This window comes from Eoetvoesiella caeni, from assembly GCF_003315175.1.
Taxonomy (GTDB): Bacteria; Pseudomonadota; Gammaproteobacteria; order Burkholderiales; family Burkholderiaceae_B; genus Eoetvoesia; species Eoetvoesia caeni.
Genome location: NZ_QNRQ01000001.1, coordinates 625,552 through 682,715, shown reverse-complemented (window position 1 = coordinate 682,715; position 57,164 = coordinate 625,552). Strand labels below are relative to the sequence as shown.

The 57,164-nt window shown below is 59.6% G+C and carries 53 protein-coding genes (1 of these 53 running past the window's edge); 31 read left to right on the top strand and 22 right to left on the bottom strand.

Features of this window, described 5'->3' with window-relative positions; translation table 11 throughout:
* Positions 1-56: 56 nt before the first annotated feature.
* Both DFR37_RS03140 and risA read right to left on the bottom strand, forming a co-directional pair.
* The gene (locus tag DFR37_RS03140; RefSeq protein WP_113931763.1) at positions 57-1,445 is read right to left on the bottom strand and encodes a sensor histidine kinase; all 1,389 of its coding nucleotides are present in this window, start codon (positions 1,443-1,445) and stop codon (positions 57-59) included.
* Positions 1,446-1,485: 40 nt separating this feature from the next.
* Positions 1,486-2,220 carry a response regulator transcription factor RisA gene (gene risA / locus DFR37_RS03135; protein ID WP_113931762.1) on the bottom strand — a complete coding sequence of 245 codons (735 nt, stop codon included), beginning with the start codon at positions 2,218-2,220 and terminating at the stop codon, positions 1,486-1,488.
* A 493-nt stretch (positions 2,221-2,713) separates the two neighbouring features.
* Here risA and tsaB point away from each other — a divergent pair, with 493 nt between their 5' ends.
* Both tsaB and DFR37_RS03125 read left to right on the top strand, forming a co-directional pair.
* On the top strand, positions 2,714-3,976 hold the full coding sequence (gene tsaB, locus DFR37_RS03130; RefSeq protein WP_113931889.1) for a tRNA (adenosine(37)-N6)-threonylcarbamoyltransferase complex dimerization subunit type 1 TsaB: 1,263 nt from the start codon (positions 2,714-2,716) through the stop codon (positions 3,974-3,976).
* Positions 3,973-4,881 carry a uracil-DNA glycosylase gene (locus DFR37_RS03125; RefSeq protein WP_113931761.1) on the top strand — a complete coding sequence of 303 codons (909 nt, stop codon included), beginning with the start codon at positions 3,973-3,975 and terminating at the stop codon, positions 4,879-4,881. The genes tsaB and DFR37_RS03125 overlap by 4 nt, the downstream gene beginning before the upstream one ends.
* Here DFR37_RS03125 and lplT read toward each other — a convergent pair.
* Positions 4,873-6,177, bottom strand: coding sequence for a lysophospholipid transporter LplT (lplT, locus tag DFR37_RS03120; RefSeq protein ID WP_113931760.1), 1,305 nt, complete (start codon positions 6,175-6,177; stop codon positions 4,873-4,875). The two genes, DFR37_RS03125 and lplT, sit on opposite strands and share 9 nt — an antisense overlap.
* Before the next feature lie 254 nt (positions 6,178-6,431).
* On the opposite strand from lplT, the gene smc reads away from it, so the two are divergent.
* From smc to ligA, 3 genes are read left to right on the top strand one after another with little or no spacing between them, the layout of a single operon-like run.
* Complete coding sequence (gene smc / locus DFR37_RS03115; protein ID WP_113931888.1) at positions 6,432-9,956, top strand: chromosome segregation protein SMC; 3,525 nt, start codon at positions 6,432-6,434, stop codon at positions 9,954-9,956.
* A 41-nt stretch (positions 9,957-9,997) separates the two neighbouring features.
* Positions 9,998-11,020 (top strand): cell division protein ZipA C-terminal FtsZ-binding domain-containing protein, encoded by a 1,023-nt coding sequence (locus DFR37_RS03110; RefSeq protein ID WP_113931759.1) that lies wholly within the window; start codon positions 9,998-10,000, stop codon positions 11,018-11,020.
* On the top strand, positions 11,020-13,140 hold the full coding sequence (gene ligA / locus DFR37_RS03105) for an NAD-dependent DNA ligase LigA (RefSeq protein ID WP_113931758.1): 2,121 nt from the start codon (positions 11,020-11,022) through the stop codon (positions 13,138-13,140). The genes DFR37_RS03110 and ligA overlap by 1 nt, the downstream gene beginning before the upstream one ends.
* Positions 13,141-13,333: 193 nt before the next feature.
* On the opposite strand, the gene DFR37_RS03100 is transcribed toward ligA, so the two are convergent.
* Genes DFR37_RS03100 through msrB form a run of 4 tightly spaced genes read right to left on the bottom strand, consistent with a single transcriptional unit; the run spans position 13,334 to position 15,366 of the window.
* Positions 13,334-14,110: a peptidylprolyl isomerase gene (locus DFR37_RS03100; protein ID WP_113931757.1), complete on the bottom strand. Its 777-nt coding sequence runs from the start codon at positions 14,108-14,110 to the stop codon at positions 13,334-13,336.
* 13 nt (positions 14,111-14,123) lie between these two features.
* Positions 14,124-14,390, bottom strand: coding sequence for a BolA family protein (locus tag DFR37_RS03095; protein ID WP_113931756.1), 267 nt, complete (start codon positions 14,388-14,390; stop codon positions 14,124-14,126).
* The gene (locus DFR37_RS03090) at positions 14,387-14,974 is read right to left on the bottom strand and encodes a septation protein A (protein ID WP_113931755.1); all 588 of its coding nucleotides are present in this window, start codon (positions 14,972-14,974) and stop codon (positions 14,387-14,389) included. Before DFR37_RS03090 ends, DFR37_RS03095 begins: the two co-directional genes overlap by 4 nt.
* Entirely contained in the window at positions 14,971-15,366 is a 396-nt protein-coding gene (gene msrB / locus DFR37_RS03085; protein WP_113931887.1) for a peptide-methionine (R)-S-oxide reductase MsrB, read from the bottom strand. Before msrB ends, DFR37_RS03090 begins: the two co-directional genes overlap by 4 nt.
* 503 nt (positions 15,367-15,869) lie before the next feature.
* Between msrB and DFR37_RS03080 the strand changes: the two genes are divergently transcribed.
* The 3 genes from DFR37_RS03080 to DFR37_RS03070 are packed head-to-tail and all read left to right on the top strand — an operon-like array spanning position 15,870 to position 19,520.
* Complete coding sequence (locus DFR37_RS03080) at positions 15,870-16,907, top strand: branched-chain amino acid ABC transporter permease (protein WP_113931754.1); 1,038 nt, start codon at positions 15,870-15,872, stop codon at positions 16,905-16,907.
* Between the two features lie 55 nt (positions 16,908-16,962).
* Positions 16,963-18,759, top strand: coding sequence for a branched-chain amino acid ABC transporter ATP-binding protein/permease (locus DFR37_RS03075; protein ID WP_113931886.1), 1,797 nt, complete (start codon positions 16,963-16,965; stop codon positions 18,757-18,759).
* Entirely contained in the window at positions 18,756-19,520 is a 765-nt protein-coding gene (locus tag DFR37_RS03070; protein WP_170139811.1) for an ABC transporter ATP-binding protein, read from the top strand. The genes DFR37_RS03075 and DFR37_RS03070 overlap by 4 nt, the downstream gene beginning before the upstream one ends.
* A 118-nt stretch (positions 19,521-19,638) precedes the next feature.
* Here DFR37_RS03070 and DFR37_RS03065 read toward each other — a convergent pair whose 3' ends face one another.
* The 11 genes from DFR37_RS03065 to fdxA form a co-directional block, all read right to left on the bottom strand.
* Entirely contained in the window at positions 19,639-20,613 is a 975-nt protein-coding gene (locus DFR37_RS03065) for a branched-chain amino acid ABC transporter permease (protein WP_113931753.1), read from the bottom strand.
* Positions 20,610-21,497 carry a branched-chain amino acid ABC transporter permease gene (locus DFR37_RS03060; protein ID WP_113931752.1) on the bottom strand — a complete coding sequence of 296 codons (888 nt, stop codon included), beginning with the start codon at positions 21,495-21,497 and terminating at the stop codon, positions 20,610-20,612. Before DFR37_RS03060 ends, DFR37_RS03065 begins: the two co-directional genes overlap by 4 nt.
* Before the next feature lie 84 nt (positions 21,498-21,581).
* Positions 21,582-22,895: an ABC transporter substrate-binding protein gene (locus DFR37_RS03055; protein WP_242341667.1), complete on the bottom strand. Its 1,314-nt coding sequence runs from the start codon at positions 22,893-22,895 to the stop codon at positions 21,582-21,584.
* 49 nt (positions 22,896-22,944) lie between these two features.
* A complete protein-coding gene (locus DFR37_RS03050) occupies positions 22,945-23,658 on the bottom strand; it encodes an ABC transporter ATP-binding protein (protein ID WP_113931751.1) in 714 nt (237 codons plus the stop codon).
* Entirely contained in the window at positions 23,655-24,428 is a 774-nt protein-coding gene (locus DFR37_RS03045; RefSeq protein WP_113931883.1) for an ABC transporter ATP-binding protein, read from the bottom strand. The genes DFR37_RS03050 and DFR37_RS03045 overlap by 4 nt, the downstream gene beginning before the upstream one ends.
* Before the next feature lie 96 nt (positions 24,429-24,524).
* Complete coding sequence (locus tag DFR37_RS03040; protein ID WP_113931750.1) at positions 24,525-25,238, bottom strand: ABC transporter ATP-binding protein; 714 nt, start codon at positions 25,236-25,238, stop codon at positions 24,525-24,527.
* A gap of 304 nt (positions 25,239-25,542) precedes the next feature.
* Entirely contained in the window at positions 25,543-26,181 is a 639-nt protein-coding gene (gene nth / locus DFR37_RS03035) for an endonuclease III (protein WP_113931749.1), read from the bottom strand.
* The gene (gene rsxB / locus DFR37_RS03030) at positions 26,178-26,807 is read right to left on the bottom strand and encodes an electron transport complex subunit RsxB (protein WP_113931748.1); all 630 of its coding nucleotides are present in this window, start codon (positions 26,805-26,807) and stop codon (positions 26,178-26,180) included. The genes nth and rsxB overlap by 4 nt, the downstream gene beginning before the upstream one ends.
* 55 nt (positions 26,808-26,862) lie before the next feature.
* Positions 26,863-28,089, bottom strand: coding sequence for a polyhydroxyalkanoate depolymerase (locus DFR37_RS03025; RefSeq protein WP_113931747.1), 1,227 nt, complete (start codon positions 28,087-28,089; stop codon positions 26,863-26,865).
* Positions 28,090-28,248: 159 nt separating this feature from the next.
* Positions 28,249-29,040 (bottom strand): ferredoxin--NADP reductase, encoded by a 792-nt coding sequence (locus DFR37_RS03020; protein ID WP_113931746.1) that lies wholly within the window; start codon positions 29,038-29,040, stop codon positions 28,249-28,251.
* Positions 29,040-29,363 carry a ferredoxin FdxA gene (gene fdxA / locus DFR37_RS03015; RefSeq protein ID WP_113931745.1) on the bottom strand — a complete coding sequence of 108 codons (324 nt, stop codon included), beginning with the start codon at positions 29,361-29,363 and terminating at the stop codon, positions 29,040-29,042. Before fdxA ends, DFR37_RS03020 begins: the two co-directional genes overlap by 1 nt.
* A 299-nt stretch (positions 29,364-29,662) precedes the next feature.
* Here fdxA and pncB point away from each other — a divergent pair, with 299 nt between their 5' ends.
* The 6 genes from pncB to accD all read left to right on the top strand — a co-directional run bounded on the left by pncB (position 29,663) and on the right by accD (position 36,719).
* Positions 29,663-30,838 (top strand): nicotinate phosphoribosyltransferase, encoded by a 1,176-nt coding sequence (gene pncB / locus DFR37_RS03010; RefSeq protein WP_113931882.1) that lies wholly within the window; start codon positions 29,663-29,665, stop codon positions 30,836-30,838.
* A gap of 97 nt (positions 30,839-30,935) precedes the next feature.
* Complete coding sequence (locus tag DFR37_RS03005) at positions 30,936-31,286, top strand: RidA family protein (protein WP_113931744.1); 351 nt, start codon at positions 30,936-30,938, stop codon at positions 31,284-31,286.
* A 47-nt stretch (positions 31,287-31,333) separates the two neighbouring features.
* Entirely contained in the window at positions 31,334-33,571 is a 2,238-nt protein-coding gene (locus DFR37_RS03000) for a RelA/SpoT family protein (protein ID WP_113931881.1), read from the top strand.
* 168 nt (positions 33,572-33,739) lie between these two features.
* Entirely contained in the window at positions 33,740-34,939 is a 1,200-nt protein-coding gene (trpB, locus tag DFR37_RS02995) for a tryptophan synthase subunit beta (protein ID WP_113931743.1), read from the top strand.
* Positions 34,940-34,950: 11 nt separating this feature from the next.
* Positions 34,951-35,799, top strand: coding sequence for a tryptophan synthase subunit alpha (gene trpA, locus DFR37_RS02990; protein ID WP_113931742.1), 849 nt, complete (start codon positions 34,951-34,953; stop codon positions 35,797-35,799).
* 38 nt (positions 35,800-35,837) lie between these two features.
* Complete coding sequence (gene accD / locus DFR37_RS02985) at positions 35,838-36,719, top strand: acetyl-CoA carboxylase, carboxyltransferase subunit beta (RefSeq protein ID WP_113931741.1); 882 nt, start codon at positions 35,838-35,840, stop codon at positions 36,717-36,719.
* A 388-nt stretch (positions 36,720-37,107) separates the two neighbouring features.
* On the opposite strand, the gene DFR37_RS02975 is transcribed toward accD, so the two are convergent.
* On the bottom strand, positions 37,108-40,104 hold the full coding sequence (locus DFR37_RS02975) for a ribonuclease E/G (protein WP_113931739.1): 2,997 nt from the start codon (positions 40,102-40,104) through the stop codon (positions 37,108-37,110).
* Between the two features lie 491 nt (positions 40,105-40,595).
* Between DFR37_RS02975 and DFR37_RS02970 the strand changes: the two genes are divergently transcribed.
* The 4 genes from DFR37_RS02970 (at position 40,596) to DFR37_RS02955 (ending at position 44,103) form a co-directional block, all read left to right on the top strand.
* Positions 40,596-41,564, top strand: a complete 969-nt coding sequence (locus DFR37_RS02970) for an RluA family pseudouridine synthase (protein WP_113931738.1) — start codon at positions 40,596-40,598, stop codon at positions 41,562-41,564.
* Positions 41,561-42,226, top strand: a complete 666-nt coding sequence (locus DFR37_RS02965; RefSeq protein ID WP_113931737.1) for an HAD-IA family hydrolase — start codon at positions 41,561-41,563, stop codon at positions 42,224-42,226. The genes DFR37_RS02970 and DFR37_RS02965 overlap by 4 nt, the downstream gene beginning before the upstream one ends.
* A 177-nt stretch (positions 42,227-42,403) precedes the next feature.
* Complete coding sequence (gene msrP, locus DFR37_RS02960; protein ID WP_113931736.1) at positions 42,404-43,357, top strand: protein-methionine-sulfoxide reductase catalytic subunit MsrP; 954 nt, start codon at positions 42,404-42,406, stop codon at positions 43,355-43,357.
* A 29-nt stretch (positions 43,358-43,386) separates the two neighbouring features.
* Positions 43,387-44,103: a protein-methionine-sulfoxide reductase heme-binding subunit MsrQ gene (locus tag DFR37_RS02955; RefSeq protein ID WP_113931880.1), complete on the top strand. Its 717-nt coding sequence runs from the start codon at positions 43,387-43,389 to the stop codon at positions 44,101-44,103.
* 51 nt (positions 44,104-44,154) lie between these two features.
* On the opposite strand, the gene DFR37_RS02950 is transcribed toward DFR37_RS02955, so the two are convergent.
* From DFR37_RS02950 to DFR37_RS02940, 3 genes are all read right to left on the bottom strand, one after another.
* Positions 44,155-44,955, bottom strand: a complete 801-nt coding sequence (locus DFR37_RS02950) for an N-acetylmuramoyl-L-alanine amidase (RefSeq protein ID WP_379881327.1) — start codon at positions 44,953-44,955, stop codon at positions 44,155-44,157.
* Between the two features lie 123 nt (positions 44,956-45,078).
* Positions 45,079-45,792, bottom strand: a complete 714-nt coding sequence (locus tag DFR37_RS02945; protein WP_113931734.1) for an SAM-dependent methyltransferase — start codon at positions 45,790-45,792, stop codon at positions 45,079-45,081.
* The gene (locus tag DFR37_RS02940) at positions 45,789-46,373 is read right to left on the bottom strand and encodes a Maf family nucleotide pyrophosphatase (protein ID WP_113931733.1); all 585 of its coding nucleotides are present in this window, start codon (positions 46,371-46,373) and stop codon (positions 45,789-45,791) included. The genes DFR37_RS02945 and DFR37_RS02940 overlap by 4 nt, the downstream gene beginning before the upstream one ends.
* A 149-nt stretch (positions 46,374-46,522) precedes the next feature.
* On the opposite strand from DFR37_RS02940, the gene DFR37_RS02935 reads away from it, so the two are divergent.
* The 13 genes from DFR37_RS02935 to DFR37_RS02875 all read left to right on the top strand — a co-directional run.
* Entirely contained in the window at positions 46,523-47,044 is a 522-nt protein-coding gene (locus DFR37_RS02935) for a YceD family protein (protein ID WP_242341668.1), read from the top strand.
* A gap of 62 nt (positions 47,045-47,106) precedes the next feature.
* Positions 47,107-47,289 carry a 50S ribosomal protein L32 gene (gene rpmF / locus DFR37_RS02930; RefSeq protein ID WP_113931731.1) on the top strand — a complete coding sequence of 61 codons (183 nt, stop codon included), beginning with the start codon at positions 47,107-47,109 and terminating at the stop codon, positions 47,287-47,289.
* Positions 47,290-47,327: 38 nt separating this feature from the next.
* Positions 47,328-48,410, top strand: a complete 1,083-nt coding sequence (plsX, locus tag DFR37_RS02925) for a phosphate acyltransferase PlsX (RefSeq protein ID WP_113931730.1) — start codon at positions 47,328-47,330, stop codon at positions 48,408-48,410.
* An 11-nt stretch (positions 48,411-48,421) separates the two neighbouring features.
* Positions 48,422-49,408: a beta-ketoacyl-ACP synthase III gene (locus DFR37_RS02920; protein WP_113931729.1), complete on the top strand. Its 987-nt coding sequence runs from the start codon at positions 48,422-48,424 to the stop codon at positions 49,406-49,408.
* A 130-nt stretch (positions 49,409-49,538) separates the two neighbouring features.
* Positions 49,539-50,474 (top strand): ACP S-malonyltransferase, encoded by a 936-nt coding sequence (gene fabD, locus DFR37_RS02915; protein ID WP_113931728.1) that lies wholly within the window; start codon positions 49,539-49,541, stop codon positions 50,472-50,474.
* A gap of 1 nt (position 50,475) precedes the next feature.
* Positions 50,476-51,219, top strand: coding sequence for a 3-oxoacyl-ACP reductase FabG (fabG, locus tag DFR37_RS02910; protein ID WP_113931727.1), 744 nt, complete (start codon positions 50,476-50,478; stop codon positions 51,217-51,219).
* 208 nt (positions 51,220-51,427) lie between these two features.
* A complete protein-coding gene (acpP, locus tag DFR37_RS02905; protein WP_113931879.1) occupies positions 51,428-51,664 on the top strand; it encodes an acyl carrier protein in 237 nt (78 codons plus the stop codon).
* Positions 51,665-51,816: 152 nt separating this feature from the next.
* Entirely contained in the window at positions 51,817-53,046 is a 1,230-nt protein-coding gene (gene fabF, locus DFR37_RS02900) for a beta-ketoacyl-ACP synthase II (protein WP_113931726.1), read from the top strand.
* Between the two features lie 62 nt (positions 53,047-53,108).
* Positions 53,109-53,510, top strand: coding sequence for a hypothetical protein (locus tag DFR37_RS02895; protein ID WP_147251580.1), 402 nt, complete (start codon positions 53,109-53,111; stop codon positions 53,508-53,510).
* On the top strand, positions 53,507-54,106 hold the full coding sequence (gene rpoE, locus DFR37_RS02890) for an RNA polymerase sigma factor RpoE (RefSeq protein WP_113931724.1): 600 nt from the start codon (positions 53,507-53,509) through the stop codon (positions 54,104-54,106). The genes DFR37_RS02895 and rpoE overlap by 4 nt, the downstream gene beginning before the upstream one ends.
* A gap of 10 nt (positions 54,107-54,116) precedes the next feature.
* Positions 54,117-54,611 carry a sigma-E factor negative regulatory protein gene (locus tag DFR37_RS02885; RefSeq protein ID WP_113931723.1) on the top strand — a complete coding sequence of 165 codons (495 nt, stop codon included), beginning with the start codon at positions 54,117-54,119 and terminating at the stop codon, positions 54,609-54,611.
* Positions 54,611-55,642, top strand: a complete 1,032-nt coding sequence (locus DFR37_RS02880; RefSeq protein ID WP_113931722.1) for a MucB/RseB C-terminal domain-containing protein — start codon at positions 54,611-54,613, stop codon at positions 55,640-55,642. Before DFR37_RS02885 ends, DFR37_RS02880 begins: the two co-directional genes overlap by 1 nt.
* Before the next feature lie 29 nt (positions 55,643-55,671).
* A protein-coding gene (locus DFR37_RS02875) for a DegQ family serine endoprotease (RefSeq protein WP_113931721.1) crosses the window boundary here: on the top strand, positions 55,672-57,164 show its 5' portion. Its footprint extends 22 nt past the window's final position; only the first 1,493 of its 1,515 coding nucleotides appear in the window; it begins with the start codon at positions 55,672-55,674; the stop codon falls past the right edge of the window.

Here is a 57,164-nt window from a genome sequence, read left to right as displayed (position 1 = left end):
AGTTTATATAAGGACATTATGCCATCGGAACCGGGCCTGCTTCGAGCGTGCTGCCCTTATGCCTCTTGCTGTATGCCCTTGCCTTTGCCCCGAGGCAGTTCTATGCGAGCCACCAGACCGCCCGAAGGGCGCGATAGCAATTTCAATTGCCCGCCCACCTGGCCCAACAGCCGTTCGACAATAGCCAGGCCCAGGCCGGCGCCGCTGACTCCGGTACGGGCGGACTCCCCGCGGGAAAACGGACGCAGCAAACGCGAAATATCGGCTTCGGCAATGCCCGACCCCTGGTCCGTGACCTCGATAGCGACGGTGCCGCTTTCGGCTTTGGCCGACAGGTGGATATAGGCGCAGTCGTCGGCCTTTGATCGGCCGTAGCGACGCGCGTTCTCGATGAGGTTGCCGACCACGCGCTTGAGGTCGTGCGCGGTGATCCGTGCATACAGATTGGGCGCGATACTGGCGCCAAGATGGCCGCCCAGGGACTCTGTATGAGAGCGCTCGCGCTCATATAGATCGTGCAGGACCCGGGAAACGTCTATGCCTTGCTCGGGCGCGGCGCCCGCCGGGCGGGCGTACTCCATGAGCTGGCCGATGCTGTGGTCGATCTGGGCAAGGTCCTCGTCGATGGCCTGACGGACCTCGTCGCTGACCTCGCTCATTTCGATTTCCAGGCGCATGCGGGCCAGCGGGGTGCGCAGGTCATGCGAGATGCCGGCCAGCATGATCTCGCGGTCCGCTTCGGTCTGGCGCAAGTCGCGTGCCATCCGGTTGAAGGCGATATTCATTTCGCGGATTTCAAGCGGCCCTTTCTCGGGCAGGGGCGAAGGGCTTTCACCGCGCGCAAGCTGTTGCGCCACTTTGGCCAATTGCGCCAGGGGGCGGTTGACAAAGCGCACGCTGATGGCCGAGCCAATCAAGGCCAGCAAGAGCGCGGTCGCGCCCCAGCTGAACCATTCGATGCCCGCGGTAAGGCCGAGCTGTTCACGATCGAAAACCAGCCAATAGTGGTCTTTGTTGATGTCGAAGCTAACCCAGATGCCTGGCGCATTATTGACCGCCCACATGATTTGAGTGTTGGCTCCCTGGCGCTTTTTTATTTCGGCGGCAACGTGGTTCCAGTAGTTGGAATTGGGCAGGGGTTCGAGGGTATCGGTGGGCTCGCGCGGTTGCACCCGCAGGCTTTCCTTGGTGGCCAGATCCAGCATCAAGGCCGGCCTTACCGTGGGTGGCGCGTAGACCAGCGCCGAGCGCGTGATGCTGAGGGACGTAGTGACGCGTTGCGCCATCTGTATGGCGCGCGGGCCTTCCTCCATGCTGAAGAAAACCTGCAGCCACGCGCCAAGGCTGACCAGCATGAGTGCGGCCAGCAATAAAAAGGAGCGGCTGAACAGGCCTAGCTTCAACCGGGAGGTGACCTGGCTAAAGTGTTGCGGGAAAAGCGGCATGTAGGCTGCCGGGGGCGCTTACCCCCGGTGATGTATGTTTTTAGCGACCGCCGTCGGGTACAAAGACGTAGCCCAGCCCCCAGACGGTTTGAATGAAGACTGGCTTGGAGGGATTGGGCTCGATAAGCTTGCGCAGACGTGAAATCTGGACGTCCAGGCTGCGGTCGAAGGCTTCGTATTCGCGTCCTCGGGCCAGCTCCATGAGCTTGTCGCGGGAAAGTGGAATCTTGGGGTGGCGGGCAAATACCTTCAGTACCGAGAATTCGCCGGTGGTAATTGGTACTTGTTCGTCGTTGCGGGTAAGAGTGCGCGTGGACAGATTAAGCACGTAGGGTCCGAATTCGATGGATTCGTTTTCTTGGCTGGGAGCACCGGGGTGTTCTTCGGTGCCGCGGCGGCGCAATATGGCATTGACGCGTGCGAGCAGTTCGCGCGGATTGAAAGGCTTGGACAAATAGTCGTCGGCACCCATTTCGAGGCCCACGATGCGGTCGATTTCTTCGGCCTTGGCCGTAAGCATGATGATAGGGGTGTTGTCATGCCCACCGCGTAGGCGGCGGCATATGGACAAGCCGTCTTCGCCGGGAAGCATCAGGTCAAGCACCAGAAGGTCGAAGTGTTCCCGCTGCCATATTTTGCCCATTTCTTTGGCGTCTTCGGCGACGAATACATTGAAACCTTGTTCAGACAAGTACCGGCGCAACAAGTCGCGAAGCCGGGGATCGTCGTCGACAACAAGAATTTTGCGTGTCAGAGATTGGTTTTGTGTGTTCATGGCTGAAAATGTAACAGGGTCGAGAAGGCCCGTGAAGGGGCTGGTAGCAAGATATTACATATTATGCGTTTAGTAGAATATGCCTTACAGTTTTCGGGCAATCGGACGGCATGTTTATTCGACCTGATTTGCTTCAGATATTTACGCGTATAGCTTATCATTACACATGTAAATGCGGTAGCATTTTTTGCCAATTCCGCTAAACGGCCTATAAAAGCAAGCCAAATATCGGCTACTACCCGGTAGTTCACGTTACAAAACTATACTGGCGGCGGCTTTGGCGGCATGCGAAAGACTCGCCCGGCTGGGCCCGCAAGCACATTTTCGCCGCGCTTCAAATGTATATTTGTATCGTATGTTTTTGCCACCGGCCGCTGCAAACGGCGCATGGAAAACTGCCGTCCGCGTTCGGCTTTGTCTTGCCGTATGCGTTTTATTGCCGGGTTTTCTGGCGCAAGAGTCGTTTTCTTATTCCTTGTTTAAAATGTCCCCCATGGATCTTCATATTCTTGCGCTGGAAACTTCCTCCAGTTTGTGCGGCGTTGCCTTGCTTTCGGCCGGCGAAGGGCGTTTGCATGTGCGAACGCTGGGACACGACGCGACCGCCGAGCATGCTGAGCGCCTGCTTCCCATGGTCGACCAATTGCTGAAAGAAGCCGGGGTCGAGCGGCGCCAGTTAAGTGCCATTGCATTTGGTCAAGGTCCAGGGGGCTTCACCGGTTTGCGGGTCGCTTGCGGCGTGGCGCAGGGCATGGCCTTTGCGCTTGGGCTTCCCGTCATTCCCGTGCCTTCGTTGTTGGCGGTGGCCGAGCAAGAGCCGGGAGGCAACGCGGTCTGCGTGGTGTTGCAGGATGCGCGCATGAACGAACTCTATGCCGCAGCCTATCGGCAGCCCACCGTGGACGGCGTGCCCACATGGCAGGCGGTGCAAGAACCTGTGCTGCTTAATGTGCACGATGCCCACTTGTGGCTGGAGCAGCTGGGCTGGCAATTGCAGGCCGAATTGGGCCCGGCCCAAGTAAATATCAAGTTGCTGGGTGATGCGCTTGGCGTCTATCCGATCTTGTCGACGCTGGCTGTGCCGGCGCACGGTGCCGCGCCAGCGCGCATAAGCTGGGGCCAGGCGCAAAGGGCTACGGCGGAAGCGGTGGCCCGAATTGCTCAGCAGGCCTGGCAGCGAGGGGAAACAGTTGCGCCGGACCAAGCAGCCCCGTTGTATGTGCGGGATAAAGTGGCGTACACGGTTGCCGAGCGCGACCAGGGCCTGGGCGGCAACCCCAAGGCGCAGGCGCCCGTCGCTATTGTGCGCATGCGCATGGAAGACCTGCCGGTTGTGGCGAATATCGAAGCCAGGGTTCAGGCATTTCCCTGGACCCTGGGCAATTTCCGCGATGCGCTCGAGGCCGGGTACGGCGCCTGGGTGGCACGCCAGGGCGAACAGATACTCGGGTTCAGCCTGGTCATGTTTGCGCCGGACATCGCCCATTTGCTGCTTATTGCCGTCACTCCCGAGGCTCAGCGCACCGGGGTGGGCTATATGTTGTTGCGCCATTGCGAACACGAGACGGCAAAGCGGGACTTGCCCGCGCTGATGCTTGAAGTGCGGCCCACCAATGAACAGGCTGTGTCTTTCTATCGCAACCGCGGCTTTATGCATACCGGTACGCGCAAGGGCTATTATCCCAAGGGTGGGAACGAACGCGAGGACGGCTGGGTCATGGAGAAAACACTGAAAACCGCCAAGGCGCCGGCATGACGGGCGCCGACCTTCGCCCGGGCTTGCCGCTAAGCGCCATTCAGCAGGCCTGGCTGCAGGAAATGGGTATGGACCGGCGTTTGCTGCAGCAGTTTGTGCAGCGTCCCAGCCCAGTTGCGCCGCCCACGCCTGTTCCAGTTGGACATATCCTGGCCCAATTGCAGCAAGGGGGGCAAGCCGGCGTCCAGACACCGGAAGGCCAGGCAGCCAGCCTTGTTGTCCAGGCGACCGAGTCTGACGCGACAGCCATCGAGGCCGCGCCGTCCAAGCGTCCGCCGGCGCCGCTTCCCAAGGTCGGTGCACGCGCGGCCGCCCCGGCCGCCATGCGACCCGTCGTCGTCCCCCCGCTTGAGTGGCCGGCCTTGAAAGAACACGTTGCGGCGTGCCAGGCTTGTTCATTGCATACCGGACGCAGCCAGACGGTATTTGGCGAGGGTGCGACAGAATCGGTCGAGTGGATGCTTATTGGCGAAGCCCCGGGCGATCGCGACGATCGCATGGGCTTGCCGTTTCAAGGCAAGGCGGGAGAGCTTCTGCATGCCATGCTTGCCGCGGCGGGACTGGCGGCCGACGCTCCGGTGTTTTATACCAATGTCATTAAATGCCGGCCGCGCGGCAATCGCACCCCCAGACCGGAAGAGATAGCTGCGTGCCGGCCTTATTTGCTGCGCCAGATAGAAATGCTCAAGCCGCGGCGCATCCTGGTGCTGGGATGGCTGGCAGCACAGTCGCTGCTGGACGAGACGGCCGACCTGGAATTGCTGCGTGGCCGAGTACATTGGCTGGATACCGAAAGCACGGGGCGGATTCCGGTTGTGGCGACCTACCACCCCGCCTCGCTGCTATCGCGCGCTCAGCACAAGGCCAACGCCTGGCGGGACCTGAAGCTGGCTTGCTCAGTGTAGTGCCTGGCCATGGCCGTGCTGGCCGATCTGATGCAGCAGCGTCGGGTCGGCTTTGTGATTCAGGTGGCTCCAGCGTATGAACAGCAGCATCAAGCTGGCCACAAGCAGGCCGAAAAACACAATAATGCTGTTGATGGGCAGATTAAGCCATAGCATCAGGCTGTAAAGTGCCAGCATCAGCAAAATATTCAGTTGTTCGTTGAAATTCTGCACGGCGATAGAATGGCCGGCGGAAAGCAGCACGTGTCCGCGATGTTGCAGCAGGGCGTTCATGGGCACGACGAAAAAGCCCGATAGCGCGCCTATCAGCAGCAGGACGCTATAAACGGCCCAGGGCTCGTAGACGAATGGCATCAGCAGTACCGTCAGGCCCATGATCACGCCCAAAGGCAGGACCGACAAAGCGCGTTTCAGGGGGACTTTGCCTGCCAGTATGGAACCTGCCACAGTGCCGACCGCGGCTACACCCATAAGTATCGAGGAGCGCTCCAGCGGGTAGCCCAGGTGGCGGGCGCCCCATTCGATGACGATCAGTTGCAAGGTTGCGCCGGCACCCCAGAAAAGCGTGGTTACCGCCAGCGAAATCTGTCCCAGTTTGTCTTTCCAGAGTATGCCGACGTAGCACCCGAATTCGGTGATGAGTTTGAACGGGTTGGTTTGCTGCTTGGGGTAGCTGACGCCCGTGCGCGGAATGAGAAGATTGCAGATTGCAGCCAGGAAATACACGACGCCGATGATCAGGATGGCTGCTTCGGTTCGGGTCTGGGCTATGGGGCCGACCCATGGATGTGCCAATAGCGAGCCGGATACAGCGGGGCTGATCAGCACGCCGCCCAATACCGTGCCCAGAATGATCGACAAAACGGTAAGGCCTTCGATCCAGCTATTGCCCTTGACCAGCATGTCGGGCGGCAGCATCTCTGTGACTATGCCGTACTTGGCGGGCGAGTAGGCTGCGGCACCGATGCCCACCAGGGTGTAGGCAACGAAAACCTGGACCAATTGCGCGTAGCTGCCCACGTCGACCATTTGGGTGGTAAACATGAGAATGCAGCCCCCAAGCTTGATGGCGTTGGTTGTGAACATGACCCTGCCCTTGGGGAAGGAGTCGGCAAACGCACCCACGAAGGCGGCCAGCACGACATACGCCAGGGCGAACCACCACTTCATCATGGGCACCATCCAGTCGGGGCCCTGCAAGTCGGCAATGAGCGCGATCGCCGCAATGAGCAGCGCATTGTCGGCCAGAGACGACAGCGCCTGGGCTGCCATTACGAGATAAAAACCTTTTTTCAATCGTAAGTCTCTGGAATAGGAGTGGACGCAAAGTGCAAGAAAATAATAAAAACAGTTTGTGAGTATAGCGTTAGCTTTAAGATCGTATCGAGATTATTCTTAAATTGTTTTCGGTTAGGGATCACTCGCATGGTGCGTTATCATACGAAACAGTTGCGCAACGGAGCCGGGTGCAGCAAGTCCGGGCCGGCCTGATCGCCCCGCTTGAAAGTCCAGCCTTCCTTGTTTTCATCGTTTACTTATCATTTCCAATTGTGCGCCTGACCCAAATAAAACTAGCCGGTTTTAAATCTTTTGTCGAGCCGACGGTTATTCCCACGCCAAGCCAGTTGGTCGGTGTGGTGGGGCCCAACGGTTGCGGCAAGTCCAATATTATCGACGCGGTGCGCTGGGTGCTGGGTGAAACCAAAGCATCCGAGCTGCGTGGCGAGTCCATGCAGGACGTGATCTTTAACGGCTCGGGCAATCGCAAGCCTGCGGCTCGCGCCTCGGTCGAATTGGTATTCGACAATACCGAAGGCCGTGCAGTGGGGCAATGGAGCACGTATGCCGAAATTGCGGTGCGGCGGGTCTTGACGCGCGATGGCACCAGCAGCTATTACGTGAATAACCAGCAGGTAAGGCGGCGCGACATCCACGATATTTTCCTGGGCACGGGCCTGGGCACACGCGGGTATGCCATTATCGGTCAGGGCATGATCAATCGCCTGATAGAAGCCCGCCCGGAAGAATTGAGGGTGTTCCTGGAAGAGGCCGCCGGCGTGTCCCGCTATAAAGAAAGGCGCCGCGAAACCGAAAACCGGCTGGGCGATACGCGCGAAAACCTTACGCGCGTCGAAGACATCATGCGGGAGCTGGCCGCGCAACTGGAAAAGCTTGAAGCGCAGGCTGAAGTGGCGGGCCGTTACCGTAGCCTGCAAGAAGAGGGCGAGCAAAAGCAGCAGGTTTTGTGGCTGCTTAAAGAAAACAACGCGCGCGACGAGCAAAAAGCCAAGTTTCAGTCCATAGAACAAGCTCAAACCGAACTGGAAGCCGCCATGGCCGGTTTGCGCGCAGGCGAATCGGCGCTGGAGTCCAGGCGGCAGGCGCATTACGCCGCGGCGGATGCCGTGCATGCCGCGCAGGGCCAACTGTTCGAGGCGGGGGCGCAAGTCAGCCGGCTCGAGGCCGAAATTCGCCACGTCGTCGATTCGCGCAATCGCGTTCAGGCGCGGCGCAATCAGTTGCAGGGCCAAATGCAAGAATGGGCCGACCAGCAGGCGCATTGCGCCGAGCAGCTGGAGCAGACTGAAGACGATTTGCAAATGGCCGCTGTGCGCACCGAAGAAGCTCGCGCGCGGGCCGAAGAGGCCTCGGTTGCACTGCCCGATATGGAAGCCCGCGTACGGGCGGCGGGCGCTTCGCGCGATGAAATGCGCAGCAGCCTGGCCCGCGTCGAGCAAAACCTGGCGCTGGCGGCGCAGGCGCAACGCGATGCCGACCGCCAGATTACCGCCCTGGCGCTGCGCCAAGAGCGTCTGGAACAAGAATTGCGCGACCTGAACGCGCCCGATCCGGCCAACCTTGAACGCCTGGCCGGCGACCACGCAGCCATCGACGATCAGGTGCAGGAAGCGCAGGCGCAATTGGCCGAACTCGAAGAGCGCTTGCCAGGCCTGGATCAGCAACGCAGCCAGGCGCAGGCCGCTGCCCAGGAAGAATCGCAGGCGCTGGCACGGCTTGAGGCGCGCTTGTCGGCGCTGACCAAATTGCAGGACGATGTCCAAAAGCAGGGCGCTTTGCAGCCCTGGCTCGACAAGCACGAATTGGGTTCGTTGGCGCGCTTGTGGCAAAAGCTGCAAGTGGAACCGGGCTGGGAAACGGCGCTTGAGTCCGTCCTGCGAGAACGCATGGCCGCGCTCGAAGTGCGCCAGCTCGAGCATGTGCGCGCTTTTTCCGCCGATGCGCCGCCTGCGCGCCTGGCGTTTTACCAAGTCCCGCCTGCGGCGCCCGCGCCCGCGGCGGCGCAAGAGCTCACACCCTTGAGTTCACTGTTGCGAATCAGCGATCCCGACCTGCGTACTTTGCTGAACGATTGGCTGCGCGACGTTTACGTCGCCAGCGACACGGCCACGGCGCTGGCTGCAAGGCGCGACCTGCCGGCAGGGGCGCTGTTTGTGCTCAAGGAAGGGCATTTGGTCGACCTGCACAGCGTGCGTTTTTATGCGCCCGACTCGGAACAGGCGGGCTTGCTGGCCCGCCAGCAGGAAATCGAAAACCTGCAGCGCGAAACCAAAGCCAGGCAATTGATCGCCGACCAGACTATAGGCGCCGTGGCCCGTGCCGAAACCGCATGGCAGCAGGTTTCGCAAGCCCTGGCTCCGGCACGCGTGCGCGTTTCCGAGCTGACCCGCCGCCTGCATGATGTGCAGCTCGAACATTCTCGCCTGCAGCAGCAGGCCCAGCAGTCGGGTGAACGAGCGGCGCGCATACGCGAAGAGCTGGCCGAAGTGGCTGGTCAGGCTGAAGAGCAGCGCATCAGCCGGGAAGAAGCCGAGGCGCGCTTTGAAGGCTTCGATGCCGAGCTGGCCGAGCACCAGGGGCGTTTTTCCGATGCCGAGCTGTCCGGCGAAGAACTGGCCAATAAAACCGAACTGGCGCGCCAGCAGTTGCGCGAGCTGGAACGGGCCGTGCACGAGTCCGAGTTCTCCGAAAAGTCGCTGCATACGCGTAAAGCCGACTTGACCCGCAACCTGCAGCTGGCTTCCGAGCAAGCCCGCCGTGCCAGCGACGAGCTGGAAGGTTTGCAGGGTGAACTGTTCGAGCTGGATGCCTCGGCGGCGCAGGCGGGCTTGCAAGAAGCGCTGGAGCAGCGGGCCGAGCGCGAAGAGGCGCTTAACCGCGCGCGCATCGAGCTTGATAACCTGGCGGCGCTGCTGCGCACGGCCGACGAAGAGCGGGTTACGCTGGAGCGTACGCTTGAACCGCGCCGCGCGCGCATTATGGAATTGCAATTGCAGGAACAGGCCGCGCGTCTGGCGGTTGAACAGTTTTCCGAGCAGCTTGACGCGAACCAGGTCGACCGCGCTACGCTGCAGGCTTTGCTCGATGAGCGTCCCGATGAGTGGCGCCGCGCCAATTGGCTGCAGTCCGAAGTTCAGCGCATTTCGCGCCAGATCGACAGCCTGGGTTCGGTAAACCTGGCCGCGCTCGACGAACTTAGCGCGGGGCGCGAGCGCAAAGGGTTTCTGGACTCTCAGTATGCCGATCTATGCAGCGCCATCGAAACCCTTGAAGACGCTATCCGCAAGATCGATCGCGAAACGCGCCAGTTGCTGCAAGAAACCTTCGATGCGGTCAACGGCCATTTCGGCGAGCTTTTCCCGCGCCTGTTCGGCGGCGGCGAGGCCAAGCTGGTGATCACCGGCGAGGAAATCCTTGATGCGGGCGTGCAGGTCATGGCGCAGCCGCCCGGCAAGCGCAACAGCACTATCCATCTTTTATCGGGCGGCGAAAAAGCGCTTACGGCCACGGCCTTGGTGTTTGCCTTGTTCAAGCTGAATCCGGCGCCGTTCTGTCTGCTTGACGAGGTCGACGCGCCGCTGGACGATGCCAATACCGAGCGTTATGCCAACCTGGTCGGCAACATGAGCGACCAGACCCAGTTTTTATTTATTTCCCATAATAAAATTGCCATGCAGATGGCCAAGCAATTGGTCGGCGTAACCATGCAAGAGCAAGGCGTATCGCGTATTGTTGCGGTAGACATCGATTCGGCCATGCAATTGGCCGAAGTGTAAGACAGAAAAGGTTAACGTATCGTGACGCGGCGGAACAGAAAATGAGTGAACTGCAAATCGGACTGATTTCTTTAGGCATCCTGCTGATTATTGTCGTCCTGTGCTTTAACTGGTGGCAAGACCGGCGTGTGCGCCGGCGCATGCAAGAGCAATTTCCAGAGGGCGAACACGATCCCCTTATGGGCGGGCTGGCGCCCGCCCCGGGGCGCCGCGAGCCCGGTCTAAGCACGCTGGCCGCGAACGACAGCGAACAAAATGAAGACGGAGTCGAGGCCGATCCCGCCTGCGAGGCGGTGATCGACATCAGCTTTGCGCAGCCCGTGCCGGGCCGCCAGCTGTATGAGGCCATCCAAGGCGTAAACAAGGTCGGCAGCAAGCCCGTGCGTATTTTTGCAGCGCACGAAGGCAACGGGCACCGCTTGCAGTTGCGCGAAAACGAGTCCTACGTATCGATGCAACTGGCAGTGCTGCTGGCTAATCGCAGCGGGCCGCTGACCGACATTGAATGGTCGCACTTGTGGACCATCGCGCAAAGCCTGGCAGAGCGCTTCGAAGGCGCCGTCGAAGGTCCCGAACAAGCCCGCGTTCTCGAACGCGCCAAACAGCTCGACAGTTTGTGCGCGGGCCTGGATGCCCAGGTCGGCTTGGCCTTGCGCTTGAAAGGCACGCGCGCCGTGGCCGATGTCGACCGTATCGTAAAAGAGGCGGGCTTTCTGGCGTATGGACGGCAATTGGCCTGGATGTCCGAATCGGGCGTGCCGCGCTTTACTATTTTGTTCGACGGCCTGCCCATTGAAGACGTGCAGTCGGCGGGCGTGGACCGCCTGGACCTGTTGCTGGATTTGCCCAACAGCCCCGCCGACGAGCAAGCCTTCAGCCGCATGGCCAGCGTTGGCCGCGACTTGGCCGGCCGGCTTGATGCCGAGCTGGTCGACGACCAGGGTCGGCCGCTTTCCGATGGCGCCGACCATGCCATCGACGCGCAATTATTCGAACTCTATGCCGCGCTTGCCGGCCATGGTTTTCCTGCCAGCGAGGCGCGCACGGTCAGGTTGTTTTCGTAATGAGCTCCAACGCAACGCCAGCGGATCTGCAGGACAAACTCAAGGCCTTGCGCCAGACGATCGAACAGCACAATCATCTTTATTATGTGCTGGATGAGCCCCAGGTATCCGACGCCGAATACGACCGCCTGATGGCGCAGTTGCAGGCCATCGAGGCCGAGCACCCCGATCTGATCGTCCCCGAGTCTCCCACGCAGCGGGTCGGGGCCGCGCCTTTGCCGGCCTTCGACAGCGTGCGCCACGCACGGCCGATGCGTTCGCTGGGCAACGGCTTTACCGATGAAGATGTCTTCGCTTTCGACAAAAGAGTTGCCGATACGCTGCGCGATTCAGGGTTGCTGAAGGGCGACGAACTGGTCGAATACATGGCCGAGTTCAAGTTCGACGGACTGGCCATCAGTCTGCGCTACGAGCAAGGCCTGCTGGTGCAGGCCGCGACCCGGGGCGACGGCCAGGTGGGCGAAGGCGTTACCAGCAATATCCGGACACTGCGCTCCGTGCCTTTGAAGCTTAAAGGCGAATATCCCGCGGTGCTGGAAGTGCGTGGCGAAGTGCTTATCAACCGTGCCGACTTCGAACGCCTTAATCGCGACCAGCAGGCGCGCGGCGACAAGGTGTTCGTCAATCCGCGCAATGCGGCGGCAGGCAGCTTGCGCCAGCTCGATCCGCGCATTACGGCGCGCCGCCCCTTGCGCTTTTTCGCTTACGGTTGGGGCGAGATAATCGGCGCGCGGCCCCGGACCGTGCCGTCGGGGCAGCCCGGCCTGTTCGACGAGGCCGTGCCCGCCGCAAACGACAGCGACAACGAGGGCGCGCCTTGCGCTACCCATGCGCAGATGCTCGATTGGTTCGAAACCATGGGCCTGCCTGTCAATCGCGACCGGCGCTTGCTCAAGGGCGCCAAAGGTTTGCTGGAGTATTACGCCCAAACGGGGGCGCGACGCCTGCAACTGCCTTTCGATATCGACGGCGTTGTCTACAAAGTCAACTCCCTGGCTGCACAAGAGGTGCTGGGCTATGTGGCCCGCGCGCCGCGCTTTGCCATGGCGCACAAGTTTCCCGCCCAGGAAGAAACCACGCTGCTGGTGGGCATTGACGTTCAGGTGGGACGCACCGGCGCCATTACGCCGGTTGCGCGCCTGAAGCCCGTCTTTGTCGGTGGCGTTACGGTTACCAACGCAACACTGCACAACGAAGACGAGATTCGCCGCAAGGATGTGCGCGTGGGCGATACCGTCATTGTGCGCCGTGCCGGCGATGTAATCCCCGAAGTGGTCGGCCCTGTTCTTGATCTGCGCCCCGAGGGAACGTCGTTATATGTCGTGCCGACGCAATGCCCGGTATGCGGGTCGGCAATCGAACGCCTTGAGGACGAAGCCATTTCGCGTTGCACCGGCGGCTTGTTTTGTGCCGCCCAGCGCAAGCAAAGCCTGACGCACGCAGCGGGCCGCAAAGCGCTGGACATCGAGGGTCTGGGCGAAAAACTGGTGGACCAGTTGGTCGACAGCGGCCGCATCAAGTCCTTGGCTGACTTGTTTTCGCTGCGCGTTGAAGAGCTGGCGCTGTACGAGCGCATGGGACGCAAGTCCGCCGAGAACCTGGTTGCGGCGCTCGACAAGGCGCGCCATCCCGTTCTGGGCCGTCTGGTGTTTGCCCTGGGCATCCGGCATGTGGGCGAAACCACCGCGCGCGACCTGGCCCGCCATTTCGGATCCCTCACCGCCATCATGGCCGCCGACGAAGAGGCCTTGCTGGCGGTCAACGATGTAGGCCCGGTGGTGGCGCGTTCCATCCGCCATTTTTTCGAAGAGCAGCATAACCGCGATGTCGTCCATGCGCTGGAAGCCGCCGGCGTCGACCCCCGGCCCGAAAGCGGACCGATAGGCCAGGCGCTGGCAGGCAAGACGCTCGTGATTACCGGCACACTGCCAACACTTACGCGCGACGAAGCAACACGAATGATACTTTCGGCTGGCGGCAAGGTAAGCGGTTCAGTATCGAAGAAGACGGCGTACGTGGTTGCCGGCGAAGAAGCCGGCAGCAAACTGGTCAAGGCGCAGGAGCTTGGCATTACAGTGCTCGACGAAGCCGCTTTTCTGGCCATGCTGGAGCAGGATTAGGTCGCCGTTGTTCGTTTGATCGCGGGACGCGGCGCATGCCTTCTCCGGCCCAGCACCCCGATTCAAGAACCTAATCCTTAAAGCCTAAGAACAAAAAATGGCCCCCGCTGCAAAAGCCAGCGGGGGCCACCTATATATTTACAATCTTGCGAGCTTCAAGGCAACGATGCCCAGCAGCCCGCAGAAAAAATACTTACTTGATCGTTGCCGATTTCATCAGGCTTTGCTGGTACTGGCCCAATTCCTGCTGGCGCAGCATCTCGGTGATTTGCGGCTTCACTTCTTCCAGCGTCGGGAACTTGATAGGACGAGTGTCTTCGACTTCAATGATGTGCCAGCCGAACTGCGTCTGCACCGGCTTGTCCGTCATCTGGCCTTTCTTCAGGCTTTCCACAGCTTGCGCGAATTCAGGCACGTAATTGCTTGTTGGGCCCCAGCCCAGCTCGCCGCCGTTCTTGCCGCTGCCCGGGTCGATGGAATCTTTCTTGGCGGCTGCGTCGAACGTAATCTTCTTGGCTTTCAGGTCGGCAAGAAGATCTTGCGCAGTTTTCTCGTCCTTGACCAGAATGTGGCGCAGCTTGTATTCGACACGTCCGGCCTGTTCTTTCTTGATGGCTTCGTAGTCGGCCTGAATCTTGGCGTCGGTAATCGGGTTTTTCTTCAGGTAGTCGGCCATCAGTGCGCGTACCAGAATGCCCTGGCGAGCCAGTTCGATTTCCTGCTTTACGGCCGCTTGCTTGTCGATGCCCGCTTTTTCAGCAGCCTGGACGGCAACCGTGCGGCCTATCATTTCTTGCTTTACTTGCTCGCGCAATTCGGGCGAATCTTTGGCGCCTTGCGTGATCAACAGCGAAACAAACTGGTCTACTTGTTTTTGGGTAATAGGCTTGCCGTTGACGGTGGCTACGTTTTGGGCATAGACCGGGGCAGCGATGGCAAATGCTGCGGCGAACATCACGAGTCGTTTCATTAAATTGCCTTTACTAAGTTGGGGTGGCGACAATTGCCAGTGCATGAATGGGGTAGGGAATTAAATCGTGCAAGCGATCATACACGAGTCGATGGCGGGCCAGTGGGGCCAGCCCTTTGAACTGAGTTGAAGCGATGACGACGCGAAAATGACTGGCTCCGCCCTCGGCGCCGGCATGGCCGGCATGCAGATGGGATTCGTCGATGATCTCGAGCCGGCTGGGCTGCAGCGCAGTGAGCCGCTCGCGGATTTGCTGTTGGCGTTCGGTGTTCATGGTCATTTTCCCGATTCGTTGGCGTCGGACAAAGTACGCGGCGCCGCGCCCGTTTCTTCTTTGATGTATCGGCCCAGCCAGATGGATTGCGCGATGACAAAGACCAGCATCAGGGCCATGAGCCCGAAAACCTTGAAGTTGACCCATTGCGACTCGGTAAAGTGGCCGGAGAATGCCACATACAGATTCAGCCCGCCCGAAACCACGAAGAAAAATGCCCAGCTAAGATTCAGCTTGGTCCAGACGGAGTCGGGCAGCGCAATTTGGGTGCCCATGACCTTCTGGATGAGGTTGCGCCCGAATATCCACTTGCCGCCCAGCAAAATGCCGGCAAACATCCAGTACAGCACCGTGGGCTTCCATTTGATGAACGTGTCATCGTGAAGCAGCAGGGTGGCCCCGCCGAACACCACGATAATAGTCAGGTTGATCCAGTGCATGGCTTCAACGGCCTTGCGCCTGGCTTTAAGCCAGATAATCTGCCCGACACCGGCGACCATTGCCACCGCGGTGGCGGTGAAAATATCGGAAAACTTGAACGCCAGGAAAAAAAGAATCAGCGGAAAAAGGTCGAACAGGAATTTTTTCATTCAGAGGGCTCGAACTTGAGCGATAGAGAGTTGATGCAATAGCGCAGGCCCGTAGGCGGCGGGCCGTCGGGAAAAACATGGCCCAGGTGGGAGTCGCATACGTTGCACATGACCTCGGTGCGCACCATGCCATGGGTCGTGTCGCGCTCTTCGCGCACATTGGCGGGGTCGATGGGTTCGAAGTAGCTGGGCCAGCCGCAACCCGCGTCGAATTTCGTGTCGGACTTGAACAGCGGCGTGCCGCAGCCTACGCAGCGATATATACCGTGCGTCGTGGTGTCCCAATACCGTCCGGTAAATGGGCGCTCGGTGCCCTTTGTCCGGGCGACGTAGTATTCTTCGGGGCTAAGCTGCGCTTGCCACTCGGCCTCGGTTTTATGGACTTTTTCCATTTCTGATACCTTCGCAAGAATCATGAATTCAATTCTAGATCCGTGACTATATTATGTGTTGAGGCGTTTATACGCGCCTGGTAAAAAAGCGGATCGAGCCGCCCGGCAAAATGCCGGCATGCCGATATCCGTTTGTCCGGTTCCCATTGGCTATGTTACATCGACCGCCAATTCCTTTGCAGGTTCCCCGCCAACATCGATTCTCGACTTTTTTATCCGTCTATGCAGGGAATCCCCTAAAAGACTTTGTATCCTTATTTGTCGATAATCATATGTTGCTATCAGGTAACTTGAGTCACCCACGCAGTAGAAGGAAATCCCTCCCGCCGCTATCGACGCATCGTTATCGCTGTGCGAGCCGTATCATAGCCAGTACTTGTATGGTTGCTTGCCAGTTTTCCCTTTTTTATTGATGCAGGCGCTGGCCATCAGCCGGTGTCGCGTGTCGGCTGCAGTGAGACAGCGGGGTTTTCCCGATCTCATATATTCATGGTGTTGTGTAGATGGATTCGACAATCATATTCATATTGCTGCAAGACGGTATTTTAAACGGCGCCGTTTATGCACTATTGGGTCTGGCGCTGGTAATGGTATTTCTGGTTACCCGTGTCGTATTCATACCACAGGGTGAGTTCGTCTCTTACGGCGCACTGACCCTGGCTTTCATGGTGAACGGAAAAATTCCAGGAACCGTGTATTTACTGGTCATTGTGGGCATTGTGGTGTTCCTGGCCGAATTGATTTCGGCTTTGCGCCATAAAGAATGGTCCAAAATGCCCAAGACCGTTGCATGGACGCTGGTGCTGCCCCTTGCGCTGTACTTCGTCGCGCCCATGGTGGTCAGTACCACCACGCCGCTATGGCTCAACGTTTTGTTCTCGCTGGTCTTGGTGATACCGCTGGGGCCCATGGTCTACCGCCTGGTCTATCAGCCCATTGCCGAAGCCAGCATCATGGTGCTGCTGATCGTCTCGGTGGCCGTGCACTTCGTCCTGACAGGGCTGGGGCTGGTGTTCTTCGGTGCCGAGGGCTGGCGCACGCCGCCCTTCATGGAAGGCGAAGTCCAGTTCGGTGCGGTTACCTGGTCGGCGCAAACTTTCTTCGTGCTTGGCACCTGCGCCGCGCTGATCATCGTCCTGTGGCTGTTCTTCGGTAAAACACTGTATGGCCGCGCCTTGCGTGCCACGGCGGTAAACCGTCGCGGCGCTCGTCTCATGGGTATCAGCACGAATCTTTCGGGCAGCCTGACCTTTACGCTGGCCGCCGCCATCGGCGCACTTTCAGGCATGCTGATTTCGCCCGTTACCACCATTTACTACGACACAGGCTTTCTGATCGGCCTCAAGGGCTTCGTGGCAGCCATTGTGGGCGGCATGGCCAGCTACCCGTTGGCCGCGGTCGGCGCTTTGTTCGTGGGCATTCTTGAAGCTTTCTCGTCATTCTGGGCTAGCGCCTATAAAGAGGTAATAGTGTTTACGTTGATCATTCCAGTGCTGATGTTGCGTTCGTTCGGCACTACGCATAGTTCCGACGAGGAGTGAAGCCATGAATTGACTTGCTCTCGTTATATTTATTTTGTTCTTGCTCGTGCTTCCCATGATTTCCGGGACGCCTGAATTCTGGATTACCCAGCTCAATTACATCGGTTTGGCGGCGCTGGTTGTGCTGGGCCTGGTATTGCTTACCGGGGTGGGCGGCCTGATGTCCTTCGGACAGGCCGCGTTCGTGGGTATTGGCGCTTATACAACGGCCTACCTGACCACCGCCATGGGCTGGTCGCCCTGGGTGGCTTTGGTGCTGGGCCTGATATTGACCAGTATTGTTGCCTATGTGCTGGGCGCCATTACTTTGCGCCTGTCGGGCCATTATCTGCCCTTGGGTACCATTGCCTGGTGCCTGTCGCTGTATTACTTGTTCGGGAATCTCGAATTCCTGGGCCAGTACGATGGTATTGCGGGCATTGAAGCCATACACGTGTTCGGTATATCGCTGTCCGAAGGCCGGCACATCTATTACCTGATCTGGGTGGCGGTGCTGTTGTCCATGTGGGCGACGCGCAATCTGCTCAATTCGCGTCCAGGCCGCGCCATTCGCGCGCTCAAGGGCGGCGGCGGCATGGCCGAGTCGTTCGGCATTAATATGGCGTCGTACAAGATCATTATTTTCGTTTATTCGGCTTTGCTGGCTTGCCTGTCCGGCTGGCTCTACGCCCATATGCAGCGTGCGGTCAGCCCCAGCCCTTTCGGCCTGAACTACGGTATTGAATACCTGTTCATGGCGGTGGTTGGCGGCGGCAGCAGCGTATGGGGCGCGATTGTCGGTTCCGGCCTTATCCTGATCCTGAAAGACCAGATCCAGAACGTTTTGCCGCAAATCATCAACACCACGGCAAACTTCGAACTGGTCGTCTTCGGCGTCCTGATGGTGCTGGTGCTGCAATATGCGCGCGACGGTGTCTGGCCCATAATAGCTTCGGCCTGGAAGGCGATAACCGGCCAGAAGGCTTCGCAGCGCAACCAGGCGGCTCCTCCTGTCGCCGAGGCCTTGCCTTTGCGCCCGCGTCCGGAAAAAGGCTCGCTGGTGCTTGAGCTGGATGCGGCCCGTAAAGAATTCGGCGGGCTGGTGGCTGTCAACGACATCAGCTTCACGCTGCGTGCCGGCGAAATCATGGGGCTTATCGGCCCCAACGGCGCGGGCAAGTCGACCACTTTCAACCTTATCAGCGGAGTCCTGCCGACCACCAGCGGGACGATCAGCTTCTTGGGCAAGCGCCTGGACAAACTGCTGCCGCGCGACATCGCCAAGCTGGGCGTGGGCCGTACCTTCCAGCATGTGCAATTGCTGCCTACCATGACAGTCATCGAAAACGTGGCACTGGGCGCCCACTTGCGCCGCCACGTTGGCGTGGCCGCGGCCGCCCTGCACCTGGAACGCAAAGACGAGGCCGAGCTTCTGCATGAAGCCGCCAAGCAGTTGCAGCGCGTCGGTCTGGGCGAGTATCTGTACGAACAGGCCGGCAACCTCGCCCTGGGCCAGCAGCGTATTATTGAAATCGCCCGCGCCCTGGCTGCCGATCCCGTTCTGCTCTTGCTTGACGAACCCGCGGCAGGTTTGCGCTACAAAGAAAAGCAGCAGCTTGCCCAAGTGCTTCGGCAGTTAAGCGACGAAGGCATGAGCATTCTGCTGGTCGAGCACGATATGGATTTCGTCATGAACCTTACCGACCACCTGGTCGTCATGGACTTCGGCACCAAGCTGGCTGAAGGCAAACCCGACGAAGTCCAGAAGAATCCCAAGGTCCTGGAGGCCTATCTGGGCGGTATCGACGACGATATGGAGTTTGACGATGATAAACAGGCGGGAGCGCCAGTGGTAGCAGGAGGTGCAGCATGACAACGCCCGTGAATCAACAACCTCTTCTCGAGGTCAGCAACCTGTCGACTCAATATGGCAAGGTTCACGCCCTGGTGGGCGCGAAAATAACCGTGTCGCCGGGCAGCATCGTTACCGTTATCGGCGGCAACGGCGCGGGCAAGTCGACCTTGCTCAACTCCATCATGGGCTCCTTGCCGCTGGCGGGCCATGCCACTGGGGCGGTGCATTACCTGGGCTCCGACGTCAGCGGCTGGCAGGTCGAACGCCGCGTTGCCGGGGGCATGTCGCTGGTGCCCGAACTGCGCGAGCTGTTCGGCAGCATGTCGGTCGAAGACAATCTTCTGCTGGGCGGCTTTCGTTTGTACAACCAGCGCAAGGCCGGCTGGAAAGACAAAATGGATGAAGTCTACGACTTGTTCCCGCGTTTGCGCGAACGCCGTGCGCAAGAAGCCGGTACCTTGTCGGGCGGCGAGCGTCAAATGCTTGCCGTTGGGCGCGCGCTTATGGCTCAGCCCCAACTGCTGATGCTGGACGAACCCAGTCTGGGCCTGGCTCCGCGCATCGTGCGTGAAATTTTCCATATTATTGCGCGCTTGCGCAGTACGGGCGTTTCTATTTTGCTGGTCGAACAGAACGCCCGCGCCGCCTTGCAAGTGGCAGATTACGGTTATGTGCTCGAAACCGGTGAAGTCGTGCTTGAAGGCCCGGCCAAGGACCTTAGCGGCAATCCGCGGGTTATTGAAAGCTACCTTGGCCTGGGAAATAAAGCCAAAGAGTGACCAGCCCGCCGCCTATTCCACCTCGGATATGGGCAAATGGAACAAGAAGCTCGCGCGCCCTTTATGGGCGCGTTTTTTTTGCCAGGCTATTGAAGGCCCCGGTTTATGACAGGCGTTCTTATAAGGCTTTTTTCCGCCTTGTGCGATAAATGAGTTCGCCGACGATGCCGCGCCGAAAGGCAATGACGCAAAGAACGAAAATCAGTCCGATAATAATGGTGACCGACTCGCCCAGGGTCTGGAACCAAGGCACGCCGGTAGTCTGGCTAAGATAGCGGGCGAACTCGCCCACTTTATTTTCCAGCAGCACCACAATAAAGGCGCCAAGCACGGGCCCGGTAAACGTCCCCAGGCCACCGATGAGCGTCATGAGGATGACCATGCCGGACATCTGCCAGGTTACGTCGCTGAGTGTGGCCGAAACAAAGACCAGCGCCTTGGTCGCTCCGGCCAGCCCCGCCAGCGCGGCCGACAACACGAATACCAGCAGCTTGAAGTGGTCGACGTTATAGCCCAACGAAACGGCTCGTGGTTCGTTGTCGCGGATAGCCTTGAGCACTTGCCCGAAAGGCGAGTTGATCGTGCGCCAGATCAGCCCATAGCCGGCAAAGAAGATGATCGCGACCACATAGTAAAGATTCAGGTCGTCGGACAGATTCAGGCCGAGTATCGTGCCACGCGGGATGCCCTGCAAGCCGTCTTCGCCATGTGTAAAAGGCGCTTGAAGGAAAAAGAAAAACAGCATCTGGGCCATGGCCAGCGTGATCATGGCGAAATAAATGCCGCTGCGTCGGATAGCCAGCCCGCCGATGACAAGGCCGAGCACAGCCGCGATTACGGTGCCGAACAGCAGGCCGGCGAAGGTCGAAAGGCCCCAGGCGGTCAGGGCGTGGCCGGCGGCGTAGGCGGCCCCGCCGAAAAACGCGGCATGCCCGAACGAAAGCAGGCCTGTATAGCCCAGCAGCAGATTGAAGGCGCAGGCAAATAGCGCATAACACATGACCTTCATGATGAAGATGGGATAAGCTCCCAACGCGGGAAGCAAGACGACAATAAGTATGGCGGCCAGATAAGCGATAAGTTGCCGTTTCATTTTTCTTTCCCGAACAGGCCTGCGGGGCGCAACAGCAGCACGATCACCATAATGATAAAGACCACTGTGTTGGATGCCTCGGGCCAGAATACTTTGGTAAAGCCTTCGATAATGCCCAGGCCAAGGCCGGTGACAATGGAGCCCAGGATCGAGCCCATGCCGCCGATGACGACGACGGCAAAGACCACGATGATCAGGTTGGTGCCCATCAGCGGAGTAATTTGCGCCACAGGTGCGGCCAGGACGCCGGCAAAGCCCGCCAAGCCCACGCCAAAGCCGTAGGTCAGGGTAATGACCTTGGGCACGTTGATGCCGAAGGCTTCGACCAGCTTGGCGTTCTCGGTGCCGGCACGCAGCACGGAACCCAGCCGGGTTTTTTCAACCAGGAACCAGGTAATGAGACAGGCGGCGATGGATGCCACGACGACCCAGGCGCGGTATATCGGCAAATACATAAAGCCCAGGTTGACGCTGCCCTGAAGCAGCGCGGGGGTCGAGTATTGTTGGCCCGAGACGCCATAGAAGCTGCGGAACAGGCCTTCGATGAGCATCGCCAGGCCAAAGGTCAGCAGCAGTCCGTAAAGAGGGTCTAGCTTGTATAACCTGCGTAAAAGCAGGCGTTCGATGACAATGCCTATCAAGCCCACTGCAATTGGCGCGATGACAAGCATGGCCCAGTAGTTCAGTCCCAGGTATTGCAGGCCCATCCAGGCAATGAAGGCGCCCAGCATGTACAAGGTGCCGTGGGCAAAGTTAATGACGTTCAGCAGGCCGAAGATAATGGCCAGGCCCAGCGACAAGACGGCATAGAACGAGCCGTTAACCAGTCCTAGCAGCAATTGCCCAAATAGCGCAGGCAGGGGAAGGCCAAAAAGTTCTGTCATGAGTTTGATGCTTTAGCGAAAAGGCCTGACGTGAAGACGCTTGCCGCGCGCCCGCTGTGCGCGCGCGGCGGGGTGGTCGGTTGCTTACTTCTTGACTAGCGGGCAGGACGATTCAGCCAGGGATGCATAGACTTCGTCGCCGGGCAGCGTTGCGATGACCTTGTAATAGTCCCAGGGCTTTTTGGATTCGGCCGGCTTCTTGACTTGCATCAGGTACATGTCGTGGACCATGCGGCCGTCTTCTCGGACGACTCCGTTGGTGGCGAAAAAGTCGTTGACCTTGTTCGACTTGAACCACTTCATCAGCGTGTCGCCGTCGTCCGTGCCGGTGGCTTTGACGCCCTCTAGATAGAACCTGGCGGCGGAGTAATCGCCGGCCTGTAAAAACGAAGGCATGCGCTTTTGCTTTTCGAAGAAGCGTTCGCCCCATTTGCGCGAGGCATCGTTCTGGTCCCAGTACCAGCCCGCGGTCAGATACATGCCTTGGGTGGCTTCCAGGCCCAGGGCGTGGACGTCGTTGATGAATACCAGAAGGCCGGCCAGGTTCATGGTTTTGGTGACGCCGAATTCTTTGGCGGCCTTGACCGAATTGATGAAGTCGCCGCCCGCATTGGCCAGCCCCAGTATCTGGGCTTTCGAGGCTTGCGCCTGCAGCATGAAGGACGAGAAGTCGGAGGTGCTGAGCGGCGCCCGCACGCTGCCGACCACCGTGCCGCCGGACTTCTTGACGACGGCCGAGGTGTCGCGTTCGAGGGCATGGCCGAAGGCATAGTCGGCGGTAAGGAAGAACCAGGATTTCCCGCCGTTCTTGACCACGGCCGAGCCGGTGCCCCGGGCCAGGGCAATGGTGTCGTAGGCGTAGTGCACGGTGTAGGGTGTGCACTGCTTGTTGGTAAGTTCGGACGCGCCGGCGCCGATGACGAAGAAAGGTTTTTTCTTTTCGGCGGCGACGCCGGCCATTGCCAGCGCCGTGCCCGAACTGGTTCCGCCAATAAGCAGGTCAAGGTGTTGCTGGTCGAACCATTCGCGGGCGCGCGCAGAAGCAATATCGGCTTTGTTCTGGTGGTCGGCGACAAGCAGTTCGATTTTCTTGCCGTTGATTTCGCCGCCTGCGTCGGCAATGGCCATGCGGATAGCCTCGGCGCCGGCCGGGCCGTCGATATCGGAGTACAGCCCCGACATATCGGTGATAAAGCCGATGCGTATGACGTCGTTGGAGATACCGGCCGCATGCGCCACGGGGAATGCCCCAAGGCTTGCGATGGTTATGGCCAGTGCTGCCGCCGGGCCGCCCCAAGGCAGCACGCGCCCCCTTGGGGGGCAGCGAGACGCGCAGCGTTGAAGCGTGGGGGTCGGTGCTGCCGCCGTGGAGGTCGGTATTGCCGTGTGCATTTTCATAAGCTTCTCCTGGTTGGGCGCCGAAAATGCTCCGGCGTCGGAATTGTTGTTAAACCCCTAAAAGCGTATTCAGCAACTCTTGCTTGGCCGGCAGTTCGGCTGATTCGAACTGTTCGATTATTACCCCGTGTTCCATAATATAAAAGCGGTTGGCCAGCGGGGCGGCAAAATGAAAGTTCTGCTCGACCATGACGATGGTGTAGCCTTTTTCTTTGAGCGTGCTGATCATGCGGGACAGGGCTTGCACGATAACGGGTGCAAGCCCTTCGGAAATCTCGTCCAGCAGCAAAAGGTTGGCGCCGGTGCGCAAGATGCGCGCCACCGCCAGCATTTGCTGCTCTCCCCCCGAGAGGCGTGTTCCGGGCGAATTGCGGCGCTCTTCAAGATTGGGGAACATGTCGTAGATTTCGGCCAACGACATGCCGCTGCCCGGGGCGCCGTTCATGGCGGGCGGAAGCAATAGGTTTTCTTCGCAGCTCAGGCCCGAGAATATGCCGCGCTCTTCGGGGCAGTAGCCGATACCCAGATTGGCGATTTTGTAGGTGGGCAGGGCGATGGCTTCGGTGCCTTGAACGCGGACCGAACCGGTGCGCGTGTCGGTAAGGCCAAGCAGCGCGCGCAGCGTCGTCGTGCGGCCGGATCCGTTGCGTCCCAATAGCGTGACGACTTCACCCTGGGCAACGTTGAAGTTCACGCCGTGCAAGACATGGGATTCGCCGTACCAGGCCTGTAAATTGGCGACTTCCAGAGCCAGTTTCGTCACTGCTGCGCCTTTTCGGTTGTGCCGGCGGCTGTGCCCATGTAGGCCTGCATGACGGCCTCGTTGCGCGACACCTCGGCGTAAGTGCCTTCGGCCAGTATGGTGCCGCGCGCCAGTACCGTGATTGTGTCGGCAATGGACGCAACGACATTCATATTGTGTTCCACCATAAGGACGGTGCGCCCCGCGCTGACTTTCTTGATAAGCGCGGTTATGCGCTCGACATCTTCGTGGCCCATGCCTTGAGTTGGCTCGTCCAGCAGCATCATCAATGGGTCCATGGCCAGGGTCGTGGCTATTTCGAGTGCGCGCTTGCGGCCGTAAGGCAGGCTGGCCGTGTATTCTTGCGCGAAGTCGGCCAGGCCGACTTGGTCGAGCAGGCTTATGGCTTTTGGATTGAGTGCGTCAAGGGTTTTGTCGCTGCGCCAAAAGTGAAACGACAGACCGGTGGCGCGCTGCAGGCCTATGCGAACGTTCTCGAGCACGGTAAGTTGTGGAAAGACCGCCGAAATCTGGAACGAGCGCGTCATGCCCCGGTGGGCCACCTGCGAGGGCTTTTCGTGCGTGATGTCGGTGCCCTGGAAGAGAATACGGCCGGACGTAGGCGCAACAAACTTGGTGAGCAGATTGAAGCAGGTGGTTTTGCCCGCGCCATTGGGGCCGATCAAGGAATGGATGCTGCCTTTTTTTACCTGCAGGCTGACATCGTTTACAGCAACGAAGCCATTGAAGTCTTTGATCAGATGCTTGGTTTCCAGGATGTATTGGTGCATGCCTAAGTTCGAGCCCATGTTCAAGACTTGCTTCGATTATGGAATCTTCCCCTTTAAAAGCCTATGCGGGTTTGTCATAGGTTAACGCGAACGGGACTAGGCGCCCAGCAGCGAATGCAATACATCCTGCTTTGACGGCAGGTCGGCCGCTTGGAATTGTTCGATGATGCGGCCTTGCTCGATGATGTAGTAGCGGTCGGCCAATGGCGCCGAGAATTGCGAGTTGTGTTCCGCCAGGATGACCGTGTAGCCTTTTTCTTTGAGGGCCGCCAGGATGCCGGCCAGCGATTGCACAATAATGGGGGCCAGGCCTTGGGCGATTTCATTCAGCAGCAGGATGTTGGCGCCTGTGCGCAAAATTCGCGCGACGGCCAGCAATTGCTGCTCTCCGCCCGAAAGCCGGGTGCCGGGCAAGTGGCGGCGTTCTTCAAGACTGGGAAAAAGTTCGTAGATTTCCGCCAGGGACATGCCCCCGCCCAGGGTTTCTTCGGTAGAAGGCGGAAGAAGCAGGTTTTCTTCGCACGTGAGGCCGGAAAAAATGCCGCGCTGTTCGGGGCAGTAGCTGATGCCCAGATGCGAGATCTTTTCAGGGGAAAGGTGGATGGATTCGGTTGCATGGATGCGCACGGAACCGCTGCGTTTTTCGGCGACGCCCAATAGTGCCCGCAAGGTTGAGTTGCGGCCCGAGCCTTCGCGCCCCAGCAGGGTGATGATTTCGCCTTGGGCGGCATTGAAATTTATGCCATGCAATACTTGTACTGCGCCATGCCAGGCTTGTAAATCGGCCACTTCAAGCGCGAGGTTTGACATGCAAACGCCTCTTTTATTATGCGCGCCCCCGCCGTTGACGACGACGCAAGTGCGAAATTCGGGGTCTCGAACCCGGTGCCGGTTTGACGTTATGCAGTTCTGTCGGTGAACCGGGGTCGAGGCTCAAGAGGCAGTATGAGATTTTCTTTTTTAAAAGAACATGCGGGTTTGTCATAGGTCTATGGAAAACCCCAAAGCCGCATGAACATTGAGTTTGCTGAATATTCGCCCGCACACCAAAACACCTCCACAAGCGTTACATTGCATGTACACGTGTAACTTTTTTTAGGAGTAGCAAGCCGCGTCAGCGGGGTAGAGTCTTATCCTTGTATTCGCATAGATCCGCAATGCCGCACTGGGGGCATTTGGGGGTGCGGGCTACGCATATATAGCGGCCGTGAAGTATCAGCCAATGGTGAGCGTCATGGCGAAACTGCGCCGGCACTACCTTTTCCAGCTTGCGTTCGACTTCGACGACGTTCTTGCCGCGTGCCAGCCCTGTGCGGTTGGAGACCCGGAATATATGGGTGTCGACAGCAATGGTCGGGTGGCCGAAGGCCGTGTTGAGCACTACATTGGCGGTTTTGCGTCCGACGCCGGGCAGGGCTTCGAGCGCAGCGCGATCGTCGGGCACTTCGCCGTTGTGGCAGGCAAGCAGGATTTCACAAGTCTTGATGACGTTTTTGGCCTTGGTCTTGTACAGTCCGATGGTCTTGATGTATTCGGTGAGCGCGTCAAGGCCAAGGTCGACCAGGCCTTGTGGCGTGCCGTGCTGGGGAAAGAAGCGGGCAGTGGCGATATTGACCGATTTGTCGGTGGCCTGCGCCGACAACAGCACGGCGATCAAAAGCTGGAATGTGCTTTCGTAGTGCAGTTCCGTTGTGGGGGCGGGGTTCGCGGCTTTCAGGCGCTCGAAAATCTCGTGGCGTATGGTGTTGTTCATGTTGCTGCATTATGGCGGCGCGCGCGGGCGCGGGCAACGGCGTCGCTTATGGTCTTTTGCTTGAGGGCCGCATCCGAAGCCATGGAGGATACGGCGGCCTTGTTGGCCAGGGTGCGAGCCGCGGCCGCCAGGGTTTCGGGGTGCGTGGCGTTAAGGCGATGCTGGCGTTGTTCGTATCGAAGCTTTGCGCTGGAGGCCAGCTGTACGGACCATGCATGCCCTGCAGGGATCATGCTGATGCAGTCGACAGGGCAAGGGTCTACGCACAGGTCGCAGCCTGTGCATTGGTCCGCCAGAACGGTGTGCATGAATTTATTGGCGCCGACAATGGCGTCGACCGGACAGGCTTGTATGCATAAAGTGCATCCTATGCAGTGCGCTTCGTCGATAACGGCACGTTGCAAAGGCTTGTGCTTGCCGCATTCAAGATCAAGCTCAAGAGCGGGGCGGCCCAGCAGTTCGGCCAGCGCCTGTATGCCGTCCTGGCCGCCGGGCGGGCAGCGGTTGATGGCTTCGCCGCTGGTGGCAATGGCGTGCGCATAAGGACGGCAGCCGTCATAGCCGCATTTGGTGCATTGCGTTTGCGGCAGCAGGGCATTGATGCGATCGGTCAGGGTGGTGGACATAGAAAATGAAAGCGGGGCCGCAAGGCCCCGGCAATGTGGCGCAAGTGGCGCGGGACTATGCCGAGCGGCGTATGAACTCGGCTATTTTAGGGCATATCGTCGAGCGCCAGCGGCTGCCCGAAAATATACCGTAGTGGCCGCAGTTCGGAGCCGTGTAGTGCTCTTTGCGCTTGGCGGGAATATTGCTGCACAGGTCATGTGCGGCCCGGGTTTGCCCTTGGCCGGAAATATCGTCGAGTTCGCCTTCTATGGTGAATAGCGCCACGCCGGTAATGGCGGAAGGGTCCACTTTTTTTCCGTCCACAACCCAAAGGCCGCGGGGAAGCTGGTGCTCCTGAAAAACCGTTTTGATGGTGTCCAGGTAGAACTCGGCAGGCATGTCCATGACGGCATTGTATTCGTCGTAGAAACGGCGGTGCGTCTGCGCGTCACCTTCGTCGCCTTGAAGCAGGTCCAGGTAAAAGTCGTAGTACGAGCGGACGTGGCGGTCCGGGTTCATGGCCATGAACCCGGCATGTTGCAGGAAGCCGGGATAGACGCGCCGGCCTTCGCCCGGATAGCGTACCGGCACCTTATGGATGAGGTTGTCTTCGAACCACGAATACGGCTTGGTGGTGGCCAGCCGGTTGACGTTGGTGGGAGACACGCGGGTATCGATGGGCCCGCCCATCATGGTCATGCTGCGTGGCATGCATGGGTCGTTTTCGGCCGCCATGAGCGAGATGGCCGCCAGAACCGGAACCGTTGGCTGGCATACCGATATGACATGGACCTCGGGGCCCAGCAGCCGTATGAATTCTTTGACGTACTTGACGTAGTCGTTCAGGTGGAAGGCGCCACAGGAATTCGGCACCATCCGGGCGTCGATCCAGTCGGTGACCACTACATCGTGGGCGGGCAGCAGGGCTTTGACGGTATCGCGCAGCAAGGTGGCGTGATGGCCTGAAAGCGGTGCAACCAGCAGCACGGTCGGGTCGGGCTTATGCGACTTGGGTAAGGCCCGTTCGAATCGCACCAGATTACAGAAAGGCTTGGCCAGTATGGTGCGTTCGGCGACAGCAATATCCTTGCCGTCGACCAGCGTGTTGTTCAAGCCCCATTGCGGCTTTTCGTAATCTTTTCCCAGCCGGTGGGCGAACTCGCAGGTGGCGGCAAGTTGGCGGGACATGGGCGTATAAGCCAGCGGGCTATAGGGATGCGAAAATAGCTGGGACCCTGTGTCGGTAAAAGCGGCCATCGGTGTCAAGAAGGCACGTTGGAGCTCGTGGAGGTCATACAGCATATAAGTTCATTTGCCTTACGTTGGTACTCGGCGGCATTCTTGGAAGTACCTCAAGGACTCGATGAGTGTTCTCTGAGTGTACTGAATGTACTGATCAGTTATTAGCTAAGCATAATTTCTTACAAATAGCCAGTACCGTAACGTGGTTTTCGAGGGTATTTACCAGTAGTTCTCTAAGGCAAGGTTACCAGAATTTCCGCGGCGGCCCACAGCGAAGTTGCGCTCCGACAACAGTTTGCGGGCGTCGGTCAGCATGTCCGGATTGCCGCAAAGCATGACCTTCGAAGTGGCGGGATCAAGGGCACAACCAACATGTCGTTCGAGCCCGCCGTCCGCCAGCAAGGCGGTCAGCCTCGCTCGCGGCGTGCCGGGCAGGTTTTGCTGGGTGGGGATTGGGTGGTAGCTAAGACGGGCGCGAGGGCTGTCCACGGACTGGGCTTCGCCGGCTTGTTCCCATTCCAGAAGCTGGTCGCGATAGGCCAGCTCGTCGGTGTTGCGTACGCCATGCACCAGGATAATACGCCGGTAGTCCCGCCAGACCCGTTCGTCGTAAAGCATCGACATATAGGCCGACAGTCCCGTGCCCGTTGCTATCAGCCAGAGAGTGCCGCCGGCGTCGAAGCGGTCCAGGGTCAGAAAGCCGAAAGCTGTCTTGTCCACGTACAGGTGTCCACCCGGCTGCAATTGCGCCAGCCGTGGGCTGAATTCGCCTTCAGGTACGACGATCGAGTAGAACTCCAGCGTTTCGCTGGCCGGGCCGTTCACCATGGAATAGGCCCGCCAGATATCAGGCTGCACGCCTTCAGTGCTTTGCGGCAGGCCTAGACGGGCAAATTGCCCGGGCGTAAACTGAAATTCAGGGTCGCGTGTCGTGGTGAGCGAAATCAGTTTGTCCGCTACCCAGTGCTTGACGCTCAAGACGTTTTGGCGGGTGTACTTGCTGCCCGGCATCAACGTTCTAGGTGCTTGAGCTTGCCTTCAACGCCATTCCATTCGTCGGCATCCGGCAGCGATTTCTTCGTACGGTTGATCATGCCGAACACTTGCGAGAGTTCGGCGTTAAGAGCCATGAATCCGACCTGGTCCTGTGGCACGTCTTCTTCGGCGAAGATGGCGTTGGCAGGGCATTCGGGCACGCACACGGCGCAGTCGATGCATTCGTCCGGGTCGATGACCAGGAAATTGGGGCCTTCGCGAAAGCAGTCGACGGGACAGACATCGACGCAGTCGGTAAATTTACACTTGATGCAGTTTTCGGTTACAACGTGGGTCATTGTGGAACTCCAACACTAAATATTGGAATGTTCAATAGCGCTGGAATCGCGGCCCCGCCGCTATGTTGACGGGGGCTTTGACGCCGGCATTAAACATTACAATAGCTACTGTGCTTGTGGCCTATTGCCGCTATTTTGTGCTTGCAATCGTTTTTGCAAAACAATTTTACTCAATAAACACAGTTCATTCCCGATAGACCTGATCGCATGCCAGGTCTTTGCCGTGTTCGTGGCCGGGTAAGCCGTTATGCTATGGTTGTTCCAGTGTCCCTTCATCCATGCAAAGCCGTACTTTTCCGATGATCATAACTTCGCTTCTCGACACCGATTTGTATAAGTTCAGCATGATGCAGGTAGTGCTGCATCATTTTCCCGCTGCGCAAGTCGAATACCGCTACAAATGCCGTACGCCCAATATCAATGTCAGCGCCTATCTTGACGAAATCCGCCGGGAAATCCACAGTCTTTGCCAACTGAAGTTCACCGAAGAAGAGCTTGATTACCTGCGCAGCATGCGCTTCATCAAAAGCGACTTTGTCGACTTTCTGGGTCTTTTCCACCTGCCTGAAAAATGCATCACGGTATCCGAAGGCGCGTTGCCGGGCGAAATCAACATTTCGGTCGTAGGCCCGTGGCTGCATACCATTCTCTTTGAAATCCCGGTGCTTGCCATCGTCAACGAGGTGTATTTCCGCAACGAATGCAAAGACCCGGGCTGGGAAGAAGGGCGCTTGCGTTTGCAGAACAAGATGCAGCTGGTCGTGGACGATCCGGCCCTGGCCGACTTTCGAGTGGCCGAGTACGGCACCCGCCGCCGCTTCTCCAAGCAATGGCACGAAGAAGTCGTCACAACCATGAAGGCTCAAATGGGCGTTCATTTTGCGGGCACCAGCAATGTCAAGCTGGCCATGAAGCACAATGTCACCCCGCTGGGCACCATGGGGCACGAATATCTGCAGGCATGCCAGGCGCTGGGGCCGCGCTTGCGCGACTCGCAAGTTTTTGCCCTGGAAAAATGGGCCAAGGAATATCGCGGAGACCTGGGGATTGCCCTGTCCGACGTATACGGCATGGACGCGTTCTTGCGCGACTTCGATATGTATTTCTGCAAGTTGTTCGACGGCGCGCGCCACGATTCGGGCGATCCCTTCATATGGGGCGAGCGCTTGCTGGCGCATTACGCCGCCAACCGGGCCGACCCGCGTACCAAGACCTTGGTGTTTTCCGACGGACTGACCATTCCGCGGGCCATCGAACTGGCCAAGCATTTTGCCGGCCGCTGCAAAGTGTCGTTCGGCATCGGCACCAACCTGACCAACGACCTGGGACACGAGCCCTTGCAGATCGTCATGAAGATGGTCCGATGCAATGGCCAGCCCGTTGCCAAGGTGTCGGATGCGCCCGAGAAAACAATGTGCGATGATCCTGCCTATCTGGCGTATTTGCGCCAGGTATTCCAGTTGCCATCGGCATAGTGCGCCGTTCGGTCAATTCGAAATCTCAACTAGTCAAACAGCGCACGCGCCTCCCGTTGTCGGGGCGGCGGGCATCATTGAATATCATGGAGAAAACATGAGCGATATCAAACGGCTCAGCGTAGGTAAGCGGTTATCGGAAGTGGTCGTGCATAACGGCGTGGCATATTTGGCAGGCCAGGTTCCCGAAGACGCGGGGCTGGACGCCGAAGGCCAGACCAAGCAGGTGCTGGCGGCTATCGACCGCTTGCTGGCCAGCGTCGGCTCCGATAAAAGCCGCATCTTGATGACCCAGATATTTCTGGCCAACATGTCCGAGTTCGCCGAAATGAACCTGGCCTGGGATGCCTGGGTGCCCGCGGGCCAGCCGCCGGCGCGCGCCACCGTTGAAGCGCGCCTGGCCAATCCTGGCTATAAAGTGGAAATCGTCGTCACGGCGGCGGTTTAATAAGTTTCCCGGGCCCGCGCCCGGGATCAAAGATGCGCGGTGTCCTTATGTCTACGATTGTTCGCTCCGATGCCGACAGCCCACCTTTCGACGAGGCTTGGTTCGCGCATGCTTGCGCCGATCTGGAGCCTGAAGGCAGGGCCTTGCTGGCCCGGGCGGTCGAATGGGCGCGCGAGCCGTTGCAAGGGCTACTGGCCAGCACCGGCGAGCCCTTGGCCGAGCATGGCGCGGGCGTCGTGCTTATTTTGGCGGGGCTGGGCTCGGATGCGCCTACGCGCGCCAGCGCCTTGCTTACCATTACCCCGATGCCCGATGGCAATGCGGCGCCGAACAAGAGCAACTCATTGCAAAAGGCCTTCAGCGCCGAAGTCGTCGCGCTGGTACAGGGCACGCGATCGTTGTTGCGGCTTAGCAATATGGCGGGCCGGTCCAGCGACACAGCGGTGGCCGGGGGCGGCCAGAAAGAGATGCAGCGCAAAATGCTGCTGGCCATGGCCGCCGACCTTCGCATTGTGCTGCTGCGCCTGGCATCGCGCTTGCAATCGCTGCGCTGGTACGCTCGCTCCAAGCTACCGTGCCCGGTGCCGTTTGCCCGCGAGACCATGGAGCTCTATACGCCCCTGGCCAACCGCCTGGGCATCTGGCAACTGAAATGGGAAATGGAAGACCTCAGTTTCCGGTTTCTGGAGCCGGACACCTATAAGGCCATTGCGCGCCAGCTTGAAGAAAAACGGACAGAGCGCGAGGCCTTCATCACGCAGGTGGTCGAACAATTGCAGGCGGCGCTTGCCCAGAACCGCATTGCCGCCGAGGTGTCGGGCCGGCCCAAGCATATCTACAGCATCTGGAACAAGATGCGCAACAAGGATCTTGATTTCAGCAAGTTGTACGACTTGCGGGCGCTGCGCGTGATCGTCGACGACGAACGCGCCTGCTACGCGGCGCTGGCACTGGTGCATTCGCTGTGGACTCCGGTTTCGAACGAGTTCGACGACTATATTTCGCGTCCCAAGCCCAATGGCTACCGCTCTTTGCACACGGTGGTAAGCGATGCACAGGGCCGCAGCTTCGAGGTTCAGATACGCACCCACGAAATGCACCAGTTCGCCGAGTTCGGGATGGCGGCGCACTGGCGCTATAAAGAAGCGGGTGCCAAAGGCGGAACCCAAAGCGCCGCCAGCCTTTACGACAAGAAAATCTCCTGGATGCGCCAGTTGCTGGCCTGGGAAAAAGACGGCGTGCAACCCTCGGGCCAAGCCATGGCCGAATACGAAGAGGCGGCGGCCGAGACACGTGAAGACGAGCGTATTTACGTCATGACGCCGCAGGCGCGCGTCATCGAGCTGCCCGCCGGAGCCACGCCGGTGGACTTTGCCTATTACCTGCATACGGATCTGGGCCATCGCTGCCGCGGTGCCCGCGTGGACGGCCAGATGGTGCCTTTGCTGACCCGGCTTAAAACAGGCCAGACGGTGGAAATCATAGCGGCCAAGTCGGGCGGGCCTTCGCGCGATTGGCTGAATGTGCAATTGGGCTATCTGGCCAGCCCGCGGTCGCGCAGCAAGGTGCGCGCCTGGTTCAATGCGGTCGAGCTGCAAGAGCGCATTTCGCAGGGCCAGGCCCTGGTCGAGAAAGAATTGCAGCGCCTGGGCAAGACCGCGATCAACCTGGAGCAGTTGGCCCAGAACCTGGGGTTTGCGCGCGCCGACGATCTATACGTGGCGGTGGCGAAAGAAGAGTTCAGCCTGCGCCAGATAGACTATTTGCTTAAAGAGGGCGAAGCGCCGGCCCAGCACGACGACAAAGTGCAGTATTCCAGCGGCCAGGCCAACGCGGCCAGAACCGGAAAAAGCGGCGTGCTGGTGGTGGGCGTGGATTCCTTGCTGACGCAGTTGGCGCGATGCTGCCGCCCTGCGCCGCCGGACCGGATTGCCGGTTTTGTGACCCGTGGCCGCGGCGTCTCCATTCACCGCGATGATTGTCCCGCCTACGCCGCGTTGCGTCTGAAGCAGCCTGAACGCATTATCGAGGTCGCCTGGGGCGATACTGGCGAAGCCGTCTACCCTGTGGACATCAGCATTCACGCGCAAGAGCGCGGCGACTTGCTGCGCGACGTCTCCGACGTCTTCGGACGGCTGCGGTTGAACGTCGTCAGCGTCAATACGCAAAGCAGGCGCTCGCTGGCCCATATGATATTTACCATCGAAGTCAAAGACGGCGAACAGATCGGCCGGGCCTTGGCGGCGCTCAATGAGTTGAGCGGCGTGACCGCCAGCCGGCATTGACCGCGCGCCAGGCGCCGGCTTTGCTCTTGGGGCCGCATCTTCGCGCGGCGGTGGCGGTATTGCGTGGTCAGCCCAGCGTATGGGGCCGAGCGCTGGTAAAATGCTGAATTACCCGCAAACTTTATGGCCATTGTGGGCACTATTCTTGCGTAACCAGAGAGTAATTCATTGAAAGCTTACAGTTTGCCCGATGACCATGGGCACTTCGGTCGGTTTGGCGGTTCGTTCGTAGCCGAGACGCTTGTGCACGCGCTGGACGAATTGCGCGATGCCTACGAAAAGTATCGCCGCGACCCCGAATTCCTGAACGAATACGCCTACGAACTGAAGCATTTCGTTGGGCGCCCGAGCCCTGTATACCATGCCCGGCGCTGGTCCGAGCAGCTGGGCGGGGCGCAGATCTGGTTCAAGCGCGAAGATCTCAACCACACCGGCGCACACAAGATCAATAACTGCATAGGCCAGATATTGTTGGCCCGGCGCATGGGCAAACCGCGCATCATTGCCGAAACCGGTGCTGGCCAGCATGGCGTAGCCACCGCCACCGTGGCGGCCCGTTATGGACTGGAATGCATAGTCTACATGGGCAGCGAAGACGTGCGCCGCCAGGCTTCCAACGTCTATCGCATGAAGCTGCTGGGCACTACCGTGGTGCCGGTCGATTCCGGATCGCGCACGCTCAAAGATGCGCTCAATGAAGCCATGCGCGACTGGGTCACCAACGTCGAAAACACTTTCTACATTATTGGCACCGTGGCCGGCCCGCACCCATACCCGCAGATGGTACGGGACTTTCAAGCCATCATCGGGACCGAATGCATCGAACAGATGCCGGTAGATGCCGGCCGCCAGCCGGATTACGTTGTGGCTTCGGTTGGGGGCGGCTCGAATGCCATGGGCATTTTCCATCCTTATATCGACCATGCCGATGTCAAGCTGGTGGGCGTCGAAGCGGCCGGCGAAGGGCTGGATACCGGACGCCACGCGGCGTCGCTGAATGCCGGCGTGGTTGGCGTGCTGCACGGCAACCGCACCTACGTCATGCAGGACGAGAACGGCCAGATCCAGGAAACTCATTCCATTTCGGCCGGCCTGGACTACCCCGGCGTGGGTCCCGAGCACGCCTGGCTTAAAGAAAGCGGACGGGCCGAATACGTCGGCGTTACCGACCAGGAAGCCTTGGCCGCTTTTCATGCGTGCTGCCGCACCGAAGGCATCATGCCGGCCCTGGAATCATCGCATGCGATAGCGCACGCGGTGCGCCTGGCACCTACCTTGCCCAAGGACAAGATCATTTTGGTCAATTTGTCGGGCCGGGGCGATAAAGACATGCACACGGTTGCCGAGTTCAGCGGCATCACTCTGTAAGCGCGAGAACCATGGTTAACACGAATTCCAACACACGGCTTGCCGCGGCTTTTGCGGCAGCCGCGCCGCGCACTGCCCTTATTCCCTATGTTACGGCGGGAGACCCCTCCATACAGGCTACTCCCAAGCTCATGCACGCGCTGGTCCAAGCGGGCGCCGACGTCATCGAGCTGGGCGTGCCGTTTTCCGACCCCATGGCCGACGGCCCGGTCATCCAGCGTGCGGGCCAACGAGCCATCGAGCGCGGCGTGGGCTTGACCCAGGTTCTGGACATGGTGGCTCGTTTTCGAGTCGACAACGATTACACGCCCGTGGTTCTTATGGGATATGCCAATCCTGTCGAACGCATGGGCCAGGAAGCCTTTGTCCGGAAAGCCAGCGCGGCAGGCGTGGACGGCGTGCTGGTGGTGGACTACCCACCTGAAGAAATGACTGAGTTTGCCACCATGCTGGATGCGGCGCATATTGCTCCGATTTTCCTGCTTGCCCCGACGTCGGTCGAAGAGCGCATCCGCAAAGTTGGGCAGATTGCGCGTGGTTACGTTTATTATGTGTCGCTTAAGGGCGTAACGGGCTCTGGAAGCCTGGATGTCGCCTCTGTCGAAGAAAAGCTGGCGCAAATCCGCCGCCACGTATCGGTGCCGGTGGGTGTGGGTTTCGGAATACGCGATGCCGAGGCCGCAAAACGTCTTTCGGCCGTGTCGGATGCGGTTGTCATCGGCAGCAAACTGATTGAAACCATGGAAAACGCGGTTGCCCAGGCTAATGGGGGCGATACCGACGCCGCCGCCATCAAGGCGGCGTCAACCTGGCTTGGCGGTATCCGCCAGGCGTTGGATGAAAGTGCCGCCAGTCGCTGAACCTGCGGCTCAATACATATTATTAGGGATACGCCACAATGAGTTGGATCGATAAAATCATTCCGCCGCGAATCAATCGCAGCAGCGACGCGACCGCCCGCCGTGTGCCCGAAGGCCTGTGGGTCAAATGCCCAAGCTGCGAAACAGTTTTATACAAGGACGACTTGGCGGCCACTTTGAATGTCTGTCCTAATTGCAGCCATCATATGCGCATCGGTTCCAGGGCACGCATCGATGCCCTGCTCGACACCGAAGGCAGAGTCGAAATCGGCCAAAATACACGTCCGATGGATCCGCTCAAGTTCAAGGACTCCCGGCGCTATCCCGAACGGGTCAGCGAAGCCACCAAGCAAACCGGCGAAACCGACGCCATGGTGGTCATGGCCGGCAGCATTCTGACCGTGCCTGTGGTGCTGGCTTGCTTCGAATTCGAGTTCATGGGCGGGTCCATGGGTTCGGTCGTGGGCGAACGCTTCGCGCGCGGGGTTCAAGAAGCCATCAAGAACCGTACGCCTTTTATTTGTGTTGCGGCGTCGGGCGGTGCGCGCATGCAAGAGAGCCTGCTGTCCTTGATGCAAATGGCTAAAACCAATGCCATGTTGACCCGGTTGTCGGCGGCCGGCTTGCCTTTTATCAGCGTGTTGACTGATCCAACCATGGGCGGGGTTTCCGCCAGCTTTGCATTCATGGGCGACGTGGTCATCGCCGAGCCCAAGGCGCTTATCGGATTCGCGGGACCGCGGGTCATTGAGCAGACCGTGCGTGAAAAATTGCCGGAAGGCTTCCAGCGTTCGGAATTCCTGCTGCAGAAGGGTGCCATCGATATGGTCGTGGACCGGCGCGAAATGCGCGCGGAGCTCGCGCATTTGATGGCTTTGATGACGCACCAGCCGGCCGACGCCGTCGCCAAGGCCGGTTAAGCGGTCCATTCCCGGCCATCAGGTTGGATGGACACCGCCGGTAAAAAAATGCCTCGCCGAAATGTAAACGGCGAGGTATTTTTTATCGCCGGGCCGCCCCAAGATAAAAAGCGCCCCCTTGGGGGGCAGCGAGACGCGCAGCGGTGAAGCGTGGGGGCCATTTTTATCGCCGGGCCGCCCCAAGATAAAAAGCGCCCCCTTGGGGGGCAGCGAGACGCGCAGCGGTGAAGCGTGGGGGCCATTTTTATCGCCGGGCCGCCCCAAGATAAAAAGCGCCCTCTTGGGGGGCAGCGAGACGCGCAGTAAAAAAGCTCCGGCAGCGATTTAATCTGCCGGAGCTCTTTTTGCCTCGGGTAAGGGCCGCCGAATGTAGCGGCCCATAATCCGTTTAGTTGTGGCCGGTTTCGACCTGTTGCAGCGGTTCGGCGGCAGCTGCCGCATGGCCCGTCTGCTTGCGTGCGCGGCCCAGGCGCACTGGCGGTGCGGCTGGCGTTGCCGGGGCGGCATGTGCGCGCGTTTCGACCAGTTGCAGGCCCGAAGCGTCGATTGCGCTTTGCAAGGACTGGCTTGTCGGAACGGCAGCAGCTGCAGCTGTATCGGCCGAAGCCTCAGCAAGCTCTTCCTGGGCCTGGGCAGGCTCTTGGGCGCTGGGCACGGCCGCGCTGCTCGTCGAAGAGGCCGCAGCTTCCTCGGGGGCAGGAGCCAGTACGGCGGGCACAGGCGTTTCGGCGACGGGTTCGTCGTAAGCCAGGGGCTGCTGTACAGGTGCGGTCGCCGGGGCCTCGGCTGGAGCCTCTGCCTGCGTTGCGGGGCTGGCAACGGCCGGTGTCGATGCCGGAGCGGCGGCTTCTTCGGCCTGCGGTGCAGCTTCTGGTTCCGCTGAAGCTATAGCCTGGGTGGGTACCGACGGGGTTGCCGCTTCGGTCGGGCTTAGCTCGGCTTCAGCGGTTTCGGCGGCCGTGTCGCGATTTGTCTTGTCCACCGAAGCACCCATGACGGTAGCCACGGCGGGCAGGGCGCCTGGGTTGAAGACTGGCGTCTCGTGCGCAACATAGGCTGGCTGCTCATCGTCGCGCTCGGCGTTTTCCGCAGTGCTTTCCTGCAAGGTCTCGCTGCTGGAGTCGCCCGTGCGACGACCGCGGCGGCTGCGGCGACGGCGGCGCTTGCGTTCCGGATCGAGCTGCTCGCCGTTTTCTGTGGCGATATCGTTCTCGATGACTGTTTCGGCGGTGTCCGCGTCGTCGGTCCGTTGGCTTTGAGCGGGATGCTCTTCGGCCTGGATCTCGGCCAGCTCGGATGCATTGCTTTCAAGTGCCGCGGCATCGCCTGCAACATGCTCGTCGCGACGGTTGCGTCCGCGTCCGCGGCGATTGCGCCCGCTGCGGGCCGGGCCGTTTGCGTCGGCGGCTTCGACCTGTTCGGTCGTGGGCTGTTCGGCATTGGCTGTGATTTGCGCGGGCTGGTTGCGCCGCTGGCCGCGTCCGCCCGGCTGGCTGGCGCTACGGGCTTCTTCGGTGCCGCCTTCCTGGCCGTCGCGGCGTTCGTTGCGGCGGTTGCGGTTGCGATCGCCCTGGTGGCCGCGTTCGCGTTTTTCGCCATTGCGGGAATTACGGTTGCGGTTGGCGTGCTGCTGCGGCTTTTCCGCCTTGTCGGCTTTTGCTTCAGGCTTGGCTTCGGTGCTGCCTGAGCCCGTAAGCCAGTTGATCAAGCGCTGGAACAGTCCTGGGCCGCCCGAGGTGATGACAGGCGCGGCTGGTGCCGGTGCCGACATTGGAGCCGGCTGGGAAGGCGTGATGCCCTTGACCAGGGCTTCCGGCCGGGCCTTGGCCTCGTGGTCCTTGTTGGGTGTCCAGATGACTTCGGTATCGGGACTTTGCACCAGGTCGAAGCTGGTCTTGCTTTCTTCCAGGCGCGGGTCGTCGTGGCGCAGGCGCTCGATGTGGTGATGGGGCGTTTCCAGGTTCTTGTTGGGAATAAGCACCAGGTTGACCTTGAGGCGCGACTCGATCTTGGTAATGTCGTTGCGTTTTTCGTTGAGCAGGAAGGTGGCTACATCGACGGGCACCTGCGCATGCAGGGCGGCCGTGTTTTCTTTCATGGCTTCTTCTTGCAGCAGGCGCAGCACATGCAGGGCGCTGGACTCAGCGTCACGGATGACGCCGGTGCCGTTGCAACGCGGGCAAGTGATGTGCGAGCCTTCGTTCAAGGCTGGGCGCAGGCGCTGGCGCGACAGTTCCATAAGGCCGAAGCGCGAAATCTTGCCCATCTGGACGCGCGCGCGGTCGAAGTGCAGCGCATCGCGCAGGCGTTGTTCGACGGAGCGCTGGTTCTTGTTGTCTTCCATGTCGATGAAGTCGATGACGATCAGGCCGCCCAGGTCGCGCAAGCGCAATTGGCGGGCCACTTCGTCGGCGGCTTCAAGGTTGGTGCGCAGGGCCGTTTCTTCGATGTCGGCGCCGCGGGTGGAGCGGGCCGAGTTGACGTCGACGGCAACCAGCGCTTCGGTGTGGTCGATGACCACCGAACCGCCCGAGGGCAACTGTACGGTGCGCGAATAGGCGGTTTCGATCTGGTGTTCGATCTGGAAACGGGAGAACAGGGGGACGTCGTCGCGGTAGACTTTGACGCGCTGGACGTTGTCCGGCATGACCACGCTCATGAAAGCGATGGCCTGTTCGGCTATTTCGTCGGTATCAATGAGGATTTCGCCGATTTCGGGCGAAAAATAGTCGCGGATGGCGCGGATGACCAGGCTGGACTCAAGGTAGATGAGTACCGGCGCCGCATTGTCGCGTGCGGCCGAATCGATGGCAGTCCAGAGCTGCATAAGGTAGGACAGGTCCCACTGCAGTTCTTCGACGCTGCGTCCGATGCCGGCGGTACGGGCAATAATGCTCATGCCTGCCGGAGTGTTCAATTGCTCCATGGCTTCGCGCAATTCCTGGCGGTCTTCGCCTTCGACGCGGCGCGACACGCCACCCCCGCGGGGATTGTTCGGCATCAGGACCAAATAGCGCCCGGCCAGCGAGACGAACGTGGTCAGGGCCGCGCCCTTGTTGCCGCGTTCTTCTTTTTCAACCTGGACGATAAGTTCCTGGCCTTCGGTCAGGGCGTCTTGAATGCGCGCGGCGCGTACGTCCACGCCTTCCTTGAAATAGGAGCGCGCAACTTCCTTGAAGGGCAGAAAACCGTGGCGTTCTTCGCCGTAGCTGACGAAACATGCTTCCAGGCCGGGTTCTATGCGGGTAATGACGCCTTTATAGATATTGCCTTTGCGCTGTTCGCGGCCGGCGGTTTCGATGTCCAGGTCAATTAGCTTTTGACCGTCGACAATGGCAACGCGTAGTTCTTCTTGGTGCGTTGCATTAAACAACATGCGTTTCATGAGTGAGACTCTCCGTAATGTGGCGCGCCGTTTATCGGCGCACGACCTCGGACCACTCGGTGTGTAACGCTAGGGCTTGCAGGAAAGGACGGGTAGGCTGACGAAACGTCGGCTGTGCCCGCCCTGGGTTGTCAGGTGGGCACAGCGTGCCAGTGGGCACGCGATTCATTCAGCAGGAAGGTCAGAAGCACGATAGTGGTTGACGAAAAAAATTGCTGGGAACGGCAGACGCGGTTTGGGTTGCGCGGCTGGTGCATTAAACTATGACTTTATCTTGCAAGAGCATTTAGCGTCGCACGCGGTTGGCAATAGATCTGAACAGCGGGCACGGTGTGCCACACCACTGTTGCAAAGACCGGCATCGCCCCGGCGACCTCATGGCCCGAAAGCTGAAACTCAGGCGGTACAATAATTCCATGTGCCCAACGGAGACGCATCCATTGCATCTCTACGTCAGGTAGGTTTCAGCTTTCATAGGCTGACGTGATTATATGCTGCTTTTCTATATGCGCAAACCAATAACTACTCCAACACAAATTCCGTCGGTCCGTCTATTACAAATTGATACCGAGCAAGCTGGGCAGCGTCTCGACAATTTTCTTGTTCGGCACTGCAAGGGCGTGCCCAAAAGCCACTTGTACAAAGCCATACGCAGCGGCGAAGTCCGGGTCAATAAAGGCCGGATCTCGGCCGACTACCGGCTGGCCGAAGGCGATACCGTGCGGGTGCCTCCCTTGCGCCTTCCCGCTGTGGGCGAGCCCCGGACGGTTCCGCCGGCGGTCTTCCCGGTGGTGTATGAGGACGATGCTCTGCTGGTCATCGACAAGCCCGCCGGTACGGCCGTCCATGGCGGCAGCGGGGTGTCTTTCGGGGTTATCGAGCAATTGCGCGCCGCCCGGCCCGATGCTCCTTTCCTGGAGCTTGCGCACAGGCTGGACCGCGAAACTTCAGGGTTGCTGATGGTGGCCAAGAAGCGTTCGGCCCTGTTGGCTCTGCACGATATGCTGCGTGAAAGCCGCGGCAGCAAGCGTTATCTGGCGCTGGTGGTGGGCGACTGGGTTAACGACCGGCAGCATTTGCGCCAGCCTTTGCTGAAGTGGCTGACCGCCTCCGGCGAACGGCGGGTCAAAGTAGACGCGGCGGGTAAGGTGGCGCACACCATTGTTACCATGAAAAAGCGCTATGGACGCTACACTTTGCTGGAAGCCGAGCTGCGTACGGGGCGCACGCACCAGATACGGGTGCACCTGGCATCCAGCGGCTATCCTATCGTGGGCGACGAAAAATACGGCGCCGACGAAGTGCGCGCCCATTTTGCCAGGCTCGGGTTCAACCGCATGTTCCTGCATGCGGGGCATCTGGAAATTGCCCATCCGCTGACGGGCGAACCGCTTAGCCTGCATGCGCCGCTGCCCGCCGCTTGCGAGAAAATCATCGACTATCTGGAGAAAAAGGCGTGAAACGTTATAGCGCGGTAGTGTTCGACTGGGATGGAACGCTTATGGACTCGACGCATTCGATTGCATCTTCCATTCAGGGGGCGTGCCGGGACCTGAGCTTTCCGGTGCCTTCGGACAGTGAAGCGCGTTGGGTAATAGGATTGTCCCTCGATATCGCCTTGTACCGGCTGGTTCCCGACCTGACGGCCGAGCAATACCCCTTGTTCCTGGAAAGCTATAAAGAGCATTTTCATAAGCAGGACACCCAGTTGCGTTTTTTTGAAGGCGTGCCGGAATTGGTTTCCGGGCTGCGCCAGAAAAAGGTGATGCTGGGCGTGGCCACCGGCAAAAGCCGGGCAGGGCTGGATCGCATGCTGCAGGCCCAGCAATGGCATCACCACTTCGACATTACACGCTGTGCGGACGAATCTTTCGGCAAGCCGCATCCCGGCATGCTGCTCGACATCATGCAAAGCCTGGATTTGCAGCCCGAACAAGTGCTTATGGTGGGCGACACATCGCACGACGTCTTGATGGCGCGCAACGCGGGCATAGACAGCCTGGCGGTTTCGTACGGGGCCCACGATAAATCCACTTTGCTCGACTCTCAGCCCACTGTCATGGTCGATACGGTCGATGCCATGCGCGGCTGGCTGGACGGGCACGTCGTTGAATTGAACTAATGCGCGGGCCGGCGTTCAAACCCTGATGGATTCGCAAGATATTGCGTATTGCGGGGCATGCGGCCGGCCGGTTTGCGGCAGTATTGCACCGGCGTGCAAGGCATTGCACGAGCCCGTACCTGTTTTTGATCTGTTCAAGTTTAATGCGGGCATGACGCTCCGCGTTCAAGGAATATCATGGCCAAGGTTCAAGTCCCCCGCATCCCCTCTTCGCTGATTACTCCTGAAGAGGTCTGGGCATCGCGCCGACAGTGGTTGAAGCAGGCCGGAATGGGGGCGTTGGGTGTAGGCGCGGGCGGCTGGCTGCCGTCCGCCTTGGCGGCGGCGGGTCCTTATGCCGGAAAGCCCAACCCCGACTACGTCGTCATGGACAAGCTTACGGCCGAAAAAGACGTCTCGACCTACAATAATTTCTACGAGTTCGGCACCGGCAAGCAGGATCCGGCCGATTATGCCGGCAAAATGAAAACCCGGCCCTGGTCGGTGGTGGTCGAGGGCGAAGTCGCCAAACCCCGCACTTTCGATATCGACGACTTGCTTAAATTGGCCCCCCTGGAAGAGCGCGTCTACCGCATGCGCTGCGTCGAGGCCTGGTCCATGGTGATTCCCTGGGAAGGCTACTCCTTGTCTACCTTGCTGAAACAAGTAGAGCCGACCAGCAAGGCAAAATACATTGAATTCGTAACGGCAGTCCAACCCGCCAATATGCCCGGCCTGAATGACCGCATTATCGACTGGCCTTATGTCGAGGCTTTGCGTATCGACGAAGCCATGCACCCCCTTACCCTGATGGTGTTCGGCGTTTATGGTAAAGCGCTGCCCAATGCCAATGGTGCGCCGCTGCGCATCTCCATCCCCTGGAAATACGGATTCAAGTCGGGCAAGTCCATTGTCAAGATCAGGCTGGTCGAGAAAATGCCCATGACCAGCTGGGTCAAGATCGCGCCGACGGAATACGGCTTTTACGCCAATGTAAATCCCGAGGTGCCTCACCCGCGCTGGAGCCAGGCAACCGAAAGGCGCATAGGCGGCGGTGTTTTCGCTCCCCGGGCCAAAACCCTGATGTTCAACGGGTATGCCGATCAGGTTGCATCGTTATATAGCGGCATGGATCTGAGGCGCAATTACTGATGGCGGGCCAGGCATCAGCGGCGGACAGCATGGCGCAAGCTAACGAACGAGGGAGCGGGGGCGGGAGTCCGCAGTCTGCGGAAGGCCCGCCGAGCCGTCGGCAGGTGCTGTCGTCCGGGCTCGGTGCCCGGCCGAAATGGACAGCCAAGCAGGTGGGGCGGGTCAAGCCGCTGGTTTTTATCCTGGCCTTGTATCCCGTGGCGTACTGGATCTGGCTGGGTTTTAACGATGGCCTGACGGCCAATCCTCCGGAATTTCTGATTCGTTCATCAGGCGTATGGGCGCTGGTGGCGTTATGCCTGACCCTGCTCATTACTCCTTTGCGCCGCCTTATCGGCCAGCCGGCGCTGGTGCGCTGCCGGCGCATGCTGGGGCTGTTTGCCTTCTTCTATACGGTGTTGCATGTCTGGGCATGGGCCTATTGGGAACGCGACTGGTCGCTGGCGTCGATGTGGGCCGACATTCTGCAGCGTCCTTTCATAGCGATCGGGGCCATCGCAACGCTGGCCATGCTGGCGCTGGCATTCACGTCCACGCGCGGCTGGATACGCCGCATGGGCCATTATTGGCAGGTTCTGCATTGGCTCGTGTATCCGGCGGCTGTTTTGTCGGTCTGGCATTTCTGGTTGATCCGGGCCGGCAAGAATAATTTTTTCGAGCCCTATGCCTATGGGGTGGTGGTGGCAGTATTGCTGCTGATCCGGCTGGGGTTTTATATTAGGAATCGTTGGTTGCCGGGTTCCTAGGCCGATGGTTTTTGAAGCCATGGTTGTGGTTCTTAAACGCCGCGCCATGATTTAACGCAGCGCCATGAGTATTGCCGCTGTTTCGATATCGGGCAGGCCGTCGTAGCGGCTGGGGCGGTAGTGCATCTGGAAAGCGGCAATAACGTTCTTGGTGGCTTTGTCCAGCACGTCCGTGGTGGGCGCGGCGTAGCCTACGCGGATTAATTCCTGCTGGAACCACCGCAGGTCGGGCAGGCCCGATGGCTGCAACTGGCTTATATTGGCGGTAACTTGCGTTTCGTCGTACCAGCGGCCCAATCCCGCCTGGGCCAATTGTTTCCAGGGGAAGAGGGGGCCCGGGTCGACTTTGCGCTGGGGGGCGATGTCGCTGTGCCCGACGATGTTCAAGGGCTTGATCTGGTGGCGCTGTACTATGTCGCGCAACAGGGCGGTGACGGTGGCGATTTGCGCCGCCGAATAGGGAGCCCAAACCAGTCCTTCGCCGCCGGCATTGACTATTTCAATGCCTATCGAGCCGGCGTTCAGGTCGTTGCGGCCATACCACTGGCTGGCGCCCGCGTGCCAGGCGCGGCGGCTTTCGTCGACCAACTGATAGACATGCGGAGGCTGTTCGTCGGTAACCAGGTAGTGGCTGCTGACATTGCGTTCCGACAGGATTTTAAGCGAGGCCCCATTGCCGGCCGAGGTGTAGTGCAGGACAACGAAGTCGACCCGGCTGTTCTGGCTTTTGGCCTGGACGCTGCGGTCGATATTCAGCTTGCCGGGCGGCCCGTAGGTGCCGCAAGCCGCCAGCAAGGCCAGCACGGGCAATGCCAGGCAGGATTTGATCCATCTTTTATGTAATGTCGTAATCAAAGCGCTTGTTCCGCATGCCAAATTCAGTCGTTGCGTTGATTTTCTCATGCTTGCGGGGCTTGCTGTAGGTGCAGGCCCGTGCTGCGTCCACCTTGTGCCGCATGTATTTATATACAGCTATCACGCCAGGAACAGGAAAATCGTTGGTTTTTTATTGAGGTCGGGCGCGGGAGCCGTTTTCCATTGGCCAATGCTGCGGGTCTGTATCAGTTCCTCTTGCGTGGTCAACGACCGCGCAATGCACAGCCGGGTAGTGCCCTTCAGCGTTTGTTTAAGGGTGTCGAACATGGCGCTGTTGCGGTAGGGGGTCTCGATGAGGATTTGCGTTTGGTGTTGTTTTTGCGACTCGATCTCCCAGGCCTTCAGCTGTTTGGCGCGTTCGCCCGGATCGACCGGCGCGTAGCCGTGAAACGCAAAGCGTTGGCCGTCCAGGCCGCTGCCCATCAGGCTAAGCAGTATGGACGAGGGGCCGACCCAGGGCTGAACGCGGATGCCCATGGCGTGGGCTGCCGCAACCACCTTGGCGCCGGGATCGGCCACGGCCGGACAGCCGGCTTCGGACACCAGGCCGATTTCTCCGCCATGCAGCAAGGGCGCCAGCCACAGGCGAATTTGTTCGGCGTCGACCTTGTCGCTTAATGTATGGATGGTGATTTCCTGAAGCGGGGCGGCGGTGCCGACCAGTTTCAGGAAGGCGCGGGCCGTTTTGGCATTCTCGGCTATATATGTGGTCAAGCGCCCCGCCAGCTCGCGCACGGTGTGCGGCAGCCAGGTTTCAGGGGGCGATTCCCCCAGGCCTACGGGTATCAGGTGCAAGGATCCAGTTGAATTCATGGCAGTGTCGCCGTCAGGGGGTTAATGTCGAAAGAGCGCAGCATGCGGCACAAAGCGATCAAAGGCAGGCCGATGATGGCAGTGGGGTCGTCGGTTTGTATGCTGTCCATCAGGGCAATGCCCAGTCCTTCGGCCTTGGCGCTGCCTGTGGTGTCGAAGGGCTGTTCGCGGTGCAGGTAGGCGTCGATTTCGGCACTGTCCAGTACACGAAACCGGCACAGGGTAACAATGTCGGCGGTTTCCAGGCGTTGCCCATCGGTCAGGCACAAGGCGCTGTGAAATTCGACCAGTTGGCCGCTAAGCTGGAGCAATTGCTCTCGGGCGCGCTCAAAATTGCCGGGCTTGCCTATAGGCGCTCCGCTGAGCGTGGCCACCTGGTCCGAGCCTATGACAAGAGCGTCCGGATGCAGGACGGCGACTTTCTGTGCTTTGGCAATGGACAAGCGCAGCGCCAGGTCGGTGGGCCGTTCGCCGGGTAGCGGAGTTTCGTCGATATCGGGCGAAATGGCGGTAAAGGGCAAGCCCAGGCGGGCCAGCAGTTCTTGCCGGTACGGCGAGCTTGATGCAAGGATGAGACGCATATGGTGTTCTAGGCTGGATTGGTTTGACTGTGTTCGGCCAAAAGCGTTATTATCTAATGTTTTCTTAACCAGCTAAGCGGTTAAGGGTAGGCGGGTCGAAAAATATGGGCGTGGGTTTAACAGGTGTTGGTTTAACAGCGGCGGTGCAAGTGCAGTATATCGATACCTACGAGTTTACCCAGCTAGGCCAGGCGATTGGCGGCGATGTTGCGCTTGCCCAATTTACCAGGCTTTTGGACGACTTGCCCGAGCAGGACAGTGCATCGCAGGTAACGTGGGCCCTAAAGGGCGAACGCGACATGTCTGGGCAGCGCTTTTTGCAGTTGCACGTGCACGCCAGCCCCCGGCTGACCTGTCAGCGCTGCCTGGCGCCGCTTGAATGGCCGATACAGTCGGATACCCGTTTGTTGCTGGTCAACTCGGAAGCCGCCCTCGAGGTCGATTCGCCGGATGACGAGTCCGCAGAAGGTATAGAACGTATTGTCGGTGCGCGGCGCTTCGATGTGTTGGCATTGGTCGAAGACGAGCTTATATTGTGCCTGCCGTATGTGCCCAAGCACGAAGTTTGTCCGTCGAGCCTGGTTGCTCTTCCTGAACAGGACGAGCCGCCGACCGAAGAGCATGTGCGCCCATCGCCGTTTGCGGTGCTGGGCAAACTAAAGAAAGATTGAATTTGTATTAAACCTTGCGGGATCCATCGCATATACTAGCGACCCGCTTTCCAGGAGTCATTATGGCCGTTCAGCAAAACAAGAAAAGTCCGTCCAAGCGCGGCATGCATCGTTCGCACGATTTCATCACTGCGCCTTCCACGGCCATTGAGCCGACAACGGGCGAATTGCACCTGCGTCATCACATCAGCCCCAACGGCGTTTACCGCGGCCGTAAAGTGCTCAAGACCAAGAACGACGAATAATCAATCAGATCTGCGGTCTGGTTTAGATTGCGCGTTTGATGTCGACAACTAAGATTCGAATCGCCATCGACTGCATGGGCGGGGATATCGGCGTGCCGGTAACGGTTTCGGCTGCCTGGGATTTCGCCCAGCGCTACCCCGATACCGGTTTTCTGCTTGCGGGCGATGAAGCGGCTATTCGCGGCCAGCTGAAAACGCTGGGTTGCGGCCGCGACGACTGGTATCAAGTCCTGCCTGCTTCCGAAGTTGTCCTGATGGACGACCCGGTCGAGGTAGCCTTGCGCCGCAAAAAAGACTCTTCGATGCGGGTGGCGGTCCAGGCCGTCAAGGACGGCCTGGCCGATGCCTGCGTATCGTCGGGCAATACCGGCGCCTGGATGGCAATTTCGCGCTATGTGCTCAAAATGCTGGACGGTATCGACCGCCCGGCTATTGCCACGTCCATTCCCAACCAGAAAGGCGGCGCCACCACCATGCTCGACCTGGGCGCCAACGTGGACTGTACGGCCGAGCATCTGCTGCAGTTCGCCATCATGGGCACCGCGCTGGCCACGGCTCTTAACGGCCGCGACAAGCCCACCGTCGGCCTGTTGAATATCGGCGAAGAAGTCATCAAGGGCAACGAGGTCGTCAAGCAGGCGGCCGAACTGCTGCGCGCCAGCGGCCTTAATTTCTATGGCAACGTCGAAGGCGACGATATCTGCAAGGGCACGGTCGATGTCATTGTCTGCGATGGCTTCGTCGGCAATGTGGTTCTCAAGTCCATCGAAGGCGTGGCCAAAATGATATCCACCATGATGCGGGCCGAGTTCAAGCGCAACGCGTTCACCATGCTTTCGGGCCTGGTGGCGATGCCAGTGCTGAACCGCTTGCGCGGTAAGGTCGATAATCGGCGCTACAACGGCGCGGCTCTGCTGGGCTTGCGCGGCATCGTCATAAAAAGCCACGGCTCGGCCGATCCCTATGCCTATGGCCATGCCCTGCTGCGCGCACGCGAAGCGGTGCATAATGGCTTGCTTGAAGGCACGACCAGTGCCATCCACAACCTTCGCCAGAGCCTGCAGGCGGCTGCCGAGCAGTCGGCGAAGATCTCCAACGATATTTCTGGTCCCGGGCACTGATTCGGGAGCTGATGGAAGCGAACATGCCTTATGCAAAGATAGTAGGGTCAGGCAGTTATTTGCCGCCCCGGATCGTGACCAACGACGAGTTGGCTGCTGAACTGGCGGGCCGGAACATCGAGACTTCCGACGAATGGATAGTTACGCGCACCGGCATCCATCAGCGCCATATTGCGGAGCCCGGAGTCAAATCCAGCGAAATGGCCACCCACGCCGCGCGCGCCGCCATGCAGGACGCCGGGGTGACCGCCGAGGACGTCGACCTGATCATTGTCGCGACTTCCACACCCGATTTCATTTTTCCCAGCACCGCTTGCCTGGTGCAGGCTGGCCTGGGCGTACGCCAGGGCGCCGCATTCGACGTGCAGGCGGTATGCAGCGGCTTTGTCTACGCCCTGACGACGGCTGAGGCCTTCATCCGGGCCGGCCGCGCAAAAACAGCCCTGGTCATCGGTGCGGAAGTCTTTTCGAACATACTCGACTGGAATGATCGCAGCACCTGCGTGCTGTTCGGGGACGGGGCCGGGGCCGTAGTGGTCAAGGCGTCGGCCGAGCCGGGCATCATCGGCGCCCAATTAAGCGCCGACGGCAGCCAAATGAGCATACTCTACGCCGCCGGCAATGTGTCGCGCGGCGCCGTCGTGGGCGATCCTTTCCTGCGCATGGACGGCCAGGCGGTATTCAAGCTGGCGGTCAACGCCTTGACCCAATCGGCCAAAGACGTATGTAAAGAGGCGGGGGTCGAGCTCGACGACGTCGACTGGCTGGTCCCGCACCAGGCCAACGTCCGCATCCTGAATTTCCTTAGCAAGAAACTGCATATCCCCATCGAAAAAGTGGTGGTCACCCTGGACCGGCAGGCGAATACGTCGGCTGCCAGCGTGCCGTTGGCGCTTGATGCCGCCAGGCGGGACGGCCGCATCAAGGCTGGCGATCTCGTGATGATGCAAGGCGTCGGCGGCGGATTCACATGGGGTTCGGTGCTGGCGCGCATGTAGCACCCAGGGGCTTGCGGTGGCCTTGTGCTGTCGGGCCCGTGCCGCATTCCGGCCTATGGCCGCCGCATTAAAAAAACAAGAACAACGAAGACGATCACTATCCAAAGAAAACAATTAGGTTGACGACACTATGAAAATCGCATTTGTCTTCCCCGGCCAGGGGTCGCAATCCGTCGGCATGCTCGATGGCTGGGCCGGCAATGCCGCCGTTGCGCAAACGCTGGAGCAGGCCTCGGCGGCTCTGGGTCAGGACCTGGGCGCGTTGATAGCCCAAGGGCCGGCCGAGCAGTTGAACCTGACCACCAATACCCAGCCGGCCATGCTGGCGGCCGCGGTGGCCATGTACCGGGTCTGGCTGGCAGCGGGCGGGCAGGCGCCATCATTGGTGGCGGGACATAGCCTGGGCGAATATTCCGCCCTGACCGCCGCCGGCGCGTTCGAGCTGGAAGACGCCGTGCGCGTCGTGCGCATCCGTGCCGATGCAATGCAGGCCGCGGTTCCGGTGGGAACGGGCGGCATGGCGGCGGTATTGGGCTTGTCCGATGAGGCCGTTCAAGCCGTGTGCCAGCAGGCCGCGCAAGGCGAAATCGTCGAAGCCGTCAATTTCAACGCGCCGGCTCAGGTCGTTATCGCCGGACACAAGGCCGCGGTCGAACGCGCCTGCGAGCTGGCCAAGCAAGCCGGCGCCAAGCGCGCCCTGGTGCTGCCTGTTTCCGCTCCTTTCCATGCCAGTTTGCTCAAGTCGGCTGCCCAGGTTCTGGAGCAGGCTTTGGCAAGCGTTGCCGTGCGCGCGCCCTCTATTGCCCTGGTCAATAATGTCGACGTGCTCAGCCCGTCCGAGCCGGCCGCCATCAAGGACGCGCTGGTGCGCCAGGCCTGGCATCCCGTGCGCTGGGTGGAAACCATAAAGGCGATGAAGGCCCAGGGAGTGACTCATCTTGTCGAATGCGGGCCGGGCAAGGTGCTTACCGGCCTGACCAAGCGCATCGACAGCGATCTGATCGGCCTGGCCATCACCGACCCGGCTTCCCTGGAGGCGGCTTTGGAAACTTTACAGGGGAATTAACATGCAAGCACAAGAACTAGACGGAAAAATCGCGCTGGTCACCGGCGCCACCCGCGGCATCGGCAAAGCCATTGCGCTTGAATTGGCGGCTCGCGGCGCCAAGGTCGTCGGCACTGCCACCACCGAAGCAGGTGCGGCGGCCATTTCCGAAGCGCTGTCCGGTTTCGGCGGACGGGGCGTGGCCCTGGATGTCAATGACGTCGCCGCGTGCGACGCCCTGATCGCCGACCTGGGCAAAGACGATGGCGGCCCGCATATCCTGGTCAATAATGCCGGCATCACCCGCGACACGCTGGCCATGCGCATGAAGGACGAAGACTGGGACGCCGTGCTGCAAACCAATTTATCGTCGGTGTTTCGCCTGTCGCGCGCCGTGCTCAAAAGCATGATGAAGGCGCGCTGGGGGCGTATTATCAATATCACTTCGGTGGTGGGCTCCAGCGGCAACCCTGGCCAGGCCAATTATGCGGCCGCCAAGGCCGGCGTAGCCGGCATGGCCCGCGCCCTGGCGCGCGAATTGGGCAGCCGTAATATCACGGTCAATTGCGTGGCGCCGGGCTTTATCGAAACCGATATGACGCGCGCGCTCAGCGAGGCCCAGACGGCCGCGCTGCTGACTCAGATTCCGCTGGGCCGCCTGGGCTCGGCAACCGACATCGCGAACGCGGTGGCGTTTTTGGCGGCTCCGCAGGCCGGATACATCACTGGAACCACCCTGCATGTAAACGGCGGGATGTACATGTAATTCCATTTCCGGCTCTGGAAATGGAATAATTGGCCGAACAGGGTAAAATCCCAGCTTCAGCTTAGAGGTGTTCCCGAATAGACAGGGCGCATAAATAATGCAAAATGTCGTTTTGTCCGGGAATGCTGTTTTTTTGTCATGGCCAACGTGCACTATTTTGGTATTTGGCTATAATTTCGCGGGAATTTTTCCCAATTTGGAGATCTGCATGGAAAGCATCGAACAGCGCGTCAAGAAGATCGTCGCTGAACAACTTGGCGTCAACGAAGCCGAGATCAAAAACGAATCTTCCTTCCTTGACGACCTCGGTGCCGATTCGCTCGATATGGTCGAGCTCGTGATGGCACTCGAAGACGAATTCGAAACCGAAATTCCGGATGAAGAAGCCGAGAAAATCACGACGGTTCAGCAAGCAGTCGACTACATCACGTCGCACAGCAAGTAAGAAGTCATTAACTTTAACGGCGCTATGCGGCAATGCCGCAGGGCGTCTGGGGCGGTTTCCAAGAGCTTCCCGCCGTTTGCCCTGGTTTTCACTCTCAGTGCAGCGGTAGGCGGCGTTTGAAGCAAACCGCTTTTTTATTTTAGGAGTCATCCGTGAAGCGACGTGTCGTCATTACCGGCCTTGGTATTGTTTCGCCCGTGGGCAACACTATCGAAAGCGCTTGGGACAATATCGTCAATGGGCGTTCGGGCATCGGCCGCATCACGCGTTTCGATCCTTCGCCGTTTAATGCGCAAATAGCGGGTGAAGTCAAAGATTTCGACGTTACGCAATACATGTCGGGCAAAGAAGCCAAGCAAATGGATACCTTCATCCATTACGGCGTGGCCGCCGGCATGCAGGCCTGGCGCGACGCCGGCCTGGAAGTCAACGAAGCGAACGCCGAGCGTATTGGCGTCATCGTGGGTTCGGGCATCGGCGGCTTGCCGCGCATCGAAGAAACGCAAATCGAATACCTCGACCGCGGCCCGCGCCGAATTTCGCCATTTTTTGTGCCGGCTTCGCTCATTAACCTGATCTCGGGACAATTGTCGATTGCGCTTGGCCTCAAAGGTCCCAGTTATGCCGTGGTGTCGGCCTGCACGACGGGCCTGCATTCCATCGGCGACGCGGCCCGCCTCATCGAGTACGGCGATGCCGACGTCATGGTAGCCGGCGGCGCTGAATCCACCGTCTCGCCCTTGGGCATCGGCGGCTTTGCGGCCATGCGGGCCCTGTCGACCCGTAACGACGACCCTGAAACGGCATCGCGTCCCTGGGACATCGATCGCGACGGCTTTGTGCTGGGCGAGGGCGCCGGTGTGCTGGTGCTTGAAGAGTATGAACACGCGCGCAAGCGCGGCGCCCGTATTTACGGCGAATTCGCCGGCTACGGCATGAGTTCCGACGCGCATCACATTACTTCGCCCGACCGCGACGGCCCGCGGCGCGGCATTGTCAATGCACTGCGTAACGGCGGCATCAATCCCAACGAAGTCGACTACGTCAATGCGCACGGCACCTCCACCCCATTGGGCGACAAGAACGAAACCGAAGCGCTTAAGCTGGCCTTCGGCGACTACGCCAAAAAGCTGGTCGTCAACTCCACCAAGTCCATGACCGGCCATTTGCTGGGCGCGGCGGGCGGAATCGAGGCGGTCTTTACTACCTTGGCCGTGTATAACCAGGTTTCGCCGCCTACCATCAACATCTTCAACCAGGATCCCGAGTGCGATCTCGATTATTGCGCCAATCAGGCCCGCAATATGAAAATCGACGTTGCCTTGTCGAATTCATTCGGCTTTGGGGGAACCAACGGTTCTATGGTCGTAAGGCGGCTTTGAGCCCAGAGCGTCCTTCCTGCGTTCATCAATGGCCCATCCGGCGTCCCCGCCGGATGGGCCTGTTGGTCTGGGCCCTGGCCCTCGCCGGGATATTCTGCCTGGGCTATGTTTCCCTTTACACTATACCTGTCGCGCTGTACGGTTTGTGGCGCCTTAAGTCGCATCCGCACTGGGGCCTGCTTCCCCCTGATGGCGTGCTAAGCATCAATAAAGAAGGCGAGTGGGGATTGTCCATGGGCGAGTCGTTTCAGCCGTTGTCGTTGCTGCATGCCTGGCAGGGCATGGGCTGGCTGACGCTGCGTTTTGCCCGCCACGGTTGCGCAGCGGGCCCTGAAAAGCGGCTTGAACTGACCGTCTGGAAGTCCTGCGCGGCGCCGCAGGCATGGCGCTGGTTATGCGTACAGGTGGTCAGCGGGAATACTGCCGCCGAATCCACGCGCATCAGGACAAGGAGCGCGGCATGAGCGAGCGCGATGTCGATGCCGAACTGGTTGCACGAGTGCAGAAGGGCGACAAGCGCGCCTTCGACCTTCTGGTGCTGAAGTACCAGCGGAAAATCATGCGCCTGCTGTCCCGAATGGTCCGCGAACCCGGCGAAGTCGAAGACGTTGCCCAGGAGGCTTTCATCAAGGCTTACCGGGCCATATCGCAATTTCGTGGGGACAGTGCGTTTTACACCTGGCTTTACCGCATCGCGATCAATACGGCGCGCAATTGGCAGGCGGCCAACGGCCGCCGCCCGAGCACGTCAAATGTAATAGAGACCGAAGATGGTGAAACTTTTAGTCAGATCGACAACCTAACCGATATAAGTACGCCGGAATCATTGGCGGCCAGCCGCCAGGTGGTCGAAACAGTCAACGCGGCTATCGGCGCTTTGCCCGAAGACTTGCGCACGGCCATCGTCCTGCGCGAAATCGAAGGCATGAGCTACGAAGATATTGCTCAAACCATGAATTGCCCCATAGGTACCGTGCGTTCACGGATATTCCGCGCACGCGAGGCAATTGCGGCGCAGTTGCGCCCTGTTTTAGACACCGATGTCGAACATCGGTGGTAAGGAGTCCATAATGCAAGTTGCGGTTAAATCTGTCGAAGAAGAGACCTCGTCCTGGGAAAGCATGGTATCGGGATGGCTTGACGGCGAAGGCGAGATTCGCAGCGAAGATCTGGATACGCCTTATGGCCGCCAGCTTTGGGATACCTATCATTTGATCGGCGACGTATTGCGCAGCGAAGATCTGGCCATCAAGCCCTCCGACCTGTTCTACGCGCGTATCTCGAAAGCCATCGACGCCGAGCCGACCGTCCTGGCGCCGGCCCGGCACAGAGCGTCCACTGTCCGGCGCGGGCTTTCGGGCCTGGCGGTTGCAGCGGCGGTCGTTGCCGTGGTGTGGGTGGCCATGCCGTATTTTTCAACCGGCGATAGCGGCGCGGGCAAGGTGCAAGTCGTCGCTTCGACGGCCGACGACATCGGTTTGCGCGATTACGTCGACGCTCACCGGGAATTTGCCGGCGTGAATCCCGTGCGTCAGGTTTCCTTCGATGCCGGGGCTTTCAGGTAATGCAGGCCAGCAGTGATCATCAGCGTCATAAGCGGCATGTCACATCCGGTTTTTGGGGGCTGTGCGTCCTAGTCCTATGCTTGGGTGCGCAGGCCCAGGCCGCGTCCACGAACGAAGCGGCCCCCGACATCAGCGCCATTTTGCATCAGGTGCAGTCCGCCGCGCGCCAGTTGGACTATTCCGGCGTGCTTACTTATCAGCAGGGCGCGGCCATGCAATCAGCGCGCATCGTGCATATCGTGGATGGCACGGGCGAACGCGAACGTCTTGAAATCCTGGACGGCATTCCGCGAGAATATTTGCGCCACGACGAGTCGGTGCAAGGGCTGATTCCCGAGAAAAAAATCATTGTCGTCGAGCCGGGGCGCGCCGACCGATTTCCCGGCTTGCTGCTGGGCGACGCGGCCAAGCTGCCGCAACACTATCACATCAAGCAATACAAAACTCCCAGTCGTATCGCCGGCCACGTTTGCACTGTCTACGAAATTCACCCCAAGGATAATTACCGTTACGGCTATAAATTGTGCGTCGAATCGGGAACCAATTTGTTGCTTAAGGAACAAACTATTAACACGCAGGGCGAAGTAATAGACCAGGTTGCTTTTTCTATACTGGCTTTGCGTGATCAGGTCCGTGTCGAGAAGCTGGCCTCTCCCTGGGATACCCGGGGCTGGAAAGTCATTCAAAACCCTACCGAACCCGTCGATGTCGCGAAGCTGGGCTGGCGCATTTCCGTTCCGCCCGGGTTTGAGCCGGTAACTCAGGTTTCGCGTCCCATGAAGTCGGGCAAAGCGGTCAAGCAGTTGGTGTATTCCGATGGCCTGGCGGCGGTGTCGGTGTTCATCGAAACAGCCGGGTCGGGGCATGGCGGGGCGGCGCTGCCAAAAGGGGCGTCCCGCAATGGCGTCATGAATATTTTTGGAGGCCGGATCGGCGAGTACTGGATAACGGCCATCGGCGAGGTGCCGCCCGTGGCTTTGCGCGAACTGGTGGAGCGTACCGAATACGTTCCGTTGGCGGCGACACAATAAACAATGATTATGTTGAAGGAGTTTTTGCGATGTCTTTATCCTACAGAACAAATCGAAAAATCAAGCTAGCTATCGGGTCCGTTTCTACGGGGCTTGTATTGGCGTTCGCTTCGTTGGCGGGTGGGACCGTTCAGGCTCAAACCCCCGCGGCAACCGCCGCCGTGCCTGTGCTGTCCGTTCCCGATTTCTCTGCGGTCGTAGAAAAAACCGAAGGTTCGGTCGTCAATATCCGCACCACCGAAACAATCGAAGCACGCCCCTCCATGGGACCGGGCACCGATCCATACGATATGTTCCGCTGGTTCTTCGGGCCCGATTTCGTGCCTCCTGGCGCTACGCCCGGCCCGCGCCAGCGCGGCAATCCCGGTACGCCCAGCGTTCCGGGGCCCAAAGAGCGCACGGTTCCGCGCGGAGTCGGTTCGGGGTTCATCATTTCGGCCGACGGCTACATCCTTACCAATAACCACGTCGTCTCCGGCGCCAACGGTATCTTCGTAACCATGACCGACGGCAAAGAGCACAAGGCCAAGGTTATCGGCACCGACCCGCGTACTGACGTGGCTCTCATCAAGATCGAAGCCAAAAACCTGACGCCCCTGCCCATCGGCGATTCGCGCAGCCTCAAAAAGGGGCAATGGGTCCTGGCCATCGGTTCGCCGTTCGGGCTTGATTCGACCGTAACCGCGGGTATTGTCAGCGCCATCAACCGCGACACCGGCGACTATCTGCCTTTCATCCAGACCGATGTGGCGGTGAATCCGGGCAACTCGGGCGGGCCGCTTATCAACCTGGCCGGCCAGGTCGTGGGCATCAATTCCCAGATCATTTCGCAAAGCGGCGGCTTCATGGGCATTTCCTTGTCGATTCCTATCGATGAAGTCATGCGCGTCGTGGCCCAGCTCAAAGAGCACGGTAAAGTCACGCGCGGCCGTATCGGCGTGCAAATCGGGCCTGTTTCCAGCGAAGTCGCCAAAGCCATCGGCTTGTCCAAGGCACAAGGCGCCATGGTCAGCAATGTCGAAGAAGGCGGTCCAGCTGCCAGCGCCGGCGTGCAGTCGGGCGACGTCATCCTGAAGTTCAACGATACCGACATCAAGCACTGGTCCGATCTGCCCCGTATCGTGGGGGCGACCAAGCCCGACAGCAATATCGACATGCAGGTTTGGCGCCGCGGCAAGACCGTAACGCTCAAGGTCAAGGTCGGAGAAATGAAACCCACCCCGGCCGACGGTGCGCAAGACCAGGAACCGGCTCCCAAGGCCACTCCTGCCGATGCCCTGGGCCTGAAGGTCACTGCGGTGCCCGATCTGGTGCGTGCCAAGGAAAAAATCAAGGGCGGCGTGCAGGTGACGGCGGTCGAAGACCCCGCGGCCACGGCCGGCCTGGTTCCGGGCGACATCGTCCTGGTAGTCAACCAGACTGATGTGACCGATCCCGAGCAATTTGCCAAACTGGTATCGCGTTTGCCTAAATCCCAGGCGGCGGCTTTGCTGGTGCTGCGAGAAGGCCAAACCCAATGGGT

Bases quoted from the DNA above. Each gene is read 5' to 3' on its own strand.
- DFR37_RS03140 (WP_113931763.1), bottom strand. From the start codon at position 1,445: ATGCCGCTTTTCCCGCAACACTTTAGCCAGGTCACCTCCCGGTTGAAG.
- risA (WP_113931762.1), bottom strand. From the start codon at position 2,220: ATGAACACACAAAACCAATCTCTGACACGCAAAATTCTTGTTGTCGAC.
- tsaB (WP_113931889.1), top strand. From the start codon at position 2,714: ATGGATCTTCATATTCTTGCGCTGGAAACTTCCTCCAGTTTGTGCGGC.
- DFR37_RS03125 (WP_113931761.1), top strand. From the start codon at position 3,973: ATGACGGGCGCCGACCTTCGCCCGGGCTTGCCGCTAAGCGCCATTCAG.
- DFR37_RS03110 (WP_113931759.1), top strand. From the start codon at position 9,998: ATGAGTGAACTGCAAATCGGACTGATTTCTTTAGGCATCCTGCTGATT.
- ligA (WP_113931758.1), top strand. From the start codon at position 11,020: ATGAGCTCCAACGCAACGCCAGCGGATCTGCAGGACAAACTCAAGGCC.
- DFR37_RS03100 (WP_113931757.1), bottom strand. From the start codon at position 14,110: ATGAAACGACTCGTGATGTTCGCCGCAGCATTTGCCATCGCTGCCCCG.
- DFR37_RS03095 (WP_113931756.1), bottom strand. From the start codon at position 14,390: ATGACCATGAACACCGAACGCCAACAGCAAATCCGCGAGCGGCTCACT.
- DFR37_RS03090 (WP_113931755.1), bottom strand. From the start codon at position 14,974: ATGAAAAAATTCCTGTTCGACCTTTTTCCGCTGATTCTTTTTTTCCTG.
- msrB (WP_113931887.1), bottom strand. From the start codon at position 15,366: ATGGAAAAAGTCCATAAAACCGAGGCCGAGTGGCAAGCGCAGCTTAGC.
- DFR37_RS03080 (WP_113931754.1), top strand. From the start codon at position 15,870: ATGGATTCGACAATCATATTCATATTGCTGCAAGACGGTATTTTAAAC.
- DFR37_RS03075 (WP_113931886.1), top strand. From the start codon at position 16,963: ATGATTTCCGGGACGCCTGAATTCTGGATTACCCAGCTCAATTACATC.
- DFR37_RS03070 (WP_170139811.1), top strand. From the start codon at position 18,756: ATGACAACGCCCGTGAATCAACAACCTCTTCTCGAGGTCAGCAACCTG.
- DFR37_RS03065 (WP_113931753.1), bottom strand. From the start codon at position 20,613: ATGAAACGGCAACTTATCGCTTATCTGGCCGCCATACTTATTGTCGTC.
- DFR37_RS03060 (WP_113931752.1), bottom strand. From the start codon at position 21,497: ATGACAGAACTTTTTGGCCTTCCCCTGCCTGCGCTATTTGGGCAATTG.
- DFR37_RS03055 (WP_242341667.1), bottom strand. From the start codon at position 22,895: ATGAAAATGCACACGGCAATACCGACCTCCACGGCGGCAGCACCGACC.
- DFR37_RS03045 (WP_113931883.1), bottom strand. From the start codon at position 24,428: ATGCACCAATACATCCTGGAAACCAAGCATCTGATCAAAGACTTCAAT.
- DFR37_RS03040 (WP_113931750.1), bottom strand. From the start codon at position 25,238: ATGTCAAACCTCGCGCTTGAAGTGGCCGATTTACAAGCCTGGCATGGC.
- nth (WP_113931749.1), bottom strand. From the start codon at position 26,181: ATGAACAACACCATACGCCACGAGATTTTCGAGCGCCTGAAAGCCGCG.
- rsxB (WP_113931748.1), bottom strand. From the start codon at position 26,807: ATGTCCACCACCCTGACCGATCGCATCAATGCCCTGCTGCCGCAAACG.
- DFR37_RS03025 (WP_113931747.1), bottom strand. From the start codon at position 28,089: ATGCTGTATGACCTCCACGAGCTCCAACGTGCCTTCTTGACACCGATG.
- DFR37_RS03020 (WP_113931746.1), bottom strand. From the start codon at position 29,040: ATGCCGGGCAGCAAGTACACCCGCCAAAACGTCTTGAGCGTCAAGCAC.
- fdxA (WP_113931745.1), bottom strand. From the start codon at position 29,363: ATGACCCACGTTGTAACCGAAAACTGCATCAAGTGTAAATTTACCGAC.
- pncB (WP_113931882.1), top strand. From the start codon at position 29,663: ATGATCATAACTTCGCTTCTCGACACCGATTTGTATAAGTTCAGCATG.
- DFR37_RS03005 (WP_113931744.1), top strand. From the start codon at position 30,936: ATGAGCGATATCAAACGGCTCAGCGTAGGTAAGCGGTTATCGGAAGTG.
- DFR37_RS03000 (WP_113931881.1), top strand. From the start codon at position 31,334: ATGTCTACGATTGTTCGCTCCGATGCCGACAGCCCACCTTTCGACGAG.
- trpA (WP_113931742.1), top strand. From the start codon at position 34,951: ATGGTTAACACGAATTCCAACACACGGCTTGCCGCGGCTTTTGCGGCA.
- accD (WP_113931741.1), top strand. From the start codon at position 35,838: ATGAGTTGGATCGATAAAATCATTCCGCCGCGAATCAATCGCAGCAGC.
- DFR37_RS02975 (WP_113931739.1), bottom strand. From the start codon at position 40,104: ATGAAACGCATGTTGTTTAATGCAACGCACCAAGAAGAACTACGCGTT.
- DFR37_RS02970 (WP_113931738.1), top strand. From the start codon at position 40,596: ATGCTGCTTTTCTATATGCGCAAACCAATAACTACTCCAACACAAATT.
- msrP (WP_113931736.1), top strand. From the start codon at position 42,404: ATGGCCAAGGTTCAAGTCCCCCGCATCCCCTCTTCGCTGATTACTCCT.
- DFR37_RS02955 (WP_113931880.1), top strand. From the start codon at position 43,387: ATGGCGCAAGCTAACGAACGAGGGAGCGGGGGCGGGAGTCCGCAGTCT.
- DFR37_RS02945 (WP_113931734.1), bottom strand. From the start codon at position 45,792: ATGAATTCAACTGGATCCTTGCACCTGATACCCGTAGGCCTGGGGGAA.
- DFR37_RS02940 (WP_113931733.1), bottom strand. From the start codon at position 46,373: ATGCGTCTCATCCTTGCATCAAGCTCGCCGTACCGGCAAGAACTGCTG.
- rpmF (WP_113931731.1), top strand. From the start codon at position 47,107: ATGGCCGTTCAGCAAAACAAGAAAAGTCCGTCCAAGCGCGGCATGCAT.
- plsX (WP_113931730.1), top strand. From the start codon at position 47,328: ATGTCGACAACTAAGATTCGAATCGCCATCGACTGCATGGGCGGGGAT.
- DFR37_RS02920 (WP_113931729.1), top strand. From the start codon at position 48,422: ATGGAAGCGAACATGCCTTATGCAAAGATAGTAGGGTCAGGCAGTTAT.
- fabD (WP_113931728.1), top strand. From the start codon at position 49,539: ATGAAAATCGCATTTGTCTTCCCCGGCCAGGGGTCGCAATCCGTCGGC.
- fabG (WP_113931727.1), top strand. From the start codon at position 50,476: ATGCAAGCACAAGAACTAGACGGAAAAATCGCGCTGGTCACCGGCGCC.
- acpP (WP_113931879.1), top strand. From the start codon at position 51,428: ATGGAAAGCATCGAACAGCGCGTCAAGAAGATCGTCGCTGAACAACTT.
- rpoE (WP_113931724.1), top strand. From the start codon at position 53,507: ATGAGCGAGCGCGATGTCGATGCCGAACTGGTTGCACGAGTGCAGAAG.
- DFR37_RS02885 (WP_113931723.1), top strand. From the start codon at position 54,117: ATGCAAGTTGCGGTTAAATCTGTCGAAGAAGAGACCTCGTCCTGGGAA.
- DFR37_RS02880 (WP_113931722.1), top strand. From the start codon at position 54,611: ATGCAGGCCAGCAGTGATCATCAGCGTCATAAGCGGCATGTCACATCC.